The sequence below is a fragment of the Microbacterium sp. NPDC058389 genome, assembly GCF_042722305.1.
GTDB lineage: Bacteria > Actinomycetota > Actinomycetes > Actinomycetales > Microbacteriaceae > Microbacterium.
Window position 1 is genome coordinate 127,848 of the sequence record NZ_JBHXJQ010000003.1, and the last position, 56,150, is coordinate 183,997.

A 56,150-nucleotide genomic window follows, 5' to 3' on the forward strand; every position below is an offset into this window, starting at 1 on the left:
CCAACATTTTCCAAGCACAACACGCCAAACTCTTTTGCTTGGCGGCTGGTGGTCTCTTTTTTTTTTAAAACACCCCGGCCTCCGCCATCGCCCCGCGGGCCCGGGCGCGGCCGCCCCCCCCCCCCCCCCCCCTCTCCGTGTCGGGCCTCAGAGCTTCGAGGCGACGGCCGCGGGAGTCTCGGGGATGATCCGGAACTCCCGTGCGCGCGAGACCATGAGCCACACGGGCAGGATCACGACGCACAGCACCGCGATCACGCTCGTGTCTCCGGCCACCACGGCGCCCATGAACAGGGCGATCCACCCGTCGCGCGCGACGACGAGCACCACGCCGAGCACGGCGCAGGCGACGGCGAGGGTGAGCGGGATCGCGGGCATCAGCGTCGCCGCGAGCAGGCCGAGCGCCACGCCGATGAACGTGGCGGGGAAGATCCGGCCGCCGCGGAACGACGCGCTCGCCGCCACGACCAGCGCGACGACCTTGACGCCCGCGATGAGCGCCAGCTGGCCGGCGTCGTAGTCGGCGCGGTTCGTGAGCAGCTCGCCCATCTGCTCCGCGCCCTTGAAGAGGGTGATCTCACCGCCGATCGCGCCCAGCACGCCGAGCACGAGTCCGCCGACCGCCGGGATGACGAGGGGATGCCGCAGCCCGTGGAACGCGCGGTGCACCCACGGGAACGTGTACAGCGCCGCCATGGCGACCAGCGCCGCGAGCACGGCCACGATCGCCCCCGTGAGCAGGTCGATGCCTTCCGGGGTGCCGTAGGCAGGCAGGCCGAACGACAGCGGCGGCACGCCGAACAGGTGCATGGTGATCGCGCCCGCGCCGCCCGAGACCAGCGGCAGGAAGAGCTTGTCCCACACCGAGCCGCCGCCCTTCATGGCGGCTGCGGTGGCGGTGAAGATGAGCGCGCCCGCGACCGGGGTGCCGAACATGGCGCCGATGGTCCCCGACGCGGCGAGCATGATCGTCAGCGACGGCGGGATCGCCGGCACGAAGCGGGCGAACAGGGCGATCAGCACGGCGATGTTGATCGCGATGATCGGGTTCTCAGGGCCGAGGCTGACGCCGCCGGCGAGACCGAGGACCAGCACGATCGCCAGGCCCGGCAGCGTCTTCAGCGGCAGCGGAGGCGCGACCAGCTCTGTCGTCGCGGTGTCGGGTCCGCCGTGCCCGGGCATGAGCCACAGCGCCAGTCCGACCGCGACGCCGGTCGCGGTCAGCACCACGATCGTCCACCACCACGTGTCGTCGGCGAGGCCCAGCGCCGACGGCAGGGAGTCCCACAGCACGCTCTCCAGCGCTTCCGACACGACGTCGAGCAGCTGCAGCATCACGGCGCACACCACACCGACGATCAGCGCCGGGATCGACATGCGCACCAGCAGTCGCGGTGAGAAGTCGGGGGCCTGCGCGGCGGCAGGTGCCGGCGGCTCGGTCATCAGCGGTCCCTCATCTCGCCGCTGCCGCGGACGCGGCGGCGAGCCCCTCGTCGACGGCGGCGTGCACGCGACCGCCCTGCTCCAGGCTCTCGAACCACGGCGTCTTCCGGGCGATGGCTGTGGCCTTCTCAGGAAGCCGGGCGAGATACAGCACGATGCCCAGCTGAGCCAGCTCGCGGTCCAGGCCCTCCAGCGCGTCGAGGATCGTGACGGTGACGATGTCGAGCCGCTCGACGTCGAGCACCAGGGCGTCGACGGGCGGCACCTGGCTGGTCGCGAGTGCGACGATCGCGCGGGCGTTCTCAGCGGCGTTGGCCGTATAGAGGCCGCGCCCGAGGTGCACGGCGACGGCGTCGCCCTCTCGGCCGGTGATGTCGAGCTTGGGGATGTTCACCTCACGCAGGACGAGGACGAGCGTCATGACGACGCCGATGGCGACAGCGGGGAGCAGGCCCGCCGACAGGCCGATGAGCGCGACGACGAGCGCGATCCAGAAGTCGATCCGGCTGATGCGCGCCCAGCGCACGAGCTCGGGGATGTTGATGAGTCCCGCGACCGCGACGAACACCATGGCCGCGAGCGTCGCCTGGGGGAGCAGACTCAGCACCGGACCGAGGAACAGCGCCACCAGGATCGCGAGCACCACGGTGACGATGGTCGACAGCTGTGTCTTCGCTCCGGCGTTCTGGTTGACCGCGCTCTGCGAGAACCCGCCCGCCGCCGGCATGGTCGTGAAGAACGCGCCGATGACGTTGGCGGCGCCGGTCGCGAACAGCTCCTGATTGCTGTCGACCTGCGGCTCGGTCGCCTTGCGGATACCGCGCGCCACAGCCGCGGACTCCAGGAACGCCATGATGGCGATCGCGAGCGCGCCGGGGATCAATTCGGGCAGGTGCGTGAAGTCGGGGAGCGACGGGAGCGGGAACCCCGACGGCACCGGGTCGATGAGCGCCACGCCGGCCGCCGTCAGCCCGGTGAACGCGCTGAGCAGGATGCCGACCAGGACCACGATGAGCGTCCCGGGCACGCGCGGAGCGAACCGCTGCAGCACCACGAGCACGAGGATCGAGCCGACCGAGAGCGCGACTGTGGGCCAGTTGACGCTGTCGAGAGCCGCGCCGACCGCGACGAGGGAGTGGATGAACCCCTCGCCTGAGACGTTCCCCGTCTCGCCGAGCAGCTTCGGCAGCTGGCCGACCGCGACCGTCGCGCCGACGCCGATCTTGAGGCCGAGCACGGTGGCGCCGCTGATGTTCTCGACCAGCGAGCCGAGCCTCAGCAGCCAGGCGATCAGCAGGATCGCGCCCACCAGCAACGTCAGCAGCACGAGCGAACCGAGTGCGGCATCGGGGTCGTCGGCGGCGGCCGCGACGCCCGCCGACACGAGCGTCGTCGCCGTGAGCGTCGCGATGGTGGATGTCGTCGACACGCTCATGGCGCGGCTGCCGCCGAGGAGCGCGTACACCAGCATCGGCAGGATGCACGTGTAGAGGCCGACTTGCACGGGAAGGTTCGCGATGGTCGCGTATGCCATCGCCTGCGGCACCACGACGGCGCCTGCCGACAGGCCGCCCACGATGTCGGCTCCGAGCCACTCGCGGCGGTAGCCGTCGAGCGAGGGAAGAAGCCAGCGCGGGCGTCGGGAGGCGGTCGCGGTCGAGGTCACATTCGCGAATGTACCGGGATCGTCGCCGAATGCGGCACACTGCTCACGTGGACTCCGGTTTCTTCGCCAACCTCGGCTGGATCATCAGCGCCCTCGTGGTGCTCGCCATCAACATCACCGCGCTCATCGTGATCCCCAAGGGCCGCAAGCCCACCGCGGCGATGTCGTGGCTGCTGCTGATCTTCCTGCTGCCGTTCGTCGGCATCGTCCTGTTCCTCCTCATCGGCAACGTCAAGCTGCCGAAGAAGCGCCGCGCCGAGCAGGCGCGCATCGACGGGATCATCCGCGAACGCGTCGCCGCGTCGGGCGATGCGGCGGCAGACACGTCGTCCTGGCCGACGTGGTTCACCCGGGTCACCGTGCAGAACGAGACCCTGACGACCCTGCCCCCGGTGGGCGGCAACCGGGCCGAGCTGATCAGCGACTACGAGGCATCCATCATCGCGATGGCGGCGGCGATCGACACCGCCGAGAAGTACGTCCACGTCGAGTTCTACATCGTGTCGTGGGACAAGACGACGGAGGTGTTCTTCACCGCGATGGAGAACGCGGTCAAGCGAGGCGTCACCGTGCGTCTGCTCGCCGACTACATCGCCTCGCGCAAGGTCGCCGAGCAGGAGAAGACGTTCGCCGAGCTCGATCGCATCGGCGTGATCTGGTCGTGGATGCTGCCGGTGCAGCCGTTCCAGGGCAAGTACCAGCGCCCCGACCTGCGCAACCACCGCAAGATCGTGGTCGTCGACGGCCGCACCGCGTTCGTCGGTTCGCAGAACCTCATCGACCGCACCTACAACTCGCCCAAGAACATCGCGCGCGGCCTCAAGTGGCAGGAGCTCGTGTCGCGCGTCGACGGTCCTGCCGTGACCGAGATCGACGCCGTGTTCCTGTCGGACTGGCTCATCGAGACCGGCGTGCAGCTCGACGACGAGCAGGTGCCCGCCGCGCAGGTGCCGGCATCCGGCGATCTTGTCTGCCAGCTGGTGCCGAGCGGTCCCGGCTATGAGACCGAGAACAACCTGCGCCTCTTCTTGTCGCTCATCCACGGTGCGACCGAGCGCGTCATCATCACGAGCCCGTACTTCGTGCCCGACGAGGCCATGGTCTACGCCATCACGACGGCCTGCCAGCGCGGGCTCGAGGTGCAGCTGTTCGTGTCGGAGATCGGCGACCAGGGCATGGTCTACCACGCGCAGCGCTCGTACTACGACGCGCTGCTGGAGGCCGGTGTGCGCATCTTCATGTACCCGGCGCCGTTCATCCTGCACTCGAAGCACTTCTCCATCGACGACGACATCGCCGTCATCGGGTCGAGCAACATGGACATCCGCTCGTTCAGCCTCAACATGGAGATCTCGATGATGGTGCTCGGGGAGTCCTTCGTCGCCCAGATGCGCGAGGTCGAGCAGGCCTATCGCGATGCCGGCCGCGAGCTCACGCTTGAGGAGTGGCGCAAGGAGCCGGCCAAGGCGACGTTCCTCGACGGTGTCGCCCGCCTCACGTCCGCCCTGAACTGACGACGCGGGAGTGGATGCCGGGCGCCCGGCATCCCCTCGTCGCAGGCATCAGACCTTGAGGTTCTGGCGCGGGACGATCACCTCGCGCAGGATCAGCAGCAGTGACGCGATGACCGGGAGCGCGAGCAGCACGCCGACGATCCCCATGAGCGCGCCGCCCGCGAGGGCGCCGATCAGCACGAGGGCGGGCGGGATCGAGATCGCCTTGTTCATGACGCGCGGGCTGACCACGTACGACTCGATCTGGATGTACACGAGGTAGCAGATCGCGAAGATCAGGGCCTGCAAGGGGCTCGTGAACAGGGCGACGAGGCTTCCCAGCACCAGGAAGATCACCGAGCCGAACAGCGGGATCAGGGTGATGACGAACGCGATCACCGCCATGAGGGCCGGGAACGGCAGGCCGATCAGCAGATGCAGCACGAACACGACCGCGGCGTTGATGATCGACAGTGTCACCGAGCCGAGCAGCGCGGAGCCGACCGAGCCGGTGATCCGCTCGGTGAGATCTTCGACGCGGGCGCGGCTGCGCGCCGGGGCGAGCGCGTACAGGGCCCGCTTGCTCGCGGCCAGCGACGCCAGGAAGTACAGCGTGAGCGCGACCACGATGAAGGTGGCCGAGATGGCGCCGATGAACCCGATGCCCGCCGACAGCAGCCCGCCCCCCAGGTGCGCGAGGGTGGAGGGCGCGGTGACCCAGTCGCCCGCCTGCTCGATACCGGCGAGGACGGCCTCCTGCGAGTCTGCGTCGAGCCCGGCGAACCATGCGGACTGCGGGACCGCCGCGATGGCCTCGGGGATCGCCGTGACCAGCTGGCCGATCTGGGCGAGCACCGGAGGGAACACGAACACGAGGAGCGCGGCCATGACGATCGCGAACCCGCAGAACACGATCGCGATGCCCGCGCCGCGCGTGACGCCCCTGCCCTCCAAACGGCGCACCAACGGGTCGAGGCCGACCGCCAGGAACATCGCCAGCACGATGTAGACGAGGATCGCGCCGATCGACGTCACGGCGAGTCCCAGCACCAGCGCGATCAGCACGCCGATCGTCACGAGGAAGCCCAGCGCCACCGGATGGTCCAGCCCGGCGACGACCGCCGCGGTCAGACGGCGGGTCCGTTCCGGGACCTCCGGGATGGACGTCGGGTCGACGGATGCCGCAGCCTCGGTGTCAGGTTCGGGAACGCTCGGGGCATCGGGGGAATCCGGCATTTTCTCATGATGCCGTGCGCGACCTCTTGGGAGTAGTCTCACGATCAGGAACGGCGCGCCGCGCTGTTCCTTTCGTTACAAGACGGGCGAGATCGCCCGTCCGACAGATTGGCAAAACCGCACATGGGCTTCTGGGACCTCCTCGCTTGGATCTTCTGGGTCTTCGTCTTCGTCGCGTACCTGATGGTCGTGTTCTCGATCATCGGCGACCTGTTCCGCGACGAGAAGCTGAACGGCTGGCTCAAGGCGGTCTGGATCCTGTTCCTCATCTTCGTGCCGTTCCTGACGGCGCTGGTCTACCTCATCGCCCGCGGGAAGGGCATGCAGGAGCGCTCGATCGCCCAGGCGAAGGCGCTGCAGGCCGCGCAGCAGGACTACATCCGTCAGGCGGCGGGCAGCTCGGCCAGCCCCGCCGACGAGGTCGCCAAGGCAAAGGCTCTGCTGGACGCCGGCACCATCACCCAGGCCGAGTTCGACTCACTGAAGGCAAAGGCGCTCTCCGCCTGAGAGCATCCGCGAAACGGAGAAGACATGACTGACTTCGACTACGGCCCCATCGAGTTCTACGCGATCGGGTTCGAGGGCGACCGCCCGGGCCCCGGCGTTCTGCAGGCCATCGACGACCTGGTCGCCGAAGGCACGGTGAACGTCCTCGACCTGGTGTTCGTCCGTCGCTCGCCCGAGGGCGAGCTGGAGATCCTCGAGCTGTCCGACACGATCGAGAGCGACGTGCCGGCGCTGGACCTCGAGGGCCTCGCGGGCGAGGAGGACATCCTCGCCCTCGCCGAGGGTCTGGGGCCGGGAACGTCGGCGGCGATCCTCGTCATCGAGCTGCTGTGGGCGAAGTCCTTCGCATCGGCGCTGTACGACGCCGGTGGCGCCGTCATCGCGCGCGAGGGCGTGCCTGCACCCATCGTCAACGCGTTCCTCTCTGAGAACGCCGACTGAAGGAGGAAGACATGCCACTCGGAAGAATGGGCCGTCCCGGCCTGATCGGTATGGCTGCCCGCACCGCCGTCGTGGCCGGAACCGCAACCGCGGTCTCGGGCGCCGTCGCCGGTCACCAGCAGCAGAAGGCGTACGAGTCGCAGCAGCAGCAGGCGTATGCCGCGCAGCAGCAGCAGGCCGCCATGGACGCCGCTGCGGCGCAGGCCGTCGCGAACGCGCAGGCTGCAGCTGCGCCGGCCGCGCCGGCTCCGGCACCGGCCGGTGGCGGCGACGACCTGATGGCGAAGCTGAGCCAGCTGGCGCAGCTGCACGCGCAGGGCATCCTGTCGGACGACGAGTTCGCCGCCGCGAAGGCGAAGCTGCTCGCCTGACCTCTCCGTCACGCGAAACGCACGAAGGCCGCACCCGACGGGGTGCGGCCTTCGTCGTTCCGCGCGCCGCAGCGGAGGTTCGCGGGCGTCGGCTCGACGGTGAGCCATGATGTGCGCATGGCAGTGCTGCAGAACCTCATCCCTCCCACGCAGCGACAGACGGCGGCCGAGGTCACCGAGGCGCTCGACCTGGGCGCGGGCGACCGGGCGGGCAAGCGGAGCGGGTTCCTCATCATGCTGGTGCTCGCGGGCATCATCGCGATCGCGGGAGTGCTCACCGACTCGACGGCGACGGTGATCGGCGCGATGATCATCGCGCCGCTCGGTACGCCGATCCTGGGGATCGCGCTCGGCATCGTCACCGGACACCTGAGTCTCGTGGTGCGGTCGATCCTGTGGGTGCTGGCGGGGCTTGCGCTGGTGATCCTCCTCGGCCTCGCGTTCTCGGTGTTCGTCGCGACTCCCGAGAGCCTGGAGACCAACTCGCAGGTGCTCGGGCGCACCTCGCCGAGCTTCATGGACCTCGTCGCGGCGCTCGCCACCGGCTTCGCCGGGGGCTTCGCCATGTGCCGACGCGACCTCAGCGCGATCCTCCCGGGTGTCGCGATCGCGATCTCGCTCGTGCCGCCGCTCGGGGTGGTCGGCGTCTGCGCCGGGCAGGGTCTGTGGGCGGACGCGCTCGGCGCCCTGTGGCTTTTCCTGTCGAACGTGTTCGCTCTCGTCATCGCCGGCAGCATCGTGTTCACCCTCGCGGGCTACGCGCGGGACCCGGGGTCGTCACGGGTGGCGAACCGCCGCCGGGCGTACATCATCGTCTCGGTGCTCACGGTGATCGTCGCCCTCCCGCTGGCCTTCAACTCGGTGGTGTCGGTCGCGCTCGCCCGCTGGTCCGTGGGAATCCAGCAGACGGCCACGGAGTGGGTCGCGGAGGATGAGGGCGCCAAGGTGTCGGGCGTGACGTGGTCGGGGACGACGGCGACCGTCGACGTCACCACCACAGACGGGAGCACGCCGCCGATCGACGACCTGCGGGAGTCGCTGTCGACGGTGGTCCCGTCCTTCGTTGGCGTCGTCGTGGATGCCGGGCAGGGCGTCGAGATCACCGTGCAGTAGCCGCGCGGGCCGTCGCGATCAGGCCTGACCGTCCGTGGGGGGCGCGTCGTCGGGCTGCACCGACGGCTGCTGCGGGCCGGCGGGCGTCGCACCATCCGCTGGACCGGGCGCACCGTCGCCCCCCGCTGCCCGTGCGGCCGTCAGCTCGTCGATCTTCGCCATGAGCTCGCGCACCTGGGCGCGGGTCGCGGGCTCCTCGGCGTCGTTGTTGCGCGTGCCCCGTTCGACGACCCACGACGCGAGCGTCGCGGTGATGACACCGGCCAACGCGACCCCGCCGAGCATGAGTCCGACGCCGACCCAGCGGCCTGCCGCCGTCACCGGCGTGTAGTCGCCGTAGCCCGTCGTCGTCACGGTGACACAGGACCACCACATCGCGATGCCGAAGGTCGTGATCGAGGCGTCAGGCGCGTGCCGCTCGGCGTCGAGCACGGCGAGGGACGCGATGAAGACGAGCAGCACCGACGCGCCGGCGCCGTAGACGATGATCTGCGTGCGCAGCAGGGCGCCGCGCGTGGGCCTCATGCCCGGCAGCTTCGTGAGCACCTGCAGCAGCCGCACCAGGCGCAGCACCGGGATGAGCGCGAACGCCAGCGCGAACAGGTGCGTGCGGAACCAGATCCACCGATGCTGCGCCAGCGACAGCCGGACGAGATAGTCGGCGATGAACAGGGCCCACGTGACGAGGATGATCAGGTCCGCGACCACGCGCCCCGGACCCTGCAGGTCGGCGATCACCCGCCACGAGAACGCGACGAGGTACGCGAAGCCCGCGATCATCAGCGGCACCTCGGTGCGCCGATGCCACGTCTGCTCGTCCATGCTCAGGCCTTGCGGGAGTCCTGCTCGAGCGCGGCCGCGTTGCGGATGAACAGCACGATCCACGTGAAGATCAGGATGCCGCCGACGAGCTCCACCGCGGTGAGCGTGTAGTAGCCGATGGCGAAGAACACCGCGAGCACCAGCGTGATGGCGAGGAACAGCCAGCCGAGCGCGACGAAGGCGCGCGGCATCCCGGTGATCCATCGCGGCAGGCCGATCACCAGCACGCCGTAGGCGACGACCATGCCCGATGCGACGCCGGTGTGGAGCGCGAAGAACTTGTCGACGTGGAAGATGCCGACGCACGCGAGGAAGATGCCGACGATGATGAGGCACACCCGCACCCGGCCGACGCCCTTCGGGTTCGCGGTCGGGATGCCCCGCGTCGCGTAACGGGCGAGGGTGGTGACCAGGAAGCCGGCGACGGCGATCGTGAGGTTGAACACCCACGCCGACACGTTCGACGACATGCCGAGCGCGCTGAGGTTGTCTTTCCACCAGTCCGGGTCGCTCGCGTTGAGCATGCTGGCCAGCACACCGAACACGAGGAAGACCGCGAGCACGACAGCCAGCAGCTGCAGGTCCATGTGCGTCGCGGAGTAGAACGTGATGTAGGCGGTCATGGCGGCGGCCGCGCCCGACAGGACCAGCAGCGGCAGCGCGAACACCTCGGCGCCGACGAAGCCGCGGTCGAGGATGTCGGCCAGCAGCGTCCAGCCGAGCACCGCGATCACCGCGTGCGCGATCGCCAGGGCCGCGATGTCGAGGTAGTCGAGGACGTGCAGGCGAGCGCCGTGCCGGCCGCGCTCGCGCAGCACGAAGCGTCCCGCGACGACGGCGAGCAGAGCGACGACGCCCGAGGCGATCGCCGCGTACTGGCCCACCGACCCCGGGCCGGCGATCGGCGCCGACTCGAATCGGAATACCGGCAGCGCCACGAGGGCCACCACGGCGAACGCGACCGCGCCGACGCCGAGCGCCAGCGACTCCAGCGACCGCTCGCTGGAGGTGTCGAGCAGGCGGGCGGTGGCGAGCTCGCGGCGGGTCTCGGGGCGCTCCGCGTCGGGCACGGCCCCGGCAGCCGCCGCGGGCAGGTCGGCGGCATCCGCCTTCTCGATCGGGGTCTGGGTCATGGCCGCCTCCCTGCGGTCTGGTGGACGGACCGTGCGGCCGTCTGGGGTGTCGCGCCGCGGTCACCCGAGAGCCATCGCAGCCACGTGGTTCCGGGATCGCCTTCGAGTATGAGCGTGCGCACGAACAGCGTCAGCGGGATCGACAGGATCGCGCCGAGCGGCCCGATGACGAACGTCCAGAAGATCACCGAGAAAAAGCTCAGCGTGAGGCTGAGGTCGACGGCGTCGCTGACGAACTTCGGCTGCACGAGGACCTGCAGCACGACGTTGACGACGCAGTAGATCGCGATCACGGCGAGCAACATCGGCCAGCCCCCGACGACGAATGCGAGCACCGCGGGCGGGATCAGGCCGATCACGAAGCCGATGTTGGGGATGAAGTTGGTGACGAATGCGAGGATCGCCCACGTGATCGGCGCAGGCACGCCCAACGCCCACAGCGCGAGGCCGTCGATGATCGCGACGACGGCGCCGAAACTCGCGTTGACGACGTAGTAGCGGCGGATGCCGGTGTTGAGGTTGCGTGCGCGCCGGATGACCGGGCGCCGCTCGGCGCCGAAGACACGCTCGGCGTCGCCGTATCGCGCGGCGTCGGCGGCCATGAAGATCACGTACGCGAAGACGAAGAACAGGGCCGTCGCGATGCTGAGGACCGTGCCGCCGAGGCTCGACACCAGGCCGAGGATCGTCTTCGGGTCGAGGGCCGAAGCGGTGGCGTCCGCCGCCTGCTGATCGAGCCCGACGGACTGCAGCCAGGCGACCGCGTCTCCGGCGCTCGCGCGCAGCTTGTCGGCGTAGTCGGCGACGAGGCCGGCGAACTGCGTGCCGGCCACCCACAGCAGCGCCGCCATGCCGAGCAGGACCAGATACGCGACGACGATGACGGCCGTCGTGCCGGCCCAGCGCGGCCAGCCGAGCCGCTGCAGCGGGCGGCGGGCCGGCTCGCAGATGATGACGAGGACGATCGCCAGCGCGAGGGGCCCGAACACGCCGCGCGCGAAGTACACGCCGGCCAGCACGACCGCGGCGGCGGCCAGCGTGAGCAGCATCCGCAGGCTCGGCGACAGCACGGGCGCGGCGGGCACAGCGGGCGGTGTATCGCGCTTCACGTGCCCAGGCTAGCGGCGCGAAGGCCTCGCGGAGGGTTGCGCGGGCGTCAGTTCTTCGGGTCGATCCGCAGCACGCCGGGTGCCTCGCCGATCGCGACGTCGTCGACCACGCGCAGGGTGCGGGCGACGTCGTCGATGCTGCCGATCACGGTGCCGAAGCGCTCGCGATCGGAGCACACGGCGGTGACCGTCACGAAGTGCGTTCCGGTGTCCCACGTGTACGTCGCGAAGGGCGGCGTGCGCTGGTCGCTCGGCAGCGCCATCTCGAGCCGCTCGCCGACCCCGAGGTACGGGTTGCGGAACGACTCGGTGTCGTCGTACTCCATCGGCATCATCGCCCGCGCGGCCCGCAGGTCGTTCGTGGCCTGCTGGATCTGGGCCATGACCACGACGAGCTCGGGGTCGGCCTTCCACACCCACACCAGCACGCGCCCGGCGGCCCGGCGCATGAGGAACGGCGCCGCCTGGCTCATCGCCCATGCGGCGACGCCGCTGCCGGGGCGGCTCTCGGCGCCCAGCGCGCCGTTGGCCTGGGTGAGCAGCATCCGGATCGCCGCCTTGCGGTGGCGGCGTCCGCGGAAGCCGAGGGACTCGGTCACCGGCACCCACAGGTTCGGGTCGGCGTCGGCCTGCAGTCGGGACATGCCCCCAGGGTACGGGCCGCGTCTGGCGCGTTCCTGAGGGGCCTCGGGAGTGCGTGAAGTAAGGTGGATGCCGCGTGCCGACCAGCCCCCGGCACGCGCCCGCCGCACAGAAGGCCCCCAATCCGTGACCGATCCTGCGACGCCCGACGACAACACAGCCGCTGACGCGCGCCCGCTGAAGATCCTGATCGGCGCTGACACCTTCCTGCCCCATGTGAACGGCGCGGCCCGCTTCGCGGAGCGGCTCGCCGCCGGCCTCGTCGCCCGCGGCCACGACGTCCACGTGATGGCGCCCAGCAAGACGCATCGTCAGCACGGCACCTTCACGGAGGAGATCGAGGGCGAGCCGATGACGATGCACCGGCTCCCGGCGTGGCGCTTCCTGCCGCACGACTGGCTGACCTTCGTGCTGCCGTGGATGTCGAAGCACTACGCGCGCCGCGCGCTCGACGAGGTGCAGCCCGACGTCGTGCACATCCAGTCGCACATCGTGATCGGTCGCGGTCTGTCGCGCGAGGCGCACAAGCGCGGCATCCCGATCATCGCCACCAACCACGTGATGGCCGAGAACATCCTCGACTTCACGACGCTGCCGGACTGGCTGGACCGCATCATGGTCAAGATCGCGTGGGCGGACGCGAAGCGCACGTTCGACCTCACCCGCGCGGTGACGACGCCGACGCGCAGGGCCGCCGACTTCCTGGAGTCGACGATCGACATCGAAGGCGTCATCCCGATCAGCTGCGGCATCGATGCCGGCAACTACACGGCCGACCTGCAGCCGCGTGATGCCAACCGGCTCGTGTTCGTCGGGCGCCTCACGACCGAGAAGCAGATCGACGTGATCCTGCGCGCGATCGCGAAGCTCGACCCCGCGCTCGGCGTGCGCTTCGACATCGTCGGCAGCGGCGATCAGCGCCGCAACCTCGAGAACCTCACGGCCGAGCTCGGTCTGTCGCAGCGCGTGCACTTCCACGGGCACACCTCCGACGAGGAGATCCGCTCGCTGCTCACGAACGCGAGCGCCTTCGTGATCGCGTCGATCGCCGAGCTGCAGTCGATCGCCACGATGGAGGCGATGGCGTCGGGCCTGCCGATCGTCGCGGCCGACGCTGTCGCGCTGCCTCACCTCGTGCACGACGGCGAGAACGGGTACCTCTTCCGTCCGGGCGACGTCGACGATCTGGCCGAGAAGCTCACCGCGGTGCTCACGCTGCCGCAGGACGCGCGCGTGCGGCTGCAGCAGAGCTCGCTCGAGGGCGTCAAGGTGCACGACATCCAGCGCACCCTCGACACGTTCGAGGCGCTCTACCGCGACGAGCCGCTGCCAGAGTAGGCCGCCGTGCACGTCGTGATGTTCGGCGACCAGCATGCCGAGACGCTGGGTGGGGCCCAGGTGTCGATGCGCCTGCAGCGCCGCTTCCTGGAGAAGGCGGGGCACACCGTCACGGTGGTCGCGCCGGCGATGCACGGTCCGCGGGCACGTGCGTCGGCACCGGACCCGTCGTACCTCGACCTGCCGTCGATCCCGATCACGTTCGACCGCGAGTACTCGATGACGTGGCCGGGTGCGCGCACCGATCGACGATTGGATGCCGCCCTCCGGCGCCTGCTCGACGACACGGGGCGTCCGCCCGTCGATGTCGTGCACGTGCAGGCCGACTTCTGGGGTGCGTTCATCGGCCACCGGTTCGCGCGGCGGCACGGACTGCCCGTCGTCCACACGATGCACAACCGCGTGGACGTCGGCATCGAGGCGACGGCGCCGTTCCCGACGCTCGTGCTCCGCGTGCTCAACGCGTGGCAGCGCCGGGCGCTCGGTGTGAAGGGCGAGGCGAAGCCGGTGGGGCGCGACGGCTGGGCGTACCTGCGCCGTCTCGCGAACCGCTCGGATGCCGTCACCGCGCCCTCGTCGCACTTCGCCCACCGGCTGGAGGCGCACGGCGCCGTGCCGCAGGGCTCGGCGTCGGTCGATGTGATCTGGAACGGCATCGACGACGAGCTGCTTGAGCAGGCGCTCGCCACCGCGTCGGCCGAGCGGGCGCCGGGACCGCCGCGGTTCGTGTGGCTGGGGCGCATGAGCCCCGAGAAGCGCCTGCTCCCGTTCCTCGAAGCCCTCGCCGAGTCAGGCGTCGAGGCGGACGTCGAGGTCATCGGAGGAGGAGGGCAGCTCGGCGCCGCACGGCGGCTCGTCGAGAAGCTGAGGCCGCGGGCGACGGTCACGTTCGCCGGGCGCATGCCGTACGCCGAGACGCTGCGGCGGATCGCCGCGGCGGATGCCGTCGTGCAGACCTCGATCGGCTTCGAGACGCAGGGCATGACGATCTTCGAGGCCGCCTCGCTCGGCACCCCGGCCGTCGTGAGCGACCCCGACCTCGCGGAGGAGCTCGGCAGCGGCTTCTGGCCGGTAGGCGACGGCCACGACGCCGACCCGTCGCTCGCCGCGCTCGCCGATGCGCTGCGGGCGGCGGCATCCGACATCGCCGCCGGCACGCCCCGCACGCCGGACTCGACGGTCCGCGAGAGGTTCCGTCAGTCGTCGCGGACGGCGGCGATGGTGGCGGTGTACGAGCGCGTCAGCGCCTGAAGGGCCTGCGCGGCCGGCAGGGATGCCTCAGTAGACGAGGCTGAGGATGCCGCTGTAGATCAGGTTGCCGAGGATCGCCCACACGGTGGCGACGCCGATGCCGAGACCGACGCCCGCGGCACCCTTGGGGGCGCCCCTCCTGGCCAGGCCGATCGCGCCGAGGACGACCGCGGCGAGCGCCATCAGCCCGCCGATGCTCGTGAAGACCGTCGTGACGAGGTTGATCAGCCGGTAGTCGTAGTCGGGCTGCAGCAGCATCACGCCCTGGCTGAGGAGTGTGACCGTCGACAGCACGAGCGTCGCGACGCCGATGATGAGCGCGACCAGGCCCAGCGTGTTCTTCGGGCCGGCCGCCGTCGGGGGCGGAGCGACGGCGTAGCCCGGCGTGGCGGGGTAGGCGTCCGCCGGCCGGTCCGGCGCTGTCATGGAGGCCGGTGCGGCGGGCGCGGGTTGCGGAACGGGTGCGGCGGGCGCAGCGCCCGCGGTGGGCGCAGCGCCCGCGTCAGGCGCCGGAACCGGCTGGTCGTCCGGGGTTTCCGGGGTCGGCGGGGTGTTCGCGGGAGTCGTCACGTGCCCGAGCATAGGGCGGGCGACGGACGCTGTGGGGCGCGACGGCAGTCGTCGCGTCAGGGAAGGCGGGTGCGGTCGGTGGGCACCTGGCGGTAGCCGTCGCGGCGTGCGACGACGACGGTGGAGGCGAGAGCCCAGGCCGACAGTGCGGCGAGAACGATGATCAGGAACATGGCAGAAACGCTACGCTTGCCAAAGAACTGCCACGAGTGGCAGGATGGACACACATCGCACGAATACTGCCACGCTCCGGGAGGATCCGATGAAGACCGTCGCCTGCATCGTCGTGGACGGCTTCGCGCCGTTCGAGTTCGGGGTGGCCTGCGAGGCGTTCGGACTCGACCGGACCGACGACGGCGTGCCCAACTTCGACTTCCGCGTGGTCACCGCCGAACCCGGCGTGGTGCGGTCCAAGCTGGGCTTCTCGCTCAACGTCGAGCACGACCTGTCGTTCGCGTACGAGGCCGACCTCGTCGTCGTGTGCCCCACACCGCGCGAGTACTGGGGTCACACCGACCCCCGCGTGATGGACGCGGTGCGCGCCGCGGCCGCGCGCGACGCGTGGGTGCTCAGCGTGTGCAGCGGATCGTTCATCCTCGCCGAGGCGGGAGTGCTCGACGGCCGCAAGGCGACCACGCACTGGATGTACGCGCACATCATGGCCTCGATGTACCCCGCGATCGACGTCGACCCCGACGTGCTGTACGTGCAGGACGGCCGCATCATCACGAGCGCCGGCACGGCGGCGGGCATCGACGCGTGCCTGCACCTCCTGCGGCAGGAGCTCGGCGCCGAGCTGACCAACAAGATCGCCCGGCGCATGGTGGTGCCGCCGCAGCGCGACGGCGGCCAGGCGCAGTTCATCGACAGCCCGCTGCCGGCGACCACATCGCTGTCGCTCGCGCCGGTGACCGACTGGATGCTCGACAACCTGCGCCTCGACCTCACCGTCGACCAGCTCGCGGCCAAGGCGCACATGTCGCCCCGCACGTTCGCGCGCCGCTTCAAGGCCGACCACGGCGCGACGCCCGCCGCGTGGCTCGCCCGCCAGCGCATCATCCACGCGCAGCGCCTGCTCGAGAAGACCGACCTCGGCCTCGACCGCATCGCGTACGAGAGCGGGTTCGGCTCCGCCGCCGTGCTGCGCCAGAACTTCGCGCGCGTGCTCGGAACGACGCCCACCGCCTACCGCGCGCGGTTCGCGTGCACCGACGAGACCTGCCTCGACGACGAACTGGTGGATGCCGCCACCGCCGCGCTCGCGGCGGACGAGGCATCCACTCTCGAATCCGTCGCGTAGCGGGGCCGTCCGCGACAGGCGGGCGGGCGTTCGCTAGCGTGGCACCCGTGGGGCTCAATCCGCGGTCGTGGTTCTCGCGCAAGACACTGCGTCACGACCTCGTCGCGGGCCTGACGCTCGGGGTGGAGAGCGTGCCCGACGGCCTCGCGCAGGGGCTCCTGTCGGGGCTCAACCCGCTCGCGGGGCTCTACGGGCACCTGTTCGGCATGGTCGGCGCGGCCGTGTTCACCAGCAGCGCGCTGATGACGGTGCAGGTCACCGGCGCCATGGCGCTCATCGTGTCGGACGCGGGGCTGGAGACGCTGGCGGACCCCGACCGGGCGCTCTACACGCTGACCGTCATGAGCGGGATCCTGCTCATCGTCGCGGGGCTGCTCGGGGCGGGCAGGCTCGTGCGATTCGTGCCGACGGCCGTCATGACCGGGTTCGTGACGGCGGTCGGGGTCAACATCGTGCTGGGGCAGCTGTCGAACTTCACGGGGTACGCGGCGCAGGGCGGCAACCGCATCTCCAAGACCATCGACCTCGGCCTGCACATCGTGCAGTGGAGCATCCCCGCGCTCGTCGTCGGCGCCATCACGGTGCTCATCATCGTGCTGCTCCAGAACACGCGGGTGGGAGCGCTCGGGCTGGTCGTCGCGGTGGTGGTGGGCTCGATCGCCGCCGTGATGCTCGACCTGTGGGTGCGGACCCCGGTCATTCTGCTGCGCGACCTCGTCGACGTGCCCGGATCGCTCCCCGCGCCCGTGCTGCCGAGCCTGGACGACGTCGTGTACCTGGCGCTGCCGGCGATCTCGCTCGCGTTCGTGGCGATGGTGCAGGGCGCGGGCGTGTCGGCCGCCATCCCGTCGCAGGGCAAGCCCGCCGACACGTCGCGCAACTTCATCGGGCAAGGCGCCGGCAACATCCTGTCGGGACTCTTCCGGGGGATGCCGGTCGGCGGGTCGTCGTCGGGCTCGACGCTGGTCGCGACGGCCGGGGCGCGCACGCGGCTGGTCTACTTCGTGGCCGGGGCGGTCATGGCCCTCGTGATCCTGCTGGCCTCGGATCTCGTGGCCTACATCGCCATGCCGGCGCTCGCCGGTCTGCTCATCGTCGTCGGGGTGACGGCGGTGAAGCCCAGCCGCGTGTACTCGGTGATCCGGAGCGGACCGCTGCAGACCGTCGTCATGGCGGTGACGTTCGTGCTCACGCTGCTGATCCCGCTGCAGTTCGCGGTGCTCGCGGGTGTCGGCCTCGGCATCATCCTGTTCGTCGCGCAGCAGTCCAACCGTGTGCGGGTGCGTCGCGTGGTCTTCGCCGACGACGGCCGCATGCGCGAGATCGACCCGCCGCGTCGCATCCCCGCTCACGAGATCGTGGTGCTGCAGCCCTACGGCAGCCTGTTCTTCGCGAGCGCGCCCACGTTCGAGCGGCAGCTGCCCGAGGTCACGCCGGAGTCGACGCGCTCGGTCGTGATCGTGCGACTCCGCGGCGTCGACGAGGTCGGCCTCTCGTTCGTCGAGGTGCTGCGCCGGTACGCGCGCGACCTGCGGGCCGTCGACTCCGGTCTCAAGCTGGTCGTCAGCGAGGCGCGCGTGATCCGGCAGCTGGAGGCGGGCGGCCTGCGCGACGAGATGGGCGAGGCCAACCTCTACCGCGGCTCGGAGTGGGTCGGCGCCGCGCTCCGCCGCGCCTATGACGACGCCCGCGACGAGCTGCGCGCAGAGCCCGACGAAGGTCCGCGGGAGGGGCCGCGCGAAGCCTGAGCCGCCTTGCCGCGGCATCCCTCTCTTGGTAAACTTGAGTCAACACGGCTCAACTTTGGGCCTCACAGATTTCAGGAGACAGATGAACGCCACACAACAGCCCGGACAGGAGGAGGCGCAGAGCGCCCTCGAGCAGTTCGGCATCAACCTCACCGACCGTGCCCGGCAGGGCAAGCTCGACCCGGTCATCGGACGCGACAGCGAGATCCGGCGCGTCAGCCAGGTGCTGACCCGCCGCACCAAGAACAACCCCGTGCTCATCGGCGAACCCGGCGTCGGCAAGACCGCCGTCGTCGAGGGCCTCGCCCAGCGCATCGTCGCGGGCGACGTCGCCGAGTCCCTCAAGGACAAGGAGCTCGTCACCCTCGACATCTCCGCCCTGGTCGCCGGCGCGATGTACCGCGGCCAGTTCGAGGAGCGCCTCAAGAGCGTCCTCAAGGAGATCACCGAGTCCGACGGCACGATCATCACCTTCATCGACGAGCTGCACGTGCTCATGGGCGCCGGCGGCGGCGAGGGGTCGGTCGCGGCATCCAACATGCTCAAGCCCATGCTCGCGCGCGGCGAGCTGCGCCTCATCGGCGCCACGACGCTCAACGAGTACCGCGAGTTCATCGAGAAGGACGCCGCGCTGGAGCGCCGGTTCCAGCAGGTGTACGTGGGGGAGCCGACGGTCGAAGACACCGTCGCGATCCTGCGCGGACTCAAGGAGAGGTACGAGGCCCACCACAAGGTGGCCATCGCCGACGCGGCGCTCGTGGCCGCGGCATCCCTCAGCCACCGCTACATCCCGTCGCGGCAGCTGCCCGACAAGGCCATCGACCTGATCGACGAGGCCGCGTCGCGGCTGCGCATGGAGATCGACTCGGCGCCGCTGGAGATCGACGAGCTGCGCCGCCACGTCGACCGCCTCAAGCTCGAGGAGCTCGCGCTCAAGAAGGAGAAGGACGACGCCTCGAAGGAGCGCCTCGCAGCACTGCGCGAGACGCTGCGCGTCGAACAGGAGCGCCTGGGCGAGCTGCAGGGCCGCTGGGAGCGCGAGCGCGCATCGCTCAACCGCGTCGGCGACCTCAAGACCAAGCTCGACGCCGCCCGCATGGAGGCCGAGCGCGCGCAGCGCGAGGGCAACCTCGAGAAGGCGTCGCGCCTGCTGTACGCCGAGATCCCGGCGCTGGAGCGCGAGCTCGGCGTCGCCGAGCGCGAAGAGCCCGCGGGCGACCGCATGGTCAACGACCAGGTCACCGACGAGGACATCGCGGCCGTCATCGCGGCGTGGACCGGCATCCCGGTCGGTCGCCTGCTGCAGGGCGAGACCGAGAAGCTGCTGCACCTCGAGGCCGAGCTAGGCAAGCGCCTGATCGGGCAGAAGGACGCCGTCAAGGCGGTGTCCGACGCCGTCCGCCGCTCGCGCGCCGGCATCAGCGACCCGGGCCGGCCGACCGGCTCGTTCCTGTTCCTCGGCCCCACCGGTGTGGGCAAGACCGAGCTCGCCAAGGCCCTCGCGGAGTTCCTCTTCGACGACGAGCACGCCATGGTGCGCATCGACATGTCGGAGTACGGCGAGAAGCACTCGGTCTCGCGCCTGGTCGGGGCCCCTCCCGGGTACATCGGCTATGAGCAGGGCGGCCAGCTCACGGAGGCGGTGCGTCGGCGCCCGTACTCGGTCGTGCTGCTCGACGAGGTCGAGAAGGCGCACCCCGAGGTCTTCGACGTGCTGCTGCAGGTGATGGACGACGGTCGCCTCACCGACGGCCAGGGGCGCACGGTCGACTTCACGAACGTGATCCTCATCCTCACCTCGAACCTGGGATCGCCGATCCTCATCGACCCGACCCTGACGACCGAGCAGAAGCGCGACTCCGTCATGGCGATCGTGCGGCAGGCGTTCAAGCCCGAGTTCCTCAACCGCCTCGACGACATCGTGATGTTCGCGGCGCTCAGCGAGGACGACCTCGCGCAGATCGTCGAGCTGGCGGTGTTCGCGCTGCAGCGGCGCCTGCGTGACCGGCGCCTGTCGCTGGCCGTCACCCCCGACGCCCGCGCGTGGCTCGCCGAGCGCGGCTACGACCCGGTGTTCGGCGCCCGGCCGCTGCGCCGGCTCATCCAGTCCGAGATCCAGGACCGTCTCGCGATGGCCCTGCTGTCGGGCGGCGTGCGCGACGGCGACGTGGTGCGAGTGGATGTCGCGGCCGACGGCTCGTCGCTCGTGCTGACGAGCGACGGTCCGGCCGCCGCCGAGACCGCCGCGGACGACGACGACGTGATCGAGGCCGAGCTGCTCGACGACTGACACGGGCCCCGAACCCCACGGCGCCTGTACCGAGATGAGGGATGCCTCTCCCACGTGTTGCGGGAGAGGCATCCGTCGTCCGGGGCGGGCGCGAATCAGTCGTTCACGAGGACCGACTCGGCGACAGGGCGGCGCACGCGGGGCGCGTTCTCGCGCGCCTGCAGCTCGTCCGAGGCCTCGCGGATGTCGCCGAGCTCGCCGACTGCCATGACGGTGACGGGGGTGAACTCCTCGCCGAGGCCGAAGCCGGCGGCGATCGCGTCGCGGTCGAAACCGCCCATCTGATGGGTCGAGAGTCCGTTCGCGTGCGCCTGCACCGTGAAGTGGGCGGCGACCTGACCGGTGTCGTACTGCGCCCACATCATCGGCTTGCCGTCGCGCTCGGTCTCGGCCACGAAGACGACGAGGGCCGCCGCGTCGCCGGCCCAGGCGCTGTTGAAGCCGGCGAGGGACGCGAGCACGGTCGCGTGGGCGGCCGTGCCGCGTCGCGCGACGACGACGCGCCAGGCCTGCGTGTTGGCGGCCGTCGGCGCCCAGCGGGCGGCCTCCAGCGCGCTGGCGAGTGCGGCCTCGTCGATCACGGCGTCGCGGTCGAAGATGCGCGTGCTCCAGCGTTCGGCCAGGACGTCGATGATGGGGGCGTCGGTCTCGGCGGTGCGGGCGGTGAGGGCGGACATTGGGGCGTCTCCTTGCTGTCGTGCGATGTGCCGGGACGCCGTCGGCCCGAGTCCATGCAACCGCATGAAACTGTGAGTCATTCCCGGAATCGCTACCGCCCGTGCTCGGGGTCGCGTGAGAGCATCGACGCGTGCGCACCGTCCGCGCCCTGTGGGGCTCATCGCATCCGGGGCCGACCCTCGTGGTCACGGCGCTCGCGCTCGCTCTCGGGATCACGACGGGACTGGAGCCCTGGCGGCTCGTGGTGCTCACCGTGGCGGTCTTCGCCGGACAGCTGTCGGTCGGCGTCTCGAACGACGCGTTCGACGCCGCGCGCGACCGCGAGGTGGGACGAGGGGACAAGCCGATCGCCCGCGGCGACGTCGCGATCGGCGTCGCGTGGGCGGCCTCTGCGGTCCTGCTCGCGGCGGCGCTCGTGCTGTCGCTGCTGCTCGGCTGGCGGATGGCGGCTGCCCATGCGATCGCGCTCGGGTCGGCGCTGGCGTACAACGCAGGGCTCAAATCCACGCCATGGTCGATCGTGCCGTTCCTGGTGAGCTTCGGCCTCTTCCCGTCGTTCGCCACGCTGTCTGCGCCCGACCCCGCGTTCGCGGCCTGGTGGGCGTGGATCGCCGGTGCGGCGCTCGGCGCCGCGGTGCACCTCACGAACGTCCTGCCCGACCTCGACGCGGACGCGCAGACGGGCGTGCGGGGTCTGCCACACCGCCTCGGGCCGCGGACGTCGGCGGTGATCGCGGCGATCGCGGTCGTCATCGGCGCCGTCGCGGTGCTGTCGGGCGCGGCCGGGGGCGATCTGTCGGCCGTGTCGCCGGTGTCGTGGGTGTTCTTCGCAGCGGTCGTGGTGGTGGCGGCCGTGACCGCGTGGCGGGCGATCGCGCATCCGCCGACGCGCGCGCTGTTCCGGCTCGTGATGCTGGCCGCGCTGTTGCTCGCGGCGCAACTCGTCGCATCGGGCAGCGCGCTCGTCGCCTGACGGTCCCGCCGGTCACGCGTCGAGGTCGAAGCCCATCGCATATGCGCGCGCGAACAGTCCGCCGGCCGGCGGCGTCAGCATCGTCCGCACGACGCCCCGGCGCACGATGTCGGCGCCGCCGAGTCGGCGGCCCAGCGCGGTGTTGGCGAACGCGAGTGCCGCCGCCCGCCGCGCCGACCCGACGCGACGGGCCTCCCATCGCCCCAGCTCCGCATCCGGTGCGTGACCTGTCGCGATCCACGACGCGAGGAGCGGCGCGAGCGTCACGGCATCGAGCAGCCCGAGGTTCATGCCCTGCCCGCCGATCGGGCTGACCTCGTGCGCCGTGTCGCCGATCGCGAAGATCCGGCCGTTGCGCAGTCGCGGCGCGACGACGCGGCGCACGCCGAACGCCGTCGCCCCGGCCACGGCCTCGGCGGCCTCCGCCTCGCCACGGCGCGCGAGCGCCTCGCGCAGACGGTCGGCGCGCGCTTCGGGGTCGTCGGCGCCTCCGGGCCGGTCCCACGCCACGAACCGGCGCCGGCCGCCGGGGAGGGGGAACGATTCGAGGACGCCGTCCGGGTCGAGGTGGACCACCGCGACCGCGTCGCCGCGCAGCGGCGTGACGGCATCCGTCATCAGATAGCGGTCGCGGTACTCGCGCGAGGCCACGGCGCCCTGCCGGTAGACGAGGTCGCGCCCTCCGGCCCCTGCGGCGACCACGACGAGGCGGCTCTCGGACTCGATGATGCGGCCGAGGAGCCTCGACCGCACCACGACGGCGTCGGGCCGAGGGATCACCGCGGTCACATGGGCGCCGCGCAGGGGCTCCGGGGCGTCGGCGCCGAGAACGGCCTCGGTGCGCGACTGGGGCAGCGTCGCCACGAACGGGAACCGGGCGGCGAGGGCGTCGAAGCGCACCGTGCCGAGCAGGCGGCCGCGACTGCGCGCCTCGCCGCGTCGCACCTGCAGGGCGTCGGCGAGCAGGCGTTCCGTGACGCCCGACGGCTCGAGCGCCGCCAGGACGGGGGAGTGGATGCCGATGGCCCGGGTGGCCTCGCCGGCCGCCGGGCGGCGCTCGAGCAGTTCCACCTCGACACCGCGACGGGCCAGTTCGCCGGCGAGCAGCATCCCGACCGGGCCCGAACCCACGACCGTGACGTCACGCACGGCCGCGCCCGACGGCGAGGAGACGGAACGGTGCGGGAGCGTCGACCGCCCACGTGCCGGCCGACGCCGCCTGCAGCGCCGCGGCGAGCTCGGCGCGCGTGTAGCTGCGGCGGATCGACCGCAGTCCGTCGGTCCGGAGGAAGGTGCCCGGGGCGAACGGGGTGATGCCGACGGCGTACAGGGCGTACGCGCGGCGGGATCGGGCGATATCGCCGTGCAGCACGATGCCGCGCGAGAGCGCGAGCGAGTCGTCCGCGAAGGCGGGCAGGGCGCTGCCGAGGTGGTGGAGCACGTGGTTCGACAGCACCGCGTCGAACGTCTCGCCTTCGCGGACGAGAGCGGCAGAGTCCGTGCTGCGGAAGGTCACGCCCGCGAGCGGCGCGCGCGCCGACGCCACGGCGTGCGCGCGGGGGTCCGGATCGATGCCCGTCCACGCCACGTCGAGGCCGTCGCGGCGGGCGGATGTCGCAAGCCGGACGATGAGGTCGCCCCCGCCCGACCCGACATCGAGCACGCGTGCGGGACGGCCCAGTGCGGCCAGGTGCGGGCGCAGCCGGGTGCGGTACACGGTGCCCCAGCCCGAGACGAGGCGGTTGATCGTGCCGAAGCGGCGCAGCGTGGCAGCAAGCCGGCCCGCGTCGCACGCCGGATCGTCCATGAGCTCCGCGAGCTCGTCGTCGCGGACGGCCAGGCTCACGCGGAGGCCGCCAGCGCGACGCGGGAGCGCGACTCGGCGGGCGCGTCCGGACGCCGCCGGGTCAGCAGCGCCGACTCGACCGTGAGACCCGGGCCGAACGCCAGCGCCGCGATGCGGGCGCCCTCGCCCACGCCGCCGTCGCGCAGCAGCGATGCGAGGATGAACAGGATCGTCGCGCTGGACATGTTGCCGAACTCGCGCAGCACGCTCCGCGATGCTGCGAGCGCTTCGGGCGGCAGGTCCAGTCCGGTCTCGACCCGGTCCAGCACGCTCCGCCCGCCGGGGTGCACCGCCCACACCTCCGGGACGCCGTCGTCACCCAGGAACCGGCCGACGGCACCGCGGATCTCGCGCCCGATGATGCGGGGCACCTCGGCGGACAGGACCATCTCGAAGCCGTGGTCGCCGATCGTCCAGACCATGTCGGACTCGCCCTCGCTCGTGAGAGCAGTGCCGAAGCGGTCCAGTTCGAGACCGCCGGGGCGCCCCGTCCCGGGATCGGCGGTGACGACGGCCGCCGCCGCACCGTCGGCGAAGACGGATGCGGCCACGATCTGCTGCGGGTCGCTCGACTGCCGCAGGTGCAGCGAACACAGCTCCAGGCACACCACCAGGACGACGGCATCCGATCGCGTCCCGGCGAGTGCGGCGGCGACCCGCAGCGCCGGCAGCGCGGCCGCACATCCGATGAAGCCGAGGTGGCAGCGCTCGACGGTCGGTGCGAGGCCGAGGTCGCGCACGAGCCGGTGGTCGAGGCCGGGGGCGGACATGCCCGTGCACGACACGGTGACGACGTGCGTGACGGCGGACGCGTCGAGCCCGCTGCCGGCGAGGGCCTCGCGAGCCGCCCGGGCGGCCAGCTCGGGCGCGACCGCGATGTACAGGTCGTTGCGCTCGCCGGTGGTGGGGGAGAGGATCCTTCCGTTCGCATCGACGAACCGCGGGCGGCCCGGGGCCGGAGAGGCCCCGACCGAGGCGAGCTCAGCGAGCACCGTGTGGCGTCGCCCGATGTCCGCCGCGTCGAAGGCGGCCCGGATGCGCCGCTGCGTCAGCCGGTCGATGCCCTCCTGCGCCGCGAAGAGATCGCGGACCTCGTCCTGCCGAAGCTCGGTGGGAGGAACCGCCGTTCCGATCGAGACGATGCGGGCCGTCATGGAGCAACCTAAGCACGCCTGAGGTGCGCCCGCACCGGGATTGTGCGAGCCGGAGCGGTGGGATACGCCCCGTCAGCGCCGGTGCGAGGAGAAGCGGATGCCGCGACCGACCCTGCACGGCGGTCGCGGCATCCTGGTCGGGAGGTCAGGAGGGCGCCGGGTCGGCGTGCTCCGCATGGGCATCGGGGAGGTCGCGCATCGTCCAGAACGGGCCGGTCACGACGAACAGGCCGGCGAGGAGCTCGCCGATGGCGGCGATCCACAGCGTGGGGACGGTCCCGAGCCAGGTGCCGAGGGCGCCGGCGAGGAGAGCGCCGATCGGCATCACTCCCCAGACGACGAACCGGATGGACGCGTTCATGCGGCCGAGCAGGCGGGGCGGCGTGATGCGCTGGCGGAACGTGACCTGCGTGATGTTGTACAGCAGGATCGTGAAGCTCATGACGAACCCCTGCACGACGAGCAGCGGGAACGCGAGCGACGGCACGAGCGAGATCGCGGGCAGGAACAGCGGCGCGATGCTGAACGCGATCACGCTGATCGGGATCGCCCGGGCCTCGCCGAGGCGGGCGATGATGCGCGGGGTCGCGATGGCGCCGAGCACGCCGCCGACCGCGCCCAGCGAGATCACGATGCCGAACATCTGCGGGCTCAGCCCCAGTTCGCGCAGCACGAAGATCGGCAGGAGCGTCTGCGCGATCGTGCCGAAGAAGTTCGCCATGCCCGTCGTGCCGACGATGCGACGCAGCAACGGATTGCCGAACACCCAGCGCAGGCCCTCGCCGATCTCATGGACGAGCGGCTTGTGCTCCTCGGGCGGGCGCAGCCGTTCGTGGTCGCGCGTGAAGAGCAGGGCGACGAACGAGGCGACGTAGGTGCCGACCGTGGCGAAGATCGCGATCGGGGCCGTCAGTACGCCGATCAGCCAGCCGCCGATGCCGGGACCGGCGATGTTCGCCAGCTCATACGTCGACTGCAGCTTGCCGTTCGCCTCGGCGATCTGGTTCGTGCGCACGAGCGAGGGGATGATGCTCTGGTAAGAGACGTCGAAGAACACCGTCGCGACGCCCATGATCAGGGCGACGACGATCATGTGCCAGATCTGGAGCACGCCCAGGAGCGCCAGGACGGGAAGCGTCGCGAGGGCGACCGCGCGGATCGCGTCGGCCCAGATCATGACGCGGCGCTTGCGCATGCGGTCGATCCACGCGCCGGCGGGCAGCCCGACGACGAGGAACGCCGCCACCTGCGCCGCATTGAGGACGCCGACCTCCCACTCCGAAGCGTCCAGCATGATCACCGCGAGCACGGGGATCGCGAGCTCGGTGATCTGGGCGCCGAACTGGCTGAGGGTCTGGCCGCTCCACAGGGTCAGGAAGTTGCGGTCGCGCCACAGCGAGCCCCTCGGAGCCGGCGGGGAGGGCTCGGCTGCGGCATCCTGATCGGCTTCGATCGCATCGTCGGCGCGTGCCGGCGACGCGGGGGTGCTCGCCTCCGCCCGCGCTTCGGCGAGGGCGCCGGGGTCGGCTTCGACCACCGGAGGCTCATCTGATTGGGACATGTCAATCAGTGTGGAGTACCGATTGAGTTCTGTCAATCAGTCTTGGTACGCTGATCCGGTGACCGGACAGGAGGAGCGCATCGAGCTGCGCCACGGCGACCCCGAGGCCGAGGCGCGCATGCGCGCGCTCAGTTCGCCGCTGCGGCTGCGCGTGCTGCGGCTGTGCGCGTTCGAGTCGCGCACCAACAAGGAGCTCGCGGAGCTGCTCGGCCTGAACCCGGGCACGATGCTGCACCATGTGCGCACCCTCGTGCAGACCGGCTACCTCGCCGCCGAACCCGAGCGCACCGGGGCACAGGGCGCACGCGAGGTGCCGTACCGCGCGACCGGACTGTCGTGGCGCACCTCGATGCCCGGCGGCTCCCCCGTGCTCATCGAGACGTTCCTGCAGCAGATCGAGGGCGTGCCCGACGACGAGCTCGATGTGACGTGGATGGGACTCAAGGTCAACGCCGAGCACAAGGCGGAGTTCCAGCGGCGGCTGTACGAGCTCGTCAACGAGTTCAAGGAGCGCGGCGTCGACGCCGACGGCGACACGTACTCGTTCTTCAGCGCGCTCCACCCCGACGACAATCCGCCCGCGGCCCGCTGAACTTCTCGGCTGCGGAAGCTCGCGCGAACTTCTGCCGCGCGCGCCGCGTCAGGCGGCGGCACGCCGTCCTAGCCTGGGCGCATGACGATCGCCACGGCCGACCTCTACGACGAGCGCGGCGACGAGCTCGACTCGCTCGCACTGCAGTTCCACGACCTCGGCGGTCGCCGCGCGTTCGACGGCCCGATCCGGACGGTGCGGTGCCACCGAGACAACGCCCTCATCAAGGAGCTGCTCGCGACACCGGGCCACGGCGCCGTGCTCGTGATCGACGGCGGCGGGTCGCTGGAGTCCGCGCTCGTCGGCGACCTCATCGGCGCGTCGGCGGTCGCGCACGGGTGGGCGGGACTCATCGTGCACGGCGCGATCCGCGACCGAGAGGCGCTGTCGGGGCTCGACCTCGGTATCAAGGCACTCGGCTCCAACCCGCGCAAGAGCGCCAAGGCCGGCATCGGAGAGGTCGACGTGCCCGTGACGATCGCGGGTGTCGTCTTCACCCCCGGGCGTCACGTGTGGGCCGACGCGGACGGCATCCTCGTCGAACGCTGAGGTCCCCGGCGGCCGCGGCGGGGGGTGCGCGACGAGCCGGGCGCTCGTAGGCTGGACGCCTGATGTCCTCCACCGACGGAGCGCCGGCGCAGTACCTCGCGCGGGCCATCGAGATCGCGACAGAGAACGTCCGCAACGACGGCGGGCCGTTCGGGGCTCTCGTCGTGTCGGCCGACGGCCAGGTGTTCGAGGGTGTGAACCGCGTGACGGCGGACCTCGACCCCTCGGCGCACGCCGAGGTCACCGCGATCCGGCGGGCGTGCCAGGGCCTGCGCACGTTCGACCTCACCGGCGCCGTGCTCTATACGAGCTGCGAGCCGTGCCCGATGTGCCTCGGCGCGGCCCTGTGGGCGCGCATCGGCCGCGTGTACTTCGCGGCCGACCGTGAGGACGCGGCTGCTGCGGGCTTCGACGACGCCCTGTTCTACCGGTACTTCGACGGCCACCCCGAGCACCGCGACATCATGCCGGTGACGACCATCGTCCTGCCTGGCACGCAGCGCGTCGCGCCGTTCGACGAGTGGCGGCGCGCCTCGCACCGCATCGAGTACTGACCGCGTCAGCCGGTCGTCCCGCTCAATGACCGGGTGGTGTCGCCGCCTGCTGCTCGATGAGCTGGAGGATTCCGGCGGCCACGCTCACCGCGATCGTCGCGGGCTGCTTGCCGGTGATCTCGGGCAGGCCGATGGGTGTCGTCACCCGCGCCAGCGCTTGTTCGTCGTGCCCGGCATCCCTGAGCCTCGCCCGGAAGCGTGCCCACTTGGAGCGCGAGCCGATCAGCCCGATGGAGCCGACGCCGTCGACCCGCAGCGCCTGGTCGACGATCGCGAGATCCTCGGCGTGGTCGTGGGTCATGACGAGCACGTGCGTTCCGGGCGGCAGCTCGCGCAGCACCGCCTCGGGCACCGGGGCGAGGTGGACACGGACCTCGGCGACGGCGTCGGCGAGTGGGCCCGGCATCCCGTCGATCCCGAGCCGCGCCGGAGCGAGCATGTCGGCGCGCGAGTCCACGAGGTGCAGCGCCAGCTGCTGGCGTGCCAGGACGCGGGCGAGCTCCAACCCCACGTGCCCGACGCCGAACACCGCCACCGAGGGCACGACGCGCACGGGCTCGAGCAGCAGCGTCACCTCGCCGCCGCAGCACTGGACCCCGTACTCCGTGACCGTCTTGTCGCTCAGCGTGAGCGTGAGCAGCTCCGGTTCGGCCGTGCCCGAGGTGAGCAGCTCGCGGGCACGCGACACCGCGGTCGCCTCGAGGTTGCCGCCGCCGATCGTGCCGACCACCTCGGCGGGCGCGACGACCATCTTGGCGCCGCCGTTGCGCGGAGCGTGGCCGCGCACCATCGCGAGGGTGACGACGACGGCCGGGGTGCGGGCGTCGCGGAGCTTCTGCAGGGCGTCCAGCCAGTCCACGGCGCGCCTCACTCCGCGACGGGAAGCGGGGATGCCGGCTGCCCGGCGGGCGCCGGCACGGCGGTCGCAACGGCGCCGCGGTCGGCAGCATCCGCCTCTCCGGCGCCGGCGGCGCGCGCCGCCTCGATCGCCCAGAACACCGCCTCAGGGGTGGCGGGGGAGCCGAGCTCGACGCTGTGCCCGTCGGGGCCGAAGGCGCCGACCGCTTGGCGGATCGCCTCGCGAGCGCTGAAGGCGAGGAGGAGCGGCGGCTCGCCGACGGCCTTCGAGCCGTACACGGCACCGTCCTCGCGGGCGTCCTCGAACAGGTGGACGTGGAAGCCGTCCGGCAGCTCCGAGAAGCTCGGCAGCTTGTACGTGCTCGCCGACGGCGTCTGCAGGCGGCCGCGCGTCGGTCCGTCGCCGTCGTCCCACCGCAGCTCCTCCATCGTGAGCCAGCCGACGCCCTGCACGTACCCCCCTTCGATCTGGCCGATGTCGAGCAGCGGCGACAGCGAGTCGCCCACGTCGTGCACGATGTCGACGCGTCGCAGCCGGTGCGACCCGGTGAACCCGTCGACCTCGACCTCGGCGACTGCGCACCCGTATGCGAAGTACTTGAAGGGCGACCCCTGGTTGCGCGCGGCGTCCCAGTGGAGGCCCTCGGTGCGGTAATAGCCGGCGGCGAACAGCTGCACGCGCTGCAGATACGCCGCGCCGACGACCTCGGCGAACGCGAGGCGCGGGCCGGCGGCATCCAGTCCCGTCGCGAAGCCGCCCGAGAACCGCACGTCGCGCTCGTCGACGCCGAGCAGCCGCCCCGCGACCGCGGCGAGCCGTCCGCGGATCTCCTCGCACGCGGCCTTGACCGCCCCACCGTTGAGATCGGCGCTCGACGACGCCGCCGTCGCGGACGTGTTCGGCACCTTGTCGGTGCGGGTGGGCGCGAGCCGCACCGCCTCCAGCGGAACCCCGAGGGCGGTCGCCGCGACCTGCATCATCTTGGTGTGCAGGCCCTGGCCCATCTCGGTGCCACCGTGGGTGATGAGCACCGAGCCGTCCTTGTAGACGATGACGAGGGCGCCGGCCTGGTTGAACGACGTGAACGTGAACGAGATGCCGAACTTCACCGGCGTCATCGCGAGACCGCGCTTGCGGTCGGCGTGCGCGGCGTTGAAGCGGGCCACCTCGGCGAGCCGCTCGTCGAAGGCGCACTCGGCGCGCAGCCGCCCCCAGATCGCAGGCAGGCGCTCGGCGTCCTTCACCGGCTGCCCGTAGTGCGTCGTATCGCCGGGGCGGTAGAAGTTTCGCGCCCGCAGCTCGTGCGGAGGGATGCCGAGCACCGGCGCCGCGCGTCCGAGCACCTCCTCGATCACGAACACGCCCTGGGGGCCGCCGAACCCGCGGAAGGCGGTGTTCGACGGCTTGTTCGTCTTCGCGACGCGGCCGTGGGCGCGGACGTCGGGGATCCGGTAGGCGTTGTCGACGTGGGCGAGCGCGCGGCCCAGGACGGGCTCGGAGAGATCGAGGCTCCAGCCGCCGTCGGACGTCAGCGTCGCATCGAGGGCCTGCAGCAGCCCCTCGGCGTCGAAGCCGGCGCGCCACTCCAGCAGGAACGGGTGCCGTTTGCCTGTCATCGTGATGTCCTGCGTGCGGTTCAGCCGCAGGCGCACCGGGCGGCCGGTGAGCTTCGCGCCGAGCGCCGCGATCGCGGCGAACCCGTGCGGCTGCATCTCCTTGCCGCCGAACCCGCCGCCCATCCGCAGACACTCGACGGCCACCTCGCTGGAGGGGATGCCGAGCACGTGCGCCACGATCTCCTGCGTCTCGGACGGGTGCTGGGTCGAGCACTCGATGAGGTAGCGGCCATCAGGCTCGCGCACCGCGAACGCGGCGTGCGTCTCGAGCGAGAAGTGCTCCTGCCCGCCGATCTCGATCTCGCCGGCGAACACGTGGGCGGAACCCGCGAGGGCGGCCTCCACGTCGCCGCGCTCGATCGTCGGCGACACGCCCTGGAACGAGCCGGCGTCGATCGCCTCCCGCACCGTGACGATCGACGGCAGCTGCTCGTAGGCCACGCGCACCGCGGCGGCGCCTCGGCGGGCGGCATCCGGCGTCTCACCCAGCACCCACGCGAGCGCGTGACCGTGGAACATCGCCTCGGACGGGAACAGTGGCTCGTCGTGCTTGACCCCCGCGTCGTTGATGCCGGGCACGTCGTCGGCCGTGAGCACCCGCAGGACGCCGCGCACCCCGTACGCCGGCTCGACGTCGAGCGTCACCAGGGCGTGCGCCGAGGTCGACGACACCGGCCACGCCGTCAGCACGCCGTGGGCGCGCGCAGCGAGGTCGTCGGTGTACATCGCGGCGCCCGTGACGTGCAGCGCCGCGCTCTCGTGCACGGCGGGGCGCCCGACGACCGCGTCGGGCGGGCGGTCCGCGAGGCCGCTCATGCGCGGGCCTCTTCGGTGCTGCGCGCGTGCAGGGCGAGCAGGGCGGTGCCCAGCATGCGAGCACGGTATCCGGCGCTCGCGCGGTGATCGCTGAGCGGGGTGCCCTCGCCCTGCAGAACGAGGGATGCCGCACCCGCCGTCTGCGCGTTCCACGGGCGTCCCACGAGCGTCTGTTCGGTGGCGTACGCCCGCAGCGGTGTCGCGGCGACTCCGCCCAGGCCGACGCGTGCCGACGCGATGACCCCGTCGACCACGTCGAGCGCGAACGCGACGGCGACCGATGAGATGTCGTCGAACCGGCGCTTCGCGATCTTGTGGAAGGCGGTGACCTGCGTCGCGCGCGGGGCGCCGGTCGCGGCGGGCGCCGGGAAGCGGATCGTCCGGATGAGCTCGTCCGGGCGCCTGACCGTCGTGCGGTAGCCGGTGAAGTACTGCGCCAGGTCGACCTCGCGCTCGCCGCCGTCGGCGGACTCGAGCACGACGGACGCGCCCAGGGCGAGCAGCGCCGGGGCCGCGTCGCCGATGGGCGACGCGGTGCCGAGGTTGCCGCCGAGCGTCGCGCGGTTGCGGATGAGCCGCGACGCGAACTGGGGCAGCAGCTGCGCCAGGAGCGGGACGTCGGCGGAGACCTCGCGCTGAAGATCGCTGAGCGTCGCGGCGGCGCCGACCTCGACCGTCCCGTCCGACAGCGTGATCGCACGCAGCTCGGGCAGGCGGTCGATCGCCAGCACGAGTCGTGCGCGTGCGCCTCGCAGGTTGACCTCTACGCCCCAGTCGGTGCAGCCGGCCACCGGCACGGCGTCCGGTTCGTCGCGCAGCAGCCGCAGCGCCTCGACGAGCGTCCGGGGGCGCATGAACCGTGCGCCGTCGACCTCGACGTCGGTGGCGGCGGGCGGGGGCGCCCCGCCCGCGAGCCGACGTTTCAGGGGGTCGCCGGGCTGCGGCATCCCGAGGGCGAACGCGGCCTCGCGGATCGGGCGGTACCCGGTGCACCGGCACAGGTTGCCGCTCAGCGCGTGCAGGTCGAAGCCGTTGGGGCCGTGCTCGGCGTCCGGCGGTGCGTCGCGGTCCGCCGGGGCCCGATCGGGGCGGTAGAACTCACCCGCCATGGCGCATGCGAAACCGGGCGTGCAGTAGCCGCACTGCGAGCCGCCGGCCGCTGCGAGCCCCCCCTGAACCGGGTGCAGCGCGTCGGGCGTCCCGAGGCCCTCCGCGGTGACGACCTCTTGGCCGTCGAGTGCGTGCGCGGGCACGAGGCAGGCGTTCACGGGCGTCCACACAGTGCCGCCGTCGCGCCCTTCGCTCGCCAGCAGCACGGCGCACGCGCCGCACTCGCCCTCGGCGCAGCCTTCCTTCGCTCCGGTGAGTCCGACCCCGCGCAGCCAGTCCAGCGCGGTGGCGTGCGCGACCGTGCCGGCGAGCGGAACCTGCCGCCCGTTGACTGTCACTTCGCTGTCTCGGTTCGTGCGGATGCCCGGAGTCTACGCCGCGTGTCCGGTGCCGCGAAGGAGCGAGCGGGCACCCCTGGACAGCCCCCGGGGGCAGGAGGATCGTTGAGTCGGGACCGATCACTGGGAGGATGAGATGTTCACCACAGAACGGGCGTATTCGAGCTTCGCCGTCCCCGACATCGACGCGGCCGTGGCCTTCTACCGCGACACGCTGGGGCTCGACGTCACCGTCTGGGAGGAGATGGGCGGAGGATTCACGTTCAAGCTCCCCGCGGGCGGAAGCGTCTTCGTGTACCCCAAGGAGGACCACCAGCCGGCGGTGTTCACGATCCTGAACTTCGGGGTCGACGACATCGACGCGGCCGTCGACGACCTCAACGCGCGGGGCGTCGTCACCAAGATCTACACGGACCCCGACTACGGCACCGACGAGAAGGGCGTCTCGCGCGGCTTCATGGGCGGACCCGACATCGCGTGGTTCCGGGACCCCGCCGGCAACGTGATCTCGGTCGGCGTGATGACGCCGGAGATGATGGGGGAGTAGGTCGCGCGCATCTGAGGGTTGACTTCCGCAATGCAGACAGTAGTATCCAGGATACGGAATCGCGGGCGACGCCACGTCGTCGCCCGGACCTCCAACGCCGGAGGTCGCCTGGATCAGCAGACAGGTCGTCACTGAGCTGGCCCCTTTGTGGGGCCGGCTCCTCGGCTCCACATCATCCGATGGGAGTCGAACAGTGACCACGACAGCAGCCGGACTCTGGCTGAAGGACCCGCTCGCGATCTACACCGGCGACGGCACCGACGCGGGCGGCGGCATCGTCGTCGACGGTGCCGAGATCGTCGAGCTCGTGCCGCCGGGCGGAGTGCCCTCGTCGCCGCACGCGGAGGTGTTCGACGCGTCGCGGCACGTCATCACGCCGGGTCTCGTCAACACGCACCACCACTTCTACCAGACGCTCACTCGGGCATGGACGCCCGTCGTGAGCGCCGAGCTGTTCCCGTGGCTCAAGGGCCTGTACGGGGTGTGGGCGGGGCTGACGCCGCGCGACCTCGAACTCGCGACCACCGTCGCCCTCGCCGAGCTGCTGCTGTCGGGGTGCACGACGGCCGCGGACCACCACTACCTGTTCCCGAGCGGCCTCGAGGAGGGCATCGACGTCCAGGTCGACGTCGTGCGCCGGCTCGGCATGCGGGCGACCCTCACGCGCGGGTCGATGTCGCTCGGCGAGCGGGACGGCGGTCTCCCGCCGCAGCAGACCGTGCAGGATGCCGACACCATCCTCGCCGACAGTGAGCGGTTGGTCTCGGCCTACCACGACAGGCGCGACGGCGCGTTCGTGCAGATCGCGCTGGCGCCGTGCTCGCCCTTCTCCGTCACGACGGAAGTGATGCGCGACACCGCCGCTCTGGCGAAGAGCCTCGACGTGCGCCTGCACACGCACCTGGCCGAGACGCTCGACGAGGAGGACTTCTGCCGCGAACGGTTCGGCCTGCGCACCGTCGACTACCTCGAGAGCGTGGGCTGGCTGTCCGACCGCACGTGGCTCGCCCACGGCATCCACTTCGACGACGACGAGATCGCGCGACTGGGCGCGGCCGGGGCGGCGGTGTCGCACTGCGCCACGTCGAACATGCGGCTGGCCTCGGGCATCGCGCGCGCCGTCGAGCTGGAGGAGGCGGGCGTCCCGGTCGGGCTCGGGGTCGACGGCTCGGCCTCCAACGACGGCTCGAACATGATCCAGGAGGTGCGACAGGCGCTGTACCTCCAGCGGCTCCGCTACGGTGCGGCGCGCGTGACCCCCGAGCGCGCCCTCGGCTGGGCGACGGCCGGCTCCGCCGCGGCCCTCGGGCGCACCGACATCGGAGTGCTGTCGCCCGGACGGCAGGCAGATCTGGCGATGTTCACCCTCGACGAGCTGCGGTTCTCCGGCAGCCACGACCCGCTCGCCGCGCTGCTGCTGTGCGGCGCCGACCGCGCGGACCGCGTCATGGTGGGCGGGCGCTGGCGCGTCACCGACGGCCAGCTCGTCGACCTCGACGTGCCGCAGCTCATCGCTCATCACAGCGAGTCCGCACGCCGGCTGCTCGCCCGCGCCGCCTGATCGCGGCATCCATTCCGCGGATCCCCGCGAGGGTGCCGGCCCGACTCCGGCGACCAACAGAACGAGAGAGGCAATGCAATGTCGACCCACAACCGCAACGACGCGGTCGCCCAGACGAAGAAGTCACGCGTGGCGTCCGCCCGTCCCGAGGACGAGCGGCTCCCGCTCGGAAGCACGATCGCCTACGGGCTCCAGCACGTGCTCACCATGTACGGGGGCATCATCGCCCCGCCGCTCATCATCGGCTCCGCCGCCGGGCTGGACCAGGGCGAGATCGGGATCCTGATCACGGCGTGCCTGTTCATGGGCGGCCTGGCCACGATCCTGCAGACCGTCGGCGTGCGCTGGTTCGGTTCGCAGCTGCCCCTCGTGCAGGGTGTGTCGTTCGCGGGCGTCGCGACCATGGGCGCCATCGTCACGAGCGGGGGCGGGCTGCCCGCGATCTTCGGATCCGTGATCGTCGCGTCCCTCGTGGGCCTGCTCATCGCGCCCGTCTTCGCGACGGTGATCAGGTTCTTCCCGCCGGTGGTGACCGGTGCCGTGATCACCACGATCGGACTCACGCTCATCCCCGTCGCGGCGATGTGGGCGATGGGCGGCGATCCCGGCGCAGACGACTACGGCTCGCCGGCGAATCTCGCACTCGCCGGCGGCACCTTCGTCGTGGTGCTGCTGCTGAGCAAGGTGGGCGTCGGCGCGGTGTCGCGGCTGTCGATCCTCCTGGCGATCGTCGTCGGCACGGTCGTGGCCGCCCTGTTCGGGATGGTCGACTTCTCGGCCGTCGGCGACGGTCCCTTCGTCGCGCTCCCCACGCCGTTCGCGTTCGGGCTGCCGACGTTCGAGATCGCGGCCATCGTCTCGATGCTGATCGTGATCCTGGTCACGCTGACCGAGACGACGGCCGACATCCTGGCGGTCGGCGAGATCGTCGGCACGAAGGTCGACGCCAAGCGGATCGCCGCAGGCCTGCGGGCAGACATGCTGTCGAGCGCGGTGTCGCCCGTGTTCGGGTCGTTCACTCAGAGTGCCTTCGCGCAGAACGTCGGCCTCGTCGCGATCTCCGGGGTGAGGAGCCGGTTCGTCGTGACGGCCGGAGGTGTGGTCCTCGTCGTGCTCGGACTGCTCCCCGTGCTCGGCCGCGCCGTGGCCGCCATCCCGGCTCCCGTGCTCGGCGGTGCCGGGATCGTGCTGTTCGGGACGGTGGCCGCGAGCGGCATCCGCACCCTCGCCAAGGTCGACTACCGCGGGAACATGAACCTCATCATCGTCGCGTCGGCGATCGGCATCGGCATGCTGCCGATCGCCGCCCCCGACATCTACGCCGAGATGCCCGACTGGTTCCGCACGATCTTCGACTCCGGCATCAGCTCGTCGGCGGTGGTCGCGATCCTGCTCAACATCCTCTTCAACCACCTGCGCGCCGGGAACTCGACGGGCCCGTCCGTTATGGCCGCCGCTCCGCCGCGGGCCGTGCGCGAGGACCAGCTCGACGCGCTCCAGGAGGGCGATGCCTTCGTCGGCGGGCGCCTCGTCGACGCCGACGGGAACGAGGTCCCCGTCGTGCGGCCCGGGCACTAGCTCGGGACGAGGATCAGGGCGCTGCGGGCGCCGGTTCGGGCATCGTCCCGGCCGGCGCCCGCAGCAGCAGGGTGAGGTTCACCGCGAGCGCGGGCAGCAGGATGCAGGCCAGCACGCCGGGCACCACGCCCGTCGCGAGCGGCGCGGCGCCGAGCAGCGACCAGCGGGCGACGGCGACCGTCGTGCCGAGGGCGGCCCACATCGCCGTCTCGAGTGCGGGCAGCCATTCGCGTTCCCGGAGGTGGAAGCCGCTCGCGGCCAGCGAGATGGCCGCGATCCCCAGAGCGGCCAGCGGCACGCTCCACAGCAGCAGGCCGGTCACGGGCGCGATCAGCAGCGCCGCGCCGGCGGCGACCTCGGCGGTGCCGATCGCGATGGTGAGTCCGCGTGGCACGGCGTCGAAGCCGATCCAGCGCGAGAGCCCGCGCCCGAGGATCTTGGGGAGTCCGGCGAAGAGGAAGAAGAGTCCGAGGATCGCCTGTGCGATCCCGAGGACGATGTCGAAGAACATGGGCGCGCTCCTGTCGTCTGCGATACGCTCGTCATACGAGTGTCGTTCTATTCGAATATCGGATGATATGAAAACCATACGAAATGAGGATGCCGCCGTCAACCCCGCCCGGGGTGCGGTGCAGGCGGGCATCCGCCGCGCGCTCAACGACACCTCGCTGCAGCTGTCGGTGCTGCAGCGCCGCGTCGGTGCGCGCCTCGATCTCAAGGACACCGACCTGGAGTGCTACAACCTGGTCTTCGCCGAGGGTTCGCTGAGCCCGCGGGAGCTCGCCCAGCGCTCCGGCATCCATCCCGCGACGCTCACCGGAGTCATCGACCGACTCGAGCGCGCCGGCTGGGTCGCCCGCGAACGCGACCCCGCCGACCGGCGTGGTGTGCGCGTCGTCGCCCTGCGCGACCGCAATCGCGAGCTGTTCGACCTCCTCGCCGGCATGAACACGGCGATGGGGGACCTTATGGACGACTTCACGACCGACGAGCTGCAGACGGTCCTCGATTTCCTCACGCGCACCGTCGCGGCAGGCTCCGCCGCCGCCGACGAGCTGGCCGCCCAGCCCTGAACGCGAGGATGCCTCGGCCCGGCGCCGAAGCGCCGGGCCGAGGCATCCCGAATCCGCACCGCGCGGGCGTCAGCCCGCCAGGGCCTCGGTGAGCTTCACGCGGCCGCCCATGCGCAGCAGCGAGTTCTGGTAGATCCGCGCGGCGACCAGGATCGCGGCCACGCACGTGGCGACCAGGATCACGAGCGACACGAGCGGCTCCCACCACTGCGCCTGGCCGAGGAAGATGCGCATCGGCATGCCCACGGGCGCCGAGAACGGCACGTACGACATGATCGTCAGCACCAGCGGGTTGTCGTTGAAGAAGATCACGAGGAAGTACGGCGCCATGATCAGCATCGTGATCGGCATCGTGGTCGACCCGATGTCCTCCTGACGCGAGACCATCGACGCGGTGGCGGCGAACAGCGACGCGAGCAGGATGAAGCCGAACAGGAAGAAGATCGCGAACCACGCGATCGGCGCCCCGAGGCCCTGCAGCAGTGCCGTCTGATCGGTGACCGTGAGGCCGATGATCGCGATCGAGGCGAGCACCAGGATCTGCCCCATCGCGAGGATCGTGTTGCCGATGACCTTGCCCGCGAGCAGCGAGCGCACCGGGATCGCCGAGATCAGCAGCTCCACCACGCGGGTCTGCTTCTCTTCGACGACGCTCTGCGCGATCGTGCTGCCGAACAGCGACGCGGCCAGCAGGAACACGATGCCGAAGCCGATCGCGGCGATGTAGCCGAGCGCGGCGGCCTCGCCGCCCTCCGGGTTCAGCAGCTCGACCGGCGGCAGCTGCGCCAGCGTGAGCATCAGCTGCGTGGGCGCCGTGTCGTCGGCGACGACCGTGAAGCCCATCGGCGACGACGAGTCGCCCACGACGGCGGCGTCGACGGTGCCGTCCTTGACGAGCGCCTCGGCGGCCGTCTTGTCGGCGACCTCGGTCACCTCGAGGCCCGGAAGGCCTTCGACGTACTGCTGGGCGTCTGCGGTGACGGCGACCGGCGTGCCGGTCTGGTTGGCGGCCTGGAAGCCGCCCCAGATCACCAGCACGAGGGCACCGAGCAGCAGGATCGCGGTCGAGATCACGAAGGCCTTGCTGCGCAGCTTCGACGCGATCTCGCGCTCGGCGACGAGCCAGATGGCCTGCGGCGCGCCGAGGCCGGTGGCGGCGGGTGCGTTGCTCACTGGATGACCTCCTTGAAGATCTGGGCGAGGGAGGGATGCTGTGGCGCGAAGCTCGCGACATCCCCCTGTGCGACCGCCCGGCGCAGCACGCGCTGCGCGGTCTCGTCGCTGTCGGCATCGAACACGGCGAAGCCGCCGTCGAAGTCGAGCACGTCGACGCCGGGCTCGGAGCGCAGCCAGCCGGCGTCTCCGGCCGAGACCAGCTCGAAGCGGCGGGTCGAGTGCTGGGCGCGCAGCGTGTCGCGGGCGCCGGCGGCGCGGATCGTGCCGCCCGCGATGATGACGAGGTCGTCGCACAGCCGTTCGACGACGTCCAGCTGGTGCGACGAGAACAGCACGGCGGCCCCGGCCGCGGCGCGCTCCTGCAGCACGCCGGCGACGACGTCGACGGCGAGCGGGTCGAGGCCCGAGAACGGCTCGTCGAGGATCAGCACCTCGGGGTCGTGCACGAGCGCCGCGGCGATCTGCGCGCGCTGCTGGTTGCCCAGCGAGAGGGTCTCGACGTTGTCGTTGAGGCGCTCCCCGAGTCCGAGCTGCTCGAGCAGCGCGCGGGCGCGGGTCGTGGCATCCGCCTTCGAGAAGCCGTGCAGGCGCGCGAGGTACACGATGTGCTCGAGCACCTTCATCTTCGGGTACAGACCGCGCTCCTCAGGCATGTAGCCGAAGCGGCGGCGATCGGATGCCGTCACCTCGGTGCCGTCGAGCGTCACCGTCCCGGAGTCCTTGGCGAGCACGCCGAGCACGATGCGCATGGTCGTGGTCTTGCCGGCGCCGTTCCCGCCGACGAAGCCGGTGAGCCGGCCCTGTCGCACGTCGAACGACACTCCGTCGAGCGCCCGGCGTCCGCCGTAGCTCTTGGTGACACCGCTCAGCTGCAGCATCTGGTCCCCTTTCGTCCTCCTCCGAAGCTAGGGGGAGGTCCTGGGGCGGCGCCTCCCCCGCGAGGGGGAGATGCCGGGAGGGGCGGGGGAGATGTGACGCCCGTGTACATACGGCGGAATAGATCCCAGGTTCATGTGCTTGCATGGATGTGGAACGTCCACGGTGGATCCCCGCCGGGGACGCCTTTTGTTTTCAAGGAGCAGGAACATGACCGACCGGACCATCGGCTACATCGTCGGCAGCATCTCGTCGACCTCGATCAACCGCCGCCTCGCGAAGGCGCTCGAGCGTCTCGCCCCCGAGGGCACCACCCTCGTCGAGATCCCGATCGCGGACCTCCCCTTCTACTCTCCTGACTTCGACGCCGACTACCCGCAGGTCGCGCGCGACTTCAAGCAGGCCATCGACGACGTCGACGGCGTCATCATCGTCACGCCCGAGTACAGCCGCTCCATCCCCGGTGTGCTCAAGAACGCCCTCGACTGGGCCGCCCGTCCGTGGGGCCAGGGCTCGTTCAACGGCAAGCCCACCGCCGTCATCGGCACGTCGGGCGGCGGCATCGCCACCGCGGCCGCGCAGCAGCACCTCAAGGCGATCCTCAGCCACTACAACGCTCCGACGCTCGGTCAGCCCGAGGGCTACGTCCAGAGCACCCCGGGCCTGTTCACCGAGGCCGGCGAGGTCACCAACGAGCAGACCGCCGAGTTCCTCGTGGCTTACCTCGAGGCCTTCGGCGCTCTCGTCGAGCGCTACGCGCCGGTCGCCGTCGCGGCCTGACACCCTCGTGGATCGGCCTCCCGCCGATCCCGTTCCAGCCGACGGATGCCTCGGCCCTGAGCCCCTCGCGGGCTCCGGGGCCGAGGCATCCGTCGTTTCAGGCCAGCCCGTGGCGGTGCGCGTACACGACGGCGGCCACGCGGTCGCGGGCGCCGAGCTTCTGCAGCAGGTTCGACACGTGCGTCTTCACCGTCGCCTCGCCGATGTACAGGCGCTGCGCGATCTCGGCGTTGCTCATGGCCTGCGCCACGAGGCTCAGCACCTCGGCCTCGCGCTCGGTGAGATCGACGGCGGGGTGCGCTTCGGCGGACGCCGCGGCCGGCGGCGGAGCGAGCGTGCCCGGCGAGTCCCGAAGGGCCGGCACCGGCGTCGCAGCGAACCGGGCGATCACGCGTCGTGTGACTTCGGGAGCGAGCAGCGCGTCGCCCGCGGCGGCGACGCGCACCGCCGAGAGGAGCTCCTCGGGCCCGGCGTTCTTGAGCAGGAAGCCGCTGGCCCCGGCGGCAAGCGCGTCGAACAGGTAGTCGTCGCGGTCGAAGGTCGTCACGACGACCACCGCGGACCCGACGGCCGCGTCCCCGACGATCCGCCGGGTGGCCTCGAGTCCGTCCATATCGGGCATCTGGACGTCCATGCAGATCACGTCAGGACGAAGCGTGGATGCCGCCGACACCGCCTCCACGCCGGTCGAGGCCTCGCCGACGACCGTGACGTCGCCCGCCGACTCGAGGATCATGCGGAACCCCGCGCGCATGACGGCGTGGTCGTCGACGAGCAGCACGCGGATGGGCGCGTTCACGCGACCGCCTCCGCGTGCGCGGCGAGCGGCACCCGCAGCCGCACGAGGAACCCGCCGCGCGACCGGGGCCCGGTCTCGAGCTCGCCACCCGACGCGGCGGCACGCTCGCGCATGCCGACGAGGCCGAGTCCCGGGCGCATCGGCGTGATCACCGCGCGCCCGGTGTTGACGACCTCCAGCTCGACGGTGTCGTCGCCGTAGCGCAGCCGGACGTCGGCGGCGGCATCCGGCCCGCCGTGGCGACGCGCGTTCGTGAGCGCCTCCTGCGCGATGCGGTACACGTTCACCTGCACGAGGTCGGGGAGCGGCAGCGGGTCGCCGACGACCGTGAGCGTCGTGGGCAGTCCGTTGTCATTCGCGTGCGCGACGAGGTCGGGCAGCGCCGACAGATGGACGGTCGACCCGCCGTCCGGATCGGCGGCGGAGGTGCGCAGCGTCTCCAGCAGCTGCCGCAGCTCGACCAGCGCGGAGCGCGCCGACGCCTCGACGCCGAGGAGCGCGGAGCGGGCGGCATCCGGATCCCGGTCCAGCACCGCGCGGGCGGCGCCCGCCTGCACCCCCATCGCCGAGACGTGGTGGGCCACGACGTCGTGCAGCTCGCGCGCGATGCGGACACGGTCGAGCGCGACAGCCTGTGCGGCGGTCACCTCGCGCTCGCGCTCGAGTTCGCGCGTGCGCTGTTCGAGGGCGGTCCGCTCCATCGCCGCCGCGTACGCGCGGTCGCCCATGTAGTACGCGCCGCCGAAGAACGCGGCGTTGATGAGCAGCTGGATGAGCATCATGGCCGCGAACGGCGAGAAGAGCCCGGCCCGGGAGAGGCTCTCGTCGGAGGGGTCTATGGCGGCCTGGAACATGGTGACGAGCAGCCACACGAACATGCCCACGATGACGGCGGCGCGCACCCACATCGCGCGACGCCGGTCGTCGACCCACGCGCCGACCGTGTACATCGCGATGAACATCGAGACGTTGGCGACGTACAGGTCGGGGATGCGGAACGTCACGCCCACGAAGAAGACGACGGCGACCGCGACGACCACGATCTCGGGATACCGGCGGCGCACGGCGAGCGGGGCGGTCAGGGCGAGCGCGTACAGCAGCGCCCATTGCAGCCCCTCGGCGGCGTCGCCGCCGTAGACGCCGGCGACGGACCCGAGCGCGCTGCTCAGGATGGCTGAGACGAAGAGACCCGCGGCGAGCCAGACGTCGCCCCGCAGCTCGCGCGGGGTCGGCGGTGTGCGCCGGAGAGGGTGGGCGGGCGACTGGTCGGGCATGCCTCCACGGTACGGATCGCGGCGGGTCGCGGCATCCGTCTTACGGGGGAGAGGGATCTCGTTACTTGCTATTGACAAGCTTGCTTGTTTTTTGCAACTATGGTTCGACAAGCTCACCAACCGCGTGAGACAAGCTCACCAACCGCGTGAGACAAGCTCACCAACCGGGTGAGACACTCTCGCCAACGCGTGAGGCGACACCGAGACGGGCACAAGGAGCACGGCAATGACGCACATCTTCGTCAACATCCAGACGAGCGACCTCGAGCGGTCGAAGGCGTTCTACACGGCGCTGGGCGCGAGCATCAACCCGCAGTTCACCGACGAGAACGCCGCATGCATCGTCTGGGACGACAACGTCTACTTCATGGCGGTCACCGAGGCCTACTTCGCGACCTTCACCGACAAGCAGGTCGTCCCCTCGCGCGGGCAGGCCCAGGTGCTGATCGCGCTCAGCCGCGATTCCCGCGAGGACGTCGACAAGGCCATCGCCGCAGGTGTGGCGGCGGGCGGCGTCGAGCCCACCGAGGCCAAGGACTACGGCTTCATGTACAGCCGCGACCTCGACGACCCGGACGGCAACGGCGTGGAGTTCTTCTTCATGGAGCCGCAGGCGGTGGAGCAGGGCCCGGACGCCTATCTGTCGGAGCAGGCGCAGGCGTAAGTGGCCTCCCGCAGCTACGGGCAGTACTGCGGGGTCACGACGGCCGTCGAGCTGATCGGGGAGCGGTGGGCGCTCCTCATCGTCCGCGATCTGCTCGTCGGCCCTCGCCGCTACACCGACCTCAAGCAGGGTCTGCCCAAGATCCCCACCAACATCCTCTCCACACGGCTCAAGGAGCTGCAGGAGAGCGGCGTCGTGCGCCGCGTGCCGATGCTGCACTGCGGACTCGTGTACGAGCTGACGCCGTACGGGCGCGAGCTCGAGCCGATCGTGCTCGCGCTCGGCCGGTGGGGCTTCGCCCAGATGGGCGACCCGCAGCCCGACGACGTGGTCACGGCCGACTCGCTGACGATGGCGCTGCGCACCGCTTTCCGGGGGGATGCCGCGACCACGCTCCCTCCGGCCGACTACGAGCTGCACATCGGCGACGTGGTGCTGCGCGTGCAGGTCGACGCCTCGGGCCTGCGGATCGCGCAGGTGCAGCCCGCCGGGCGACCGGTGGATCCGCGGCTCGGGACCCAGGCCTCGACCACGGGCGAGCCCGAGCTGGTGTTCGCCGCGGGGCCCGGCATCCGTCGCCTCATCTCGGGTGAGCTGACACCGGCCGAGGCGATCGACCAGGAGGTGCTGGCCGTCGTCGCAGGAGACGCGACGCTGCTGGAGCGGTTCGCGCAGACGTTCCGCATCGAACCGGGGGTCGTGCTCGTCGCATGAGCCCCCTCGTGGAAGGGAGGCGGTCATGACCGGCCGCATCTACATCGATCTGTTCACCACGCTCGACGGCGTCGCGCAGGCGCCCGGCGGTCCCGAGGAGGACCCGTCGGGCGGCTTCCCGTTCGGCGGCTGGCAGGCGCCGTTCCCCGACGAGCAGATCGGGGCCGCGATCTGGCAGGGCATCGAGGAGCTCGACGCCCTGCTGCTCGGGCGGCGCACCTACGACATCTTCGCGGGGTACTGGCCGAACCACACCGACGGTCCGGACGGCGGGATCGGGCGCAAGTTCGACGAGGTTCCCAAGTACGTCGCCTCGCGTGGCACGCCCTCCCTCGACTGGGCGGGCTCGTCGCAGCTCGGGACCGATCTGGCGGCGGAGGTGCGGGCGCTGCGCGACCGGCACGACAGCATCCACGTGATCGGCAGCATCGACTTCGCGCAGACGCTGCTGCGCGAGCAGCTGTTCGACGTGCTGACCCTGTGGGTGTACCCGGTCGTGCTCGGCCAGGGCAAGAAGGTCTTCCCCGACGGCGCTGCGCCGGCGAACGTCACGCTGCTCGAGCCGGCGTCGTCGGGCCCGCTCGGCGTCGTGCAGCTGCGCTACGGTCCCGCGGCAGGTCCCGTGCAGACGGGCACGATGGGCAGCTGAGTCCCGCGCGGAGGGATGCCGGCGGCCGGGACGCCCCGTTCCCCCGTTCCTCAATTGAGGAGGGGAGCCGAGATGCGGAGCCCCACGTGCGGTGCGCACCGCATCTCGGCTCTGTCCCTCAGATGAGGAGGCTGTCCTGGGGAGCATGGTCCCCGATTGCGCACCGTCGACGCGCCGCCCGGTGCAACGAGGCTGCGGGTCAGCGCGCGGAGACGTGCAGAGTGACGTACGCGACACGGCCCTCGCGGCCGGTGGCGGCGTCGACGTAGCGGATGCCGAGGACGTGGTCGCCGGGCGACACGTCGTACACGACGCGGCGCAGCGGCGCGCCGGTGAGCGTGTGGAGGTTTCCGGTCCAGACACCGTCCACCGCAACGGCCACCGTCTGACCTCGCTGCCCGCTCAGCAGCAGCGTCAGGTCGTCGGCGCGGAAGTCGAAGTCCAGATCCTCGAGGCGGGCGTCGAGCGTGCCGTCCGACGACGTGACGGTCGGCACCGGGAGGGCGAACGGGCCGACGGGCGCACTGGGCGCGGACTCCCGCAGGCCCGAAGCCGTCTGCACCGCGTGCACGGTCATCCCCGGGTGGAGCAGATCGCCGGGGATCGCCGCCGAGAACCGGCCGCCGGCGTCCGCCGTGGTGCGCGCGAGGACCGTCCCCGCCTCGTCGAGCAGCACGACGCTCGCCCCGGCGACGCCGGTGCCGCTGATCGGCGCGGGGACCGGTGCCGACAGATCGGCCGGGGCGTCGAGGCGGGCGGTCGCGGTCACCACGGGCTCGGGATCCGGCGTCGGCGTCGGAGTCGGAGTCGGCGTCGGGGTCGGCGTCGGGGTCGGCGTGGTCGGCTCGGGTGCCGGAGTGCTCGGCTCGGGTGCCGGGGTGCTGGGCTCGGGCACCGGCGTGACAGGCGCGACAGGCGTGGACACCGGCGCCGGCGCGGGGTCGACGGGCCGGTCGGGCGCGACGGTCCGCGGTGCCGTCGGCGGCGCGACCACCGGCGCGTCGACGGCGTCCGCGGGCGGTGCGTCGGCGGGCTCCGCCACCGCGTCGTCGGGCGCAGACTCGACCGGCTCGGCGGCTTCCTCCTCCGTCGTCGTGGACTCGGCCGCGACCGGCTGCGGGGCCGGTGCACTCCACGACGGCGCGAGCGCGATGGCGACGGCGGCCACGGCCGCCACCGCGAGCACCCCGACGCCGATCCCGATCGCCGTGACCGGGACGGCAGCGGTGCCGGCGCCCCCCGCGCCGGCACCCCCGCCGGAGGCGCCCCCCGGCGCCTGTCCCCCGGAGCCGGATGCCCCGCCACCCCCGGTGGGCGATCCGGCGACCACCGATGCCGCGGCCGGGGCGGCATCGGAGGTGTAGGCAAGGGCCCCAGCCCCGCCTAGGACAAGAGGCAGCAGCACCACGCGGAGCTTCTGCGACACGTGCTCGAGGTCGGCCGCGACGATGCGGCACGCCTGACATTCGTGGAGATGGGCGTCCAGGCGTCGGCGATCGCCGCGCCTGACCGGCTTCTTCTCGCTGGCGACGAGGAGCTCGCACACCCAGCGGCATTCAGCGGGGCGGGCCGGGTCGCTGATGTGCGCCTGCAGCCACGCCTGCTTGAACCCCTCGCGGGCACGGTAGGCGAGAGCCGAGACCGCGTTCGCGCTCATGCCGAGCAGCGGCGCGATCTCGCGCGGCTTCATGCCCTCGACCTCGACGTACCAGAGCAGCTCCCGCCAGCGCTCGGGCAGCTCGCGGAACGCCTGCGCCAGCACGGAGCGGTCGGCGACCAGCTCCGCGAACTCGGCGGCCGAGTCCGCGGCCCGCTCGTCGAGGTCGTCGAGCGGCGTCTCCTGCGTGCGGCGCCCCCACGACGCCGCGACGTTGCGGATGGTCGCGAACAGGTAGGGACGGAAGCCCTCCTGCGGTCCGCCGCCCTTGCGGATGGCGGAGAGGATCGACGTGAACGCCTCCGAGACGATGTCGTCGGGATCGACGTTCGGGCTGACCGCCCTCGCCGCGTTGCGGCCGCTCGCGACGTGACGCTCCCACAGCACCGCGTAGGCGGCGTCGTCGCCCGCGCGCGTGGCGACGACGAGCTCCTCGTCGGAGCGCTCACGCAGCGGGCCGTCGGCGACGGCACGGATGGGGGTGGTCACTTATCTCCTCGCCGGATGGCGCTTCGGGGGCTCGGCCGGCGACGGCAGATCGGCGCCAGGCTAACGACACGCGCTGGGAAACCGCTGGTGAGCGGGCCCATGCGCAATGGGGGGACACACAGCAAGACGCCCGCGAACGCGTTTCATGACGCGCTCCACGATTATTTCTCAACACGGATGCCGCCACCCGCTGCTGCCGGTCGGCCGCGGTGGGCGGCATCCATCGATGCGACGTGCCTCTCGCGCGTAGAGTCGCCTCTCGTGACCGCCCCCGCACCTCTCGCCCCCCTCGACCTCGACGCCTGCCGCGCCGCCTACGCCGAACTGGCTCAGCAGGGCCTGCGGCTCGACCTGACGCGCGGCAAGCCGTCGGCCGAGCAGCTCGACCTCTCGGCCGATCTGCTGAGCCTTCCCGGGGCGGAGGTGACCGACGCGCACGGCACCGACGTGCGCAACTACGGCGGACTCGAAGGGCTGCCTGAGCTGCGCGCGATCTTCTCGGAGCTGCTCGGCGTGCCCGCCGCCCAGCTGCTCGCGCAGGGCAGCGCCAGTCTGACGCTCATGTACGACACCCTCGTGTACGCGGTGCTGTTCGGGGTGCCCGGCTCGTCCCGGCCGTGGGGGCGCGAAGCGTCCGTGAAGTTCCTCTGCCCGGTCCCCGGGTACGACCGCCACTTCGCTGTGACCCAGGAGCTCGGGATCGAGATGATCCCCGTCCCGCAGACCGCCGACGGGCTCGACATCGACCTGATCGAGCGACTCGTCGCCGACGACCCGCAGATCAAGGGGATCTGGGTGGTGCCGACCTACGCCAACCCGGACGGCTCGGTCGTCTCGGCCGAGACAGCCCGACGGCTCGTCTCGATGCCGACAGCGGCCGCCGACTTCCGCATCATGTGGGACAACGCCTACGCGCTGCACCACCTCACCGACGAAGAGACCGTATCGGCCGACGCGCTCGGACTCGCCGTCGCCGCAGGCAACCCCGACCGCGTGCTGATGTACGCCTCGACCTCGAAGATCACGTTCGCCGGTGCCGGCGTCTCGTTCCTGGCGGCCTCGCCCGACAACATCGCCTGGTACACGCGTCACCTCGGCGTCCAGTCGATCGGTCCGGACAAGCTCAACCAGCTGCGCCACGTCCTGTTCTTCGGCGACGCGGACGGCGTGCGCGCCCTCATGCGCCGGCACCGCGGCATCCTGGCGCCGAAGTTCGCCGTCGTCGAAGAGGTGCTGCAGTCGCGCCTCGGCGGGCGCGGAGTCGCGTCGTGGACGCGGCCGAAGGGCGGCTACTTCGTCTCGCTCGACGTCGTCCCCGGCACGGCTGCCCGCGTGGTGGAGCTTGCGAAGCAGGCGGGCGTCGCGCTCACGCCGGCCGGCGCCACCTTCCCCCACGGCGACGACCCGCTCGACCGCAACATCCGCCTCGCGCCGAGCATGCCGCCGCTGGACGAGGTGCGTGCCGCAATGGATGCCGTCGCCACGTGCGTCCTGCTGGCCGCCGCGGAGGCGGCCGCAGACGCGGCCGCGAGCTGAGCGGTCAGAAGATCATCGGACGGTCGTCGTCGTCCTCACCCTCGAGGTCGAGGTCGACGACCACCGGCACGTGGTCGCTGGGCGCCTCACCCTTGCGCTCGTCGCGGTGGATCGTCGCGCCGGTCACGGCGTCGGCGATGGCGTGCGAGCCGAGGATGAAGTCGATGCGCATGCCCTCGTTGCGGGGGAAGCGCAGCTGCTTGTAGTCCCAGTAGGTGAAGCCGGTCGGGATGAGCGGGCGAACGACGTCCTGCAGGCCGGCCGCCTCGAGGGCCGCGAACGCCTCGCGCTCGGGCGGCGACACGTGGGTGGCGAAACCCTGGACGACGGTCGGGTCGCCGTTGTCGGCATCCGTCGGGGCGATGTTGAAATCGCCGACGAGGGCCAGCGGCAGGTCGGGGTTCGCCGTCAGGGACTCGCGCGTGTACTGCTCGAGCGCCGACAGCCAGTCCAGCTTGTAGAAGTAGTGCGGGTCGCCCAGCGACCGGCCGTTCGGCACGTACAGGCTCCACACCTCGACGCCGCCGATGGTCGCGCCCATCGCGCGGGCCTCTTGCGGGGCGTCCGGGCCGTTGTGGCCCTTCTCGAAGCCGGGCATGCCGGGGAACGCCGTACGCACGTCCGAGATCGGCTCGCGGCTGGCGATCGCGACGCCGTTCCACTGCGAGAAGCCGTACGCCTCGACGTGGAACCCGGCCTCTTCGAACCGGTCGAACGGGAACTGCTCGGTCTTGCACTTGATCTCCTGCATCGCGAGCACGTCGATGTGCTCGCGCACCGCGAAGTCGACGATGCGGTCGACCCGCGCGCGGATCGAGTTGACGTTCCAGGTGGCCAGGCGCATGGGGTCAAGCCTATGCGGGGCCGCCGACGTCGGCCCCCTTGCCAGACCCGCCGGGGGCTGAGAGGCTCGCGCTACCCAGGGAAGGGGTATGACATGCGCAAACCCGCGCTCGCGTTCGCCGCTGCCGCAGCGGCTCTGCTGTTCCTGTCGGTCGGCACACCGGCCCAGGCCATCACCGACGGTGTCCCCGACGGCGACGGTCACCCGAACGTCGGCCTCATGGTCGCCTTCGACGACGAAGGCCCGGCCTGGCGCTGCAGCGGCACGCTCGTGTCGCCGACGGTGTACGTCACGGCGGGCCACTGCACGTTCGGGGCGACCCACGTCGAACTGTGGTTCGACGACGACGTGAGGGATGCCGCGGCCCACGGCTACCCGACCACCGGCGAGGTGTCGGGCACGCCGTACACGCACCCGCAGTACGACGACGCGGCGTTCTATCTCTACGACCTCGGCGTCGTCGTGCTCGACGAGCCGGTGATCCTCGACCACTACGCGTCGCTGCCGGCGCTCAACCAGCTCGACGTGCTCGCGAGCAAGAAGGGCAAGCAGGACCGCACCTTCACCGCCGTCGGCTACGGCCTGCAGAAGAGCTTCCCCGACGCCGCGTCGTGGAAGACCCAGTCCGAGCGCCTGCGCATGGTCTCGACCCCGCAGCTCATCTCGATCAACACCGGCTACACCGGTGACGGCTCGCTGATCCTGTCGAACAACGCGCACACCGGCGGGACGTGCTCGGGCGACTCGGGCGGCCCGAACTTCATCGGCAGCTCCGACGTCATCGCCGGCGTCACGTCCTTCGGCAAGAACAGCACGTGCGCGGGCACCGGCGGGGTGTACCGCCTCGACCGCGCCGACGACCTCGACTGGCTGGCGACGTTCCTCGGCTGAACCACGACCGGGCTCGGGCGTGCGGATGCGGCATCCGTAGAATCGACGGCATGACCGCCGCCTCCACGCCCGAGCTCGAAGCCGACCGCCAGCGCCTCATCGGCCTCATCCAGGACGAGGCGGTGTTCCACGGCGACTTCACGCTGTCCAGCGGCAAGAAGGCGACGTACTACGTCGACATGCGCAAGCTCACGCTCGACCACCGCGCCGCCCCCGCGATCGGGCGCATCATGCTCGACCTCATCCGCGACGTCGACGGCATCGTCGCCGTCGGCGGGCTGACGCTCGGGGCCGACCCGATCGCCAATGCCGTGATGCACGAGTCGGCGCGCACCGAGGCCCCGCTCGACGCGTTCGTCGTGCGCAAGGAGCCCAAGGACCACGGCCGGGGCCGCCAGGTCGAGGGCGCCGACATCGCGGGCAAGCGCGTCGTCGTCGTCGAGGACACCTCGACCACCGGGCAGTCGGCGCTCAAGGCCGTCGAGGCGCTGCGCCGCGAAGGCGCCGAGCCCGTCGCGGTGGCCGTCATCGTCGACCGCAAGACCGGGGCGCAGGCCGCCGTCGAGGCCGAGGGCCTGCAGTGGCTCGCCGCGATCGACCTCGACGATCTGGGGCTCTCGCCGCAGTAATCCGCCGAGGAGTGTCACACGCCGGCGGCGGCCGGTGTCTCCATGTGCGAAGGACTCGTTCCACGACATGGAGGAAGACATGAGCACCACTCGCATCCCCGCGGCGGAGATCACCGGCCTGAAGGGAGCCGCCATCAAGGCGATGGCCCGCAAGATGGCGGGCAAGGTCCCCGACTCCCTCGGCGTGCTGTGGCACCACCAGGGCGTCATGAAGGACTCGATGAGCATCGGTCGCAAGACCGAGGGCTGGCACGAGCTCGACCCCGACCTCGCGTCGTACGCGGTGATGGCGGCGGCCGCGACGATCGGCTGCAGCTTCTGCCTCGACTACAACTACTTCCTGGCGCACAACCACGGCCTCGACGAGGCCAAGGTGCGCCAGGTGCCGCGCTGGCGCGAGGCGACGGTCTTCACGCCGCGGGAGCGTCGCGTGATGGAGTACGCCGAGGCGGCCAGCCAGACCCCGCCGGCGGTGACCGACGAGCTGTCGGACGCGCTGCTGACCGACCTCGGTGCCGCAGGACTCGTGGAGCTGGCGGCACGCGTCGCGTTCATGAACATGTCGGCCCGCATGAACGTGGCGCTCGGCATCCACTCCGAGGAGTTCGCCGACGCGTGCGGGCTGGCACCGCTCGCGCAGCGCCCCGCCGTCGGATCGCCCGCGTAGGCTCGCGCGCATGAGCATGCCCCTCGCCGACGACCCGTTCGTCGTGCACCGGAACCTGCTGTTCACCGTCGCCTACGAGATGCTCGGGTCGGCCGCCGACGCCGAGGACGTGCTGCAGGAGTCGTGGCTGCGGTGGGCCGCTGTCGACCACGCCACGGTGGCCGAGCCGCGCGCCTACCTGGTGCGCATCGTGACGCGGCAGGCGCTCAACCACCTGCGCACGCTCTCGCGCCGCCGGGAGGAGTACGTCGGCGAGTGGCTGCCCGAGCCGCTTCTCACGAGCCCCGACGTGGCGGAGGACGTCGAACTGGCCGAGAGCCTGTCGATCGCGATGCTCACGGTGCTCGAGACCCTGGGGCCGGCGGAGCGGGCGGTGTTCGTGCTGCGCGAGGTGTTCGACGTCCCCTACGACGAGATCGCGGATGCCGTCGGCAAGAGCCCCGCGGCGGTGCGGCAGATCGCGCACCGCGCGAAGGACCATGTCGCCGCCCGGCGCCCGCGCGTCCCCGTGATGCCCGCGGAGCACGAGGAGGTCGTCGAGCGCTTCGTGGCGGCGCTGAACACGGGTGACCTCCAAGGGCTCATGGACGTCATGGCGCCCCACGTCGTGTCGGTGGCGGACGGCGGCGGCAAGGTCCGCGGGGCCGCACGGCGGCCGATCATCGGCTCCGACAAGCTGGCGCGCTACCTCGTCGGGAGCATGTCGAAGGTCACCGGCACGCTCGTCGCCTCGCCGACGTGGATCAACGGCCTGCCCGGCATCCGCATGGAGCTCGACGGGGTGCTGGCGGGCGTCGTCACCCTCACCGTCGAGGACGGGCGCGTCACGCAGATCTACTCCATCGCGAACCCCGACAAGCTCGGCCGCGTCGACGACGAGGCCCTGGTCTCGCGCTGAGGCTCAGTCGTCCCGCTTGCCGCGGCCGCGCCAGAGCTGCCACACGACGACGATGAGCGTGGCGAGGACGATGACGGCCGAGACCGCCAGCAGGAGCGTCTGGTCGGACTGCGAGATCATGCCGCGACCCTACAGGCCGCGTCCGGCGTTCCGCACGACCTGCGCGAGCAGGCGCACGGCCTCGGCGACCAGCGGATCGGCGAGGTCGCCGTAGCCGAGCACGAGGCGTTCGGGTGCCGGGGCGTCCGGCGAGACACGGTAGCGGCGGATGTCGGACAGGCCGAGATCGTGTTGTTCCCCGCCGCGGACGACGTCCGCAGCCCGCACGCCCGGCGGCAGATCGAGGACGACGTGCAGGCCTGCGGCGATACCCGAGACCGGGCACTCCGGCAGTGCTCTGCCGAGCTCGGCGAGCAGCGCCTCCCGCCGTCGCCGGTAGCGGGTGCGCGCGGCTCGGAGGTGCCGGTCGAGGCCGCCCGTCGTGAGGAACCGCGCGAGCGCGAGCTGGTCGAGCGTCGAGGGGGTCGCGGCACCGGCATCCCGGATCGTCCCCTGCAGCCACGTCGGCAGCACGAGCCAGCCGACCCCGAAGGCAGGGGAGGCCGTCTTGCTGAGGCTGCCGACCAGCACGACGCGGTCGGGGGCCATCGCCTGCAGCGCGCCGATCGGGCGGCGGTCGTAGCGGAACTCGGCGTCGTAGTCGTCCTCGACCACGACGCCGTCGACCGCCCGCGCCCACGCCAGCAGCCCCTCGCGGCGTTCGGGCGACAGCGCGGCGCCGACGGGGAACTGGTGCGCCGGCGTGACGAGGGCCGCGCGGGCGCCGGTGCGGGTGGATGCCGCGACCATCGCCGGGACGTCGACCCCGTGCTCGTCGACCGGCACGGGCACCGAGGCCAGGCCCTCCGCGGCGGCGACCTGGCGCATGCGCGCCCACGACGGGTCTTCGACGAGCAGGGCGGCGTGTCCGAGCCCGCGCAGCGTGCGGGCGATGCGGCGCATGCCGTCCGTCGCGCCGTGCGTCACCACCACCGATGAGGCGTCGGCGCGCGCGAAGCGCGAGCGCGACAGGTACGCCGCGACCGCGGCGCGTGCTGCCGGCACCTCGCCGTCGAGCCGGAACAGCTCAGCGTCGGGCGTCTCGGCCAACGTCTCGGTCATCGCCCGCAGCCACAGCGCCCGGGGTGCGTGGCGCAGGTCCGGCACACCGGGGACGAGGTCGAAGCGCGGCCGCCGTAGCGGCGCGGCGGGCGCCGACGCCGGCCGTGGCGCGGTGATCCCGACCGAGGCGGCCACCCGCGTCGCGGATCCGGTGCGGGCGTCGAGGATCCCCTCGGCCGTGAGCCGGCCGTACACCTCGGTGACGACCCACCGTGAGACGCCGAGCGACGCGGCGAGCAGGCGGCTCGGGGGGAGGGCCGCCCCGGCCGGCAGGCGACCCGAGGCGACGGCATCCCGCACCGCCAGCTCGAGCCGCACGTGCCGGGGGCCGTCGTACGCGGCGAGGTCGAGGAGCGTCTCCCACGCGATCGAATTGGTCTGGATGTTCACCATTTGATCGGATCGTACTCCCAGACCGCAGAGGTTCCACGATGGAGGCACCCCACCGAAAGGACTGCCATGCAGAACCGCACCATCTCCAACGGCTCGACGTCGTTCGACGTCTCCGCCCTGTGCCTGGGCACGATGTTCTTCGGCACCCGCGTCGATGCCGCGACCTCCTTCGCGGTCCTCGACCGCTTCGTGGACGCCGGCGGCACCTTCGTCGACACCGCGAACAACTACAACGCCTGGGTCGGCGGTCACGGCCGCGACAGCGAGGACGTGCTCGGCGAGTGGATCCGCCGGCGCGGCGGCCTCGGCGACGTGCGCCTGGCGACCAAGCTCGGCGCCGCCAAGAAGGACCCGGCGCTGCCTCTGCAGAACGTCGAGCCGACCAACTTCGAAGGCCTGTCGGCCGAGGTCGTCGCCCGCCAGGCCCGCGAGAGCCTGCGCCACCTCGGCATCGACCGCCTCGATGTGCTGTACGGCCACGTCGACGATCGCGAGACGCCGGTGGCCGAGACCGTCGCCGCGTTCGGCGAGCTGCAGCGAGAGGGCCTCGTCGGCATCTCGGGCATCTCGAACATCGCCGTGTGGCGCCTCGTCGAGGCGCGCGAGGAGGCACTGCGCCAGGGCGTCGATCCCTACGGACTCGTCCAGCAGGGGTACAGCTACGTCTACGCGAGCCCGGCGGCCGGCCGCACCAGCGACGTCACGGTCGACCTGCTCGACTACGTCGCCTCCACCGGCGTCGACGGTCGCCCGCCGCTGACCATCGCGGCGTACTCGCCTCTACACCAGGGGGCGTTCACGCGGGACGACAAGCCGATGTGGGCGCCCATGCGCCACGCGTCGAACCGCGATCGCGTGCGCGTGCTGCACGACGTCGCCGCCGAGCTCGGAGCGACGGCCAACCAGGTGGCCCTCGCATGGCTCCTCGGCGGGGAGGTGCCGGTGATCCCGATCATCGGGCCGACGACGGTGGCCCAGCTCGAGGAGCTGCTCGCGGCGGCCGACCTCGTGATCGACGCCGACCTGCGCGCGCGGCTCGACGCGGCGGACCTCGACGTCCGCACGGTCGTCGCGGCCTGAGAGACCGGAGCGGGGCGGCGGGCGCTGCGGAAGCCCGACGCCCCGCTCCCGCCCGCGGCTGGTCGTCCGCGAGCGCGCCGGGCAGGGGAGTGGATGCCGCGAGCCCCGGCATCCCCCTGCCGGATCGCGCGGGCGACGTGAGCAGGAACCCCACGGAATGGGTCCACCTGCGCTGGGCGTGCGGTGATTGCAGCTCGGTGAGCGCGTCCAGCGCAGGTGAACCGATCCCGTGGGACATGCGGGAGACGCGCGAGTCTCCGCGCGAGTGCTCAGAGCAGCTCGGGGTCCTCGGACTCCACGGGGTCCAGGTCAAGCAGCTCGGCCACCGACGTGAGGACCTCGTCGGGACGGAACGGGTAGCGGGCGATCTCGGCCGCGTCGCTGATGCCCGAGAGCACGAGGACAGTGTGCAGGCCCGCCTCGATCCCGGCCACGACGTCGGTGTCCATGCGGTCGCCGATCATGCCGGTGTTCTCGGAGTGCGCGCCGATGCGGTTGAGCGCCGAGCGGAACATCATCGGGTTCGGCTTGCCGACGACGTACGGCTCCATGCCGGTCGCCTTCGTGATGAGCGCCGAGATCGCGCCCGTCGCCGGCAGCACGCCCTCGGTCGAAGGCCCGGTCGCGTCGGGGTTCGTCGCGATGAACCGTGCGCCGGCGCCGATGAAGCGGATCGCCTTCGTGATCGCCTCGAACGAGTAGTTGCGGGTCTCGCCGACGACCACGTAGTCGGGGTCGGTCTCGGTCATGATGAACCCGGCCTCGTGCAGTGCGGTCGTCAGGCCGGCCTCGCCGATCACGAACGCCGATCCGCCCGGCATCTGCGAGCGGAGGAAATCGGCGGTGGCCAGGGCGGAGGTCCAGATCGCCTCCTCGGGCACGATGAGCCCCGAGGACCGCAGCCGGGCCGACAGATCGCGTGGCGTGAAGATCGAGTTGTTCGTCAGCACGAGGAACGGGACGCCCTGTTCGCGCCACTGCTCGAGCAGCTCGGAGGCGCCCGGGATCGGCGTGTTCTCGTGCACCAGCACGCCGTCCATGTCGGTGAGCCAGCATTCGATGTCGGACCGCGTGCGCATGCGTCCAGACTAGGTG

General features: G+C 71.5%; 53 protein-coding genes. 28 read left to right on the top strand and 25 right to left on the bottom strand.

Annotated elements, in window-relative coordinates; all coding sequences use genetic code 11:
* Positions 1-147: 147 nt before the first annotated feature.
* Together ACFWJ8_RS05800 and ACFWJ8_RS05805 are read right to left on the bottom strand one after the other, a co-directional pair.
* The gene (locus ACFWJ8_RS05800) at positions 148-1,443 is read right to left on the bottom strand and encodes an ion channel protein (RefSeq protein WP_378809786.1); all 1,296 of its coding nucleotides are present in this window, start codon (positions 1,441-1,443) and stop codon (positions 148-150) included.
* A 10-nt stretch (positions 1,444-1,453) separates the two neighbouring features.
* Entirely contained in the window at positions 1,454-3,109 is a 1,656-nt protein-coding gene (locus tag ACFWJ8_RS05805; protein ID WP_378809787.1) for a SulP family inorganic anion transporter, read from the bottom strand.
* 47 nt (positions 3,110-3,156) lie between these two features.
* Between ACFWJ8_RS05805 and cls the strand changes: the two genes are divergently transcribed.
* The gene (gene cls / locus ACFWJ8_RS05810; protein ID WP_378809788.1) at positions 3,157-4,623 is read left to right on the top strand and encodes a cardiolipin synthase; all 1,467 of its coding nucleotides are present in this window, start codon (positions 3,157-3,159) and stop codon (positions 4,621-4,623) included.
* A gap of 48 nt (positions 4,624-4,671) precedes the next feature.
* Here cls and ACFWJ8_RS05815 read toward each other — a convergent pair whose 3' ends face one another.
* The gene (locus tag ACFWJ8_RS05815) at positions 4,672-5,838 is read right to left on the bottom strand and encodes an AI-2E family transporter (RefSeq protein WP_378809789.1); all 1,167 of its coding nucleotides are present in this window, start codon (positions 5,836-5,838) and stop codon (positions 4,672-4,674) included.
* A gap of 123 nt (positions 5,839-5,961) precedes the next feature.
* Between ACFWJ8_RS05815 and ACFWJ8_RS05820 the strand changes: the two genes are divergently transcribed.
* From ACFWJ8_RS05820 to ACFWJ8_RS05835, 4 genes are all read left to right on the top strand, one after another.
* The gene (locus ACFWJ8_RS05820) at positions 5,962-6,345 is read left to right on the top strand and encodes an SHOCT domain-containing protein (protein ID WP_378809790.1); all 384 of its coding nucleotides are present in this window, start codon (positions 5,962-5,964) and stop codon (positions 6,343-6,345) included.
* 24 nt (positions 6,346-6,369) lie between these two features.
* Positions 6,370-6,786, top strand: coding sequence for a DUF6325 family protein (locus ACFWJ8_RS05825; protein ID WP_378809791.1), 417 nt, complete (start codon positions 6,370-6,372; stop codon positions 6,784-6,786).
* 26 nt (positions 6,787-6,812) lie between these two features.
* Positions 6,813-7,157 (top strand): SHOCT domain-containing protein, encoded by a 345-nt coding sequence (locus ACFWJ8_RS05830; RefSeq protein WP_378810084.1) that lies wholly within the window; start codon positions 6,813-6,815, stop codon positions 7,155-7,157.
* Positions 7,158-7,274: 117 nt separating this feature from the next.
* Entirely contained in the window at positions 7,275-8,270 is a 996-nt protein-coding gene (locus ACFWJ8_RS05835; protein ID WP_378809792.1) for a TIGR00341 family protein, read from the top strand.
* 18 nt (positions 8,271-8,288) lie between these two features.
* On the opposite strand, the gene ACFWJ8_RS05840 is transcribed toward ACFWJ8_RS05835, so the two are convergent.
* From ACFWJ8_RS05840 to ACFWJ8_RS05855, 4 genes are read right to left on the bottom strand one after another with little or no spacing between them, the layout of a single operon-like run.
* Entirely contained in the window at positions 8,289-9,092 is an 804-nt protein-coding gene (locus ACFWJ8_RS05840) for a potassium channel family protein (RefSeq protein ID WP_378809793.1), read from the bottom strand.
* A 2-nt stretch (positions 9,093-9,094) separates the two neighbouring features.
* Positions 9,095-10,225, bottom strand: a complete 1,131-nt coding sequence (locus ACFWJ8_RS05845) for a DUF998 domain-containing protein (protein ID WP_378809795.1) — start codon at positions 10,223-10,225, stop codon at positions 9,095-9,097.
* Positions 10,222-11,334 (bottom strand): AI-2E family transporter, encoded by a 1,113-nt coding sequence (locus ACFWJ8_RS05850; RefSeq protein ID WP_378809796.1) that lies wholly within the window; start codon positions 11,332-11,334, stop codon positions 10,222-10,224. The genes ACFWJ8_RS05845 and ACFWJ8_RS05850 overlap by 4 nt, the downstream gene beginning before the upstream one ends.
* 47 nt (positions 11,335-11,381) lie before the next feature.
* The gene (locus ACFWJ8_RS05855) at positions 11,382-11,978 is read right to left on the bottom strand and encodes a hypothetical protein (RefSeq protein WP_378809797.1); all 597 of its coding nucleotides are present in this window, start codon (positions 11,976-11,978) and stop codon (positions 11,382-11,384) included.
* A 124-nt stretch (positions 11,979-12,102) separates the two neighbouring features.
* Between ACFWJ8_RS05855 and ACFWJ8_RS05860 the strand changes: the two genes are divergently transcribed.
* The gene (locus ACFWJ8_RS05860; RefSeq protein ID WP_378809799.1) at positions 12,103-13,314 is read left to right on the top strand and encodes a glycosyltransferase; all 1,212 of its coding nucleotides are present in this window, start codon (positions 12,103-12,105) and stop codon (positions 13,312-13,314) included.
* A 6-nt stretch (positions 13,315-13,320) separates the two neighbouring features.
* Complete coding sequence (locus ACFWJ8_RS05865; protein ID WP_378809801.1) at positions 13,321-14,565, top strand: glycosyltransferase; 1,245 nt, start codon at positions 13,321-13,323, stop codon at positions 14,563-14,565.
* A 27-nt stretch (positions 14,566-14,592) separates the two neighbouring features.
* Here the strand turns inward: ACFWJ8_RS05865 and ACFWJ8_RS05870 are convergent, their stop codons facing one another.
* Positions 14,593-15,135, bottom strand: coding sequence for a hypothetical protein (locus ACFWJ8_RS05870; protein WP_378809803.1), 543 nt, complete (start codon positions 15,133-15,135; stop codon positions 14,593-14,595).
* A gap of 262 nt (positions 15,136-15,397) precedes the next feature.
* On the opposite strand from ACFWJ8_RS05870, the gene ACFWJ8_RS05875 reads away from it, so the two are divergent.
* The 3 genes from ACFWJ8_RS05875 to ACFWJ8_RS05885 all read left to right on the top strand — a co-directional run bounded on the left by ACFWJ8_RS05875 (position 15,398) and on the right by ACFWJ8_RS05885 (position 20,473).
* Entirely contained in the window at positions 15,398-16,435 is a 1,038-nt protein-coding gene (locus tag ACFWJ8_RS05875; RefSeq protein WP_378809804.1) for a GlxA family transcriptional regulator, read from the top strand.
* 47 nt (positions 16,436-16,482) lie between these two features.
* Complete coding sequence (locus ACFWJ8_RS05880; protein WP_378809806.1) at positions 16,483-18,183, top strand: SulP family inorganic anion transporter; 1,701 nt, start codon at positions 16,483-16,485, stop codon at positions 18,181-18,183.
* An 82-nt stretch (positions 18,184-18,265) separates the two neighbouring features.
* Positions 18,266-20,473 (top strand): ATP-dependent Clp protease ATP-binding subunit, encoded by a 2,208-nt coding sequence (locus ACFWJ8_RS05885; protein ID WP_378809808.1) that lies wholly within the window; start codon positions 18,266-18,268, stop codon positions 20,471-20,473.
* Between the two features lie 95 nt (positions 20,474-20,568).
* Here the strand turns inward: ACFWJ8_RS05885 and ACFWJ8_RS05890 are convergent, their stop codons facing one another.
* Entirely contained in the window at positions 20,569-21,150 is a 582-nt protein-coding gene (locus ACFWJ8_RS05890; RefSeq protein ID WP_378809810.1) for a nitroreductase family protein, read from the bottom strand.
* A gap of 131 nt (positions 21,151-21,281) precedes the next feature.
* On the opposite strand from ACFWJ8_RS05890, the gene ACFWJ8_RS05895 reads away from it, so the two are divergent.
* Positions 21,282-22,124, top strand: a complete 843-nt coding sequence (locus tag ACFWJ8_RS05895; RefSeq protein WP_378809812.1) for a UbiA family prenyltransferase — start codon at positions 21,282-21,284, stop codon at positions 22,122-22,124.
* 12 nt (positions 22,125-22,136) lie between these two features.
* Here the strand turns inward: ACFWJ8_RS05895 and ACFWJ8_RS05900 are convergent, their stop codons facing one another.
* The 4 genes from ACFWJ8_RS05900 to ACFWJ8_RS05915 form a co-directional block, all read right to left on the bottom strand.
* Positions 22,137-23,273, bottom strand: a complete 1,137-nt coding sequence (locus ACFWJ8_RS05900) for an FAD-dependent oxidoreductase (RefSeq protein WP_378809813.1) — start codon at positions 23,271-23,273, stop codon at positions 22,137-22,139.
* Complete coding sequence (locus tag ACFWJ8_RS05905; protein ID WP_378809815.1) at positions 23,266-23,970, bottom strand: methyltransferase domain-containing protein; 705 nt, start codon at positions 23,968-23,970, stop codon at positions 23,266-23,268. The genes ACFWJ8_RS05900 and ACFWJ8_RS05905 overlap by 8 nt, the downstream gene beginning before the upstream one ends.
* Positions 23,967-25,124, bottom strand: a complete 1,158-nt coding sequence (locus ACFWJ8_RS05910; protein WP_378809817.1) for a type III polyketide synthase — start codon at positions 25,122-25,124, stop codon at positions 23,967-23,969. The genes ACFWJ8_RS05905 and ACFWJ8_RS05910 overlap by 4 nt, the downstream gene beginning before the upstream one ends.
* A gap of 145 nt (positions 25,125-25,269) precedes the next feature.
* Positions 25,270-26,685, bottom strand: coding sequence for an MFS transporter (locus ACFWJ8_RS05915; RefSeq protein ID WP_378809818.1), 1,416 nt, complete (start codon positions 26,683-26,685; stop codon positions 25,270-25,272).
* 58 nt (positions 26,686-26,743) lie between these two features.
* On the opposite strand from ACFWJ8_RS05915, the gene ACFWJ8_RS05920 reads away from it, so the two are divergent.
* The 3 genes from ACFWJ8_RS05920 to ACFWJ8_RS05930 all read left to right on the top strand — a co-directional run bounded on the left by ACFWJ8_RS05920 (position 26,744) and on the right by ACFWJ8_RS05930 (position 28,380).
* Positions 26,744-27,277, top strand: a complete 534-nt coding sequence (locus ACFWJ8_RS05920; protein WP_378809819.1) for an ArsR/SmtB family transcription factor — start codon at positions 26,744-26,746, stop codon at positions 27,275-27,277.
* Between the two features lie 81 nt (positions 27,278-27,358).
* Positions 27,359-27,826 (top strand): ribonuclease E activity regulator RraA, encoded by a 468-nt coding sequence (gene rraA, locus ACFWJ8_RS05925; protein ID WP_378809821.1) that lies wholly within the window; start codon positions 27,359-27,361, stop codon positions 27,824-27,826.
* A 62-nt stretch (positions 27,827-27,888) separates the two neighbouring features.
* Complete coding sequence (locus tag ACFWJ8_RS05930) at positions 27,889-28,380, top strand: nucleoside deaminase (RefSeq protein ID WP_378809823.1); 492 nt, start codon at positions 27,889-27,891, stop codon at positions 28,378-28,380.
* Positions 28,381-28,402: 22 nt separating this feature from the next.
* On the opposite strand, the gene xdhC is transcribed toward ACFWJ8_RS05930, so the two are convergent.
* Genes xdhC through ACFWJ8_RS05945 form a run of 3 tightly spaced genes read right to left on the bottom strand, consistent with a single transcriptional unit; the run spans position 28,403 to position 33,119 of the window.
* Entirely contained in the window at positions 28,403-29,239 is an 837-nt protein-coding gene (xdhC, locus tag ACFWJ8_RS05935; protein WP_378809825.1) for a xanthine dehydrogenase accessory protein XdhC, read from the bottom strand.
* An 8-nt stretch (positions 29,240-29,247) separates the two neighbouring features.
* Positions 29,248-31,671, bottom strand: coding sequence for a xanthine dehydrogenase molybdopterin binding subunit (gene xdhB, locus ACFWJ8_RS05940; RefSeq protein ID WP_378809826.1), 2,424 nt, complete (start codon positions 31,669-31,671; stop codon positions 29,248-29,250).
* Complete coding sequence (locus ACFWJ8_RS05945) at positions 31,668-33,119, bottom strand: xanthine dehydrogenase small subunit (protein ID WP_378809827.1); 1,452 nt, start codon at positions 33,117-33,119, stop codon at positions 31,668-31,670. The genes xdhB and ACFWJ8_RS05945 overlap by 4 nt, the downstream gene beginning before the upstream one ends.
* A gap of 136 nt (positions 33,120-33,255) precedes the next feature.
* Here ACFWJ8_RS05945 and ACFWJ8_RS05950 point away from each other — a divergent pair, with 136 nt between their 5' ends.
* The 3 genes from ACFWJ8_RS05950 to ACFWJ8_RS05960 all read left to right on the top strand — a co-directional run bounded on the left by ACFWJ8_RS05950 (position 33,256) and on the right by ACFWJ8_RS05960 (position 36,805).
* Positions 33,256-33,666, top strand: a complete 411-nt coding sequence (locus tag ACFWJ8_RS05950; RefSeq protein ID WP_378809828.1) for a VOC family protein — start codon at positions 33,256-33,258, stop codon at positions 33,664-33,666.
* A 193-nt stretch (positions 33,667-33,859) separates the two neighbouring features.
* The gene (locus tag ACFWJ8_RS05955; protein WP_378809829.1) at positions 33,860-35,227 is read left to right on the top strand and encodes an 8-oxoguanine deaminase; all 1,368 of its coding nucleotides are present in this window, start codon (positions 33,860-33,862) and stop codon (positions 35,225-35,227) included.
* A 78-nt stretch (positions 35,228-35,305) separates the two neighbouring features.
* Positions 35,306-36,805 carry a nucleobase:cation symporter-2 family protein gene (locus tag ACFWJ8_RS05960; protein ID WP_378809831.1) on the top strand — a complete coding sequence of 500 codons (1,500 nt, stop codon included), beginning with the start codon at positions 35,306-35,308 and terminating at the stop codon, positions 36,803-36,805.
* Between the two features lie 13 nt (positions 36,806-36,818).
* Here ACFWJ8_RS05960 and ACFWJ8_RS05965 read toward each other — a convergent pair whose 3' ends face one another.
* A complete protein-coding gene (locus ACFWJ8_RS05965; protein ID WP_378809833.1) occupies positions 36,819-37,316 on the bottom strand; it encodes a DoxX family protein in 498 nt (165 codons plus the stop codon).
* Between the two features lie 67 nt (positions 37,317-37,383).
* Here ACFWJ8_RS05965 and ACFWJ8_RS05970 point away from each other — a divergent pair, with 67 nt between their 5' ends.
* Complete coding sequence (locus ACFWJ8_RS05970; RefSeq protein WP_378809834.1) at positions 37,384-37,878, top strand: MarR family transcriptional regulator; 495 nt, start codon at positions 37,384-37,386, stop codon at positions 37,876-37,878.
* Positions 37,879-37,947: 69 nt separating this feature from the next.
* Here the strand turns inward: ACFWJ8_RS05970 and ACFWJ8_RS05975 are convergent, their stop codons facing one another.
* Complete coding sequence (locus ACFWJ8_RS05975; protein ID WP_378809835.1) at positions 37,948-39,051, bottom strand: ABC transporter permease; 1,104 nt, start codon at positions 39,049-39,051, stop codon at positions 37,948-37,950.
* Entirely contained in the window at positions 39,048-39,932 is an 885-nt protein-coding gene (locus tag ACFWJ8_RS05980) for an ABC transporter ATP-binding protein (RefSeq protein ID WP_378809837.1), read from the bottom strand. The genes ACFWJ8_RS05975 and ACFWJ8_RS05980 overlap by 4 nt, the downstream gene beginning before the upstream one ends.
* A 208-nt stretch (positions 39,933-40,140) precedes the next feature.
* Here ACFWJ8_RS05980 and ACFWJ8_RS05985 point away from each other — a divergent pair, with 208 nt between their 5' ends.
* Complete coding sequence (locus tag ACFWJ8_RS05985) at positions 40,141-40,710, top strand: NADPH-dependent FMN reductase (protein ID WP_378809839.1); 570 nt, start codon at positions 40,141-40,143, stop codon at positions 40,708-40,710.
* Positions 40,711-40,807: 97 nt separating this feature from the next.
* Here ACFWJ8_RS05985 and ACFWJ8_RS05990 read toward each other — a convergent pair whose 3' ends face one another.
* Positions 40,808-41,509: a response regulator gene (locus tag ACFWJ8_RS05990; RefSeq protein ID WP_378809841.1), complete on the bottom strand. Its 702-nt coding sequence runs from the start codon at positions 41,507-41,509 to the stop codon at positions 40,808-40,810.
* Positions 41,506-42,783, bottom strand: a complete 1,278-nt coding sequence (locus tag ACFWJ8_RS05995; protein WP_378809843.1) for a sensor histidine kinase — start codon at positions 42,781-42,783, stop codon at positions 41,506-41,508. The genes ACFWJ8_RS05990 and ACFWJ8_RS05995 overlap by 4 nt, the downstream gene beginning before the upstream one ends.
* Positions 42,784-43,009: 226 nt before the next feature.
* On the opposite strand from ACFWJ8_RS05995, the gene ACFWJ8_RS06000 reads away from it, so the two are divergent.
* The 3 genes from ACFWJ8_RS06000 to ACFWJ8_RS06010 are packed head-to-tail and all read left to right on the top strand — an operon-like array spanning position 43,010 to position 44,810.
* Positions 43,010-43,447: a VOC family protein gene (locus ACFWJ8_RS06000; RefSeq protein ID WP_378809845.1), complete on the top strand. Its 438-nt coding sequence runs from the start codon at positions 43,010-43,012 to the stop codon at positions 43,445-43,447.
* Complete coding sequence (locus tag ACFWJ8_RS06005; protein WP_378809846.1) at positions 43,448-44,161, top strand: winged helix-turn-helix transcriptional regulator; 714 nt, start codon at positions 43,448-43,450, stop codon at positions 44,159-44,161.
* Between the two features lie 25 nt (positions 44,162-44,186).
* Entirely contained in the window at positions 44,187-44,810 is a 624-nt protein-coding gene (locus ACFWJ8_RS06010; RefSeq protein WP_378809847.1) for a dihydrofolate reductase family protein, read from the top strand.
* 199 nt (positions 44,811-45,009) lie between these two features.
* Here ACFWJ8_RS06010 and ACFWJ8_RS06015 read toward each other — a convergent pair whose 3' ends face one another.
* On the bottom strand, positions 45,010-46,956 hold the full coding sequence (locus ACFWJ8_RS06015) for a sigma-70 family RNA polymerase sigma factor (protein WP_378809848.1): 1,947 nt from the start codon (positions 46,954-46,956) through the stop codon (positions 45,010-45,012).
* 261 nt (positions 46,957-47,217) lie between these two features.
* Here ACFWJ8_RS06015 and ACFWJ8_RS06020 point away from each other — a divergent pair, with 261 nt between their 5' ends.
* Positions 47,218-48,492, top strand: coding sequence for an aminotransferase (locus ACFWJ8_RS06020; RefSeq protein ID WP_378809849.1), 1,275 nt, complete (start codon positions 47,218-47,220; stop codon positions 48,490-48,492).
* A 4-nt stretch (positions 48,493-48,496) separates the two neighbouring features.
* Here ACFWJ8_RS06020 and ACFWJ8_RS06025 read toward each other — a convergent pair whose 3' ends face one another.
* Positions 48,497-49,336, bottom strand: coding sequence for an exodeoxyribonuclease III (locus ACFWJ8_RS06025; protein ID WP_378809850.1), 840 nt, complete (start codon positions 49,334-49,336; stop codon positions 48,497-48,499).
* 93 nt (positions 49,337-49,429) lie between these two features.
* On the opposite strand from ACFWJ8_RS06025, the gene ACFWJ8_RS06030 reads away from it, so the two are divergent.
* From ACFWJ8_RS06030 to ACFWJ8_RS06045, 4 genes are all read left to right on the top strand, one after another.
* Positions 49,430-50,227 (top strand): trypsin-like serine protease, encoded by a 798-nt coding sequence (locus tag ACFWJ8_RS06030; RefSeq protein WP_378809851.1) that lies wholly within the window; start codon positions 49,430-49,432, stop codon positions 50,225-50,227.
* Positions 50,228-50,277: 50 nt separating this feature from the next.
* Complete coding sequence (pyrE, locus tag ACFWJ8_RS06035; RefSeq protein ID WP_378809852.1) at positions 50,278-50,856, top strand: orotate phosphoribosyltransferase; 579 nt, start codon at positions 50,278-50,280, stop codon at positions 50,854-50,856.
* A gap of 79 nt (positions 50,857-50,935) precedes the next feature.
* Positions 50,936-51,523, top strand: a complete 588-nt coding sequence (locus tag ACFWJ8_RS06040; protein WP_378809853.1) for a carboxymuconolactone decarboxylase family protein — start codon at positions 50,936-50,938, stop codon at positions 51,521-51,523.
* Positions 51,524-51,533: 10 nt separating this feature from the next.
* Positions 51,534-52,421 carry an RNA polymerase sigma-70 factor gene (locus ACFWJ8_RS06045; RefSeq protein ID WP_378809854.1) on the top strand — a complete coding sequence of 296 codons (888 nt, stop codon included), beginning with the start codon at positions 51,534-51,536 and terminating at the stop codon, positions 52,419-52,421.
* 129 nt (positions 52,422-52,550) lie between these two features.
* Here ACFWJ8_RS06045 and ACFWJ8_RS06050 read toward each other — a convergent pair whose 3' ends face one another.
* Positions 52,551-53,975 (bottom strand): PLP-dependent aminotransferase family protein, encoded by a 1,425-nt coding sequence (locus tag ACFWJ8_RS06050; protein ID WP_378809855.1) that lies wholly within the window; start codon positions 53,973-53,975, stop codon positions 52,551-52,553.
* A 66-nt stretch (positions 53,976-54,041) separates the two neighbouring features.
* Here ACFWJ8_RS06050 and ACFWJ8_RS06055 point away from each other — a divergent pair, with 66 nt between their 5' ends.
* Positions 54,042-55,055: an aldo/keto reductase gene (locus tag ACFWJ8_RS06055; protein WP_378809857.1), complete on the top strand. Its 1,014-nt coding sequence runs from the start codon at positions 54,042-54,044 to the stop codon at positions 55,053-55,055.
* A gap of 269 nt (positions 55,056-55,324) precedes the next feature.
* On the opposite strand, the gene ACFWJ8_RS06060 is transcribed toward ACFWJ8_RS06055, so the two are convergent.
* On the bottom strand, positions 55,325-56,134 hold the full coding sequence (locus tag ACFWJ8_RS06060; RefSeq protein ID WP_378809859.1) for an HAD-IIA family hydrolase: 810 nt from the start codon (positions 56,132-56,134) through the stop codon (positions 55,325-55,327).
* Positions 56,135-56,150: the final 16 nt, after the last annotated feature.

What these genes read in the sequence shown, in the direction of transcription:
- ACFWJ8_RS05800 (WP_378809786.1), bottom strand. Translation starts at nt 1,443, where the DNA reads ATGACCGAGCCGCCGGCACCTGCCGCCGCGCAGGCCCCCGACTTCTCA.
- ACFWJ8_RS05815 (WP_378809789.1), bottom strand. Translation starts at nt 5,838, where the DNA reads ATGCCGGATTCCCCCGATGCCCCGAGCGTTCCCGAACCTGACACCGAG.
- ACFWJ8_RS05820 (WP_378809790.1), top strand. Translation starts at nt 5,962, where the DNA reads ATGGGCTTCTGGGACCTCCTCGCTTGGATCTTCTGGGTCTTCGTCTTC.
- ACFWJ8_RS05825 (WP_378809791.1), top strand. Translation starts at nt 6,370, where the DNA reads ATGACTGACTTCGACTACGGCCCCATCGAGTTCTACGCGATCGGGTTC.
- ACFWJ8_RS05830 (WP_378810084.1), top strand. Translation starts at nt 6,813, where the DNA reads ATGGGCCGTCCCGGCCTGATCGGTATGGCTGCCCGCACCGCCGTCGTG.
- ACFWJ8_RS05835 (WP_378809792.1), top strand. Translation starts at nt 7,275, where the DNA reads ATGGCAGTGCTGCAGAACCTCATCCCTCCCACGCAGCGACAGACGGCG.
- ACFWJ8_RS05840 (WP_378809793.1), bottom strand. Translation starts at nt 9,092, where the DNA reads ATGGACGAGCAGACGTGGCATCGGCGCACCGAGGTGCCGCTGATGATC.
- ACFWJ8_RS05845 (WP_378809795.1), bottom strand. Translation starts at nt 10,225, where the DNA reads ATGACCCAGACCCCGATCGAGAAGGCGGATGCCGCCGACCTGCCCGCG.
- ACFWJ8_RS05855 (WP_378809797.1), bottom strand. Translation starts at nt 11,978, where the DNA reads ATGTCCCGACTGCAGGCCGACGCCGACCCGAACCTGTGGGTGCCGGTG.
- ACFWJ8_RS05875 (WP_378809804.1), top strand. Translation starts at nt 15,398, where the DNA reads ATGAAGACCGTCGCCTGCATCGTCGTGGACGGCTTCGCGCCGTTCGAG.
- ACFWJ8_RS05885 (WP_378809808.1), top strand. Translation starts at nt 18,266, where the DNA reads ATGAACGCCACACAACAGCCCGGACAGGAGGAGGCGCAGAGCGCCCTC.
- ACFWJ8_RS05890 (WP_378809810.1), bottom strand. Translation starts at nt 21,150, where the DNA reads ATGTCCGCCCTCACCGCCCGCACCGCCGAGACCGACGCCCCCATCATC.
- ACFWJ8_RS05910 (WP_378809817.1), bottom strand. Translation starts at nt 25,124, where the DNA reads ATGACGGCCCGCATCGTCTCGATCGGAACGGCGGTTCCTCCCACCGAG.
- ACFWJ8_RS05915 (WP_378809818.1), bottom strand. Translation starts at nt 26,685, where the DNA reads ATGTCCCAATCAGATGAGCCTCCGGTGGTCGAAGCCGACCCCGGCGCC.
- rraA (WP_378809821.1), top strand. Translation starts at nt 27,359, where the DNA reads ATGACGATCGCCACGGCCGACCTCTACGACGAGCGCGGCGACGAGCTC.
- ACFWJ8_RS05930 (WP_378809823.1), top strand. Translation starts at nt 27,889, where the DNA reads ATGTCCTCCACCGACGGAGCGCCGGCGCAGTACCTCGCGCGGGCCATC.
- xdhB (WP_378809826.1), bottom strand. Translation starts at nt 31,671, where the DNA reads ATGAGCGGCCTCGCGGACCGCCCGCCCGACGCGGTCGTCGGGCGCCCC.
- ACFWJ8_RS05950 (WP_378809828.1), top strand. Translation starts at nt 33,256, where the DNA reads ATGTTCACCACAGAACGGGCGTATTCGAGCTTCGCCGTCCCCGACATC.
- ACFWJ8_RS05960 (WP_378809831.1), top strand. Translation starts at nt 35,306, where the DNA reads ATGTCGACCCACAACCGCAACGACGCGGTCGCCCAGACGAAGAAGTCA.
- ACFWJ8_RS05965 (WP_378809833.1), bottom strand. Translation starts at nt 37,316, where the DNA reads ATGTTCTTCGACATCGTCCTCGGGATCGCACAGGCGATCCTCGGACTC.
- ACFWJ8_RS05970 (WP_378809834.1), top strand. Translation starts at nt 37,384, where the DNA reads ATGAAAACCATACGAAATGAGGATGCCGCCGTCAACCCCGCCCGGGGT.
- ACFWJ8_RS05980 (WP_378809837.1), bottom strand. Translation starts at nt 39,932, where the DNA reads ATGCTGCAGCTGAGCGGTGTCACCAAGAGCTACGGCGGACGCCGGGCG.
- ACFWJ8_RS05985 (WP_378809839.1), top strand. Translation starts at nt 40,141, where the DNA reads ATGACCGACCGGACCATCGGCTACATCGTCGGCAGCATCTCGTCGACC.
- ACFWJ8_RS05995 (WP_378809843.1), bottom strand. Translation starts at nt 42,783, where the DNA reads ATGCCCGACCAGTCGCCCGCCCACCCTCTCCGGCGCACACCGCCGACC.
- ACFWJ8_RS06000 (WP_378809845.1), top strand. Translation starts at nt 43,010, where the DNA reads ATGACGCACATCTTCGTCAACATCCAGACGAGCGACCTCGAGCGGTCG.
- ACFWJ8_RS06010 (WP_378809847.1), top strand. Translation starts at nt 44,187, where the DNA reads ATGACCGGCCGCATCTACATCGATCTGTTCACCACGCTCGACGGCGTC.
- ACFWJ8_RS06025 (WP_378809850.1), bottom strand. Translation starts at nt 49,336, where the DNA reads ATGCGCCTGGCCACCTGGAACGTCAACTCGATCCGCGCGCGGGTCGAC.
- ACFWJ8_RS06030 (WP_378809851.1), top strand. Translation starts at nt 49,430, where the DNA reads ATGCGCAAACCCGCGCTCGCGTTCGCCGCTGCCGCAGCGGCTCTGCTG.
- pyrE (WP_378809852.1), top strand. Translation starts at nt 50,278, where the DNA reads ATGACCGCCGCCTCCACGCCCGAGCTCGAAGCCGACCGCCAGCGCCTC.
- ACFWJ8_RS06040 (WP_378809853.1), top strand. Translation starts at nt 50,936, where the DNA reads ATGAGCACCACTCGCATCCCCGCGGCGGAGATCACCGGCCTGAAGGGA.
- ACFWJ8_RS06045 (WP_378809854.1), top strand. Translation starts at nt 51,534, where the DNA reads ATGAGCATGCCCCTCGCCGACGACCCGTTCGTCGTGCACCGGAACCTG.
- ACFWJ8_RS06050 (WP_378809855.1), bottom strand. Translation starts at nt 53,975, where the DNA reads ATGGTGAACATCCAGACCAATTCGATCGCGTGGGAGACGCTCCTCGAC.
- ACFWJ8_RS06055 (WP_378809857.1), top strand. Translation starts at nt 54,042, where the DNA reads ATGCAGAACCGCACCATCTCCAACGGCTCGACGTCGTTCGACGTCTCC.
- ACFWJ8_RS06060 (WP_378809859.1), bottom strand. Translation starts at nt 56,134, where the DNA reads ATGCGCACGCGGTCCGACATCGAATGCTGGCTCACCGACATGGACGGC.